48 protein-coding genes and 1 other RNA gene (2 of these 49 cut by a window edge) are annotated in these 57671 nt (G+C 39.0%); 19 read left to right on the top strand and 30 right to left on the bottom strand.

Translation table 11 applies throughout. The features are described from left to right. The 6 genes from KZZ04_RS09295 to KZZ04_RS09270 all read left to right on the top strand — a co-directional run. Positions 1–923, top strand: partial view of a FecR family protein gene (locus tag KZZ04_RS09295; RefSeq protein WP_219422544.1) — the 3' portion only. 172 nt of this gene lie to the left of the window's left edge; only the last 923 of its 1095 coding nucleotides appear in the window; its start codon lies beyond the left edge, outside the window; the stop codon is at positions 921–923. 36 nt (positions 924–959) lie between these two features. Further along, positions 960–2390 carry a sugar porter family MFS transporter gene (locus KZZ04_RS09290; RefSeq protein ID WP_219422543.1) on the top strand — a complete coding sequence of 477 codons (1431 nt, stop codon included), beginning with the start codon at positions 960–962 and terminating at the stop codon, positions 2388–2390. Between the two features lie 218 nt (positions 2391–2608). Next, positions 2609–3829: an OmpP1/FadL family transporter gene (locus KZZ04_RS09285; RefSeq protein ID WP_257903595.1), complete on the top strand. Its 1221-nt coding sequence runs from the start codon at positions 2609–2611 to the stop codon at positions 3827–3829. A 47-nt stretch (positions 3830–3876) separates the two neighbouring features. Further along, entirely contained in the window at positions 3877–4290 is a 414-nt protein-coding gene (locus KZZ04_RS09280; protein WP_219422542.1) for a YeeE/YedE family protein, read from the top strand. A gap of 3 nt (positions 4291–4293) precedes the next feature. Then, positions 4294–4695, top strand: coding sequence for a DUF6691 family protein (locus KZZ04_RS09275; protein WP_219422541.1), 402 nt, complete (start codon positions 4294–4296; stop codon positions 4693–4695). Positions 4696–4798: 103 nt separating this feature from the next. Continuing rightward, positions 4799–5878, top strand: a complete 1080-nt coding sequence (locus tag KZZ04_RS09270) for a mechanosensitive ion channel family protein (protein ID WP_219422540.1) — start codon at positions 4799–4801, stop codon at positions 5876–5878. Between the two features lie 29 nt (positions 5879–5907). Here the strand turns inward: KZZ04_RS09270 and KZZ04_RS09265 are convergent, their stop codons facing one another. After that, a complete protein-coding gene (locus tag KZZ04_RS09265; RefSeq protein WP_219422539.1) occupies positions 5908–8043 on the bottom strand; it encodes a TonB-dependent siderophore receptor in 2136 nt (711 codons plus the stop codon). A 223-nt stretch (positions 8044–8266) separates the two neighbouring features. Here KZZ04_RS09265 and zigA point away from each other — a divergent pair, with 223 nt between their 5' ends. Together zigA and KZZ04_RS09255 are read left to right on the top strand one after the other, a co-directional pair. Then, entirely contained in the window at positions 8267–9466 is a 1200-nt protein-coding gene (gene zigA, locus KZZ04_RS09260; protein ID WP_219422538.1) for a zinc metallochaperone GTPase ZigA, read from the top strand. Next, positions 9466–10155: a DUF1826 domain-containing protein gene (locus KZZ04_RS09255; RefSeq protein ID WP_138527983.1), complete on the top strand. Its 690-nt coding sequence runs from the start codon at positions 9466–9468 to the stop codon at positions 10153–10155. Before zigA ends, KZZ04_RS09255 begins: the two co-directional genes overlap by 1 nt. A gap of 54 nt (positions 10156–10209) precedes the next feature. Here the strand turns inward: KZZ04_RS09255 and KZZ04_RS09250 are convergent, their stop codons facing one another. Further along, positions 10210–12972, bottom strand: a complete 2763-nt coding sequence (locus tag KZZ04_RS09250; protein ID WP_219422537.1) for a hybrid sensor histidine kinase/response regulator — start codon at positions 12970–12972, stop codon at positions 10210–10212. Between the two features lie 396 nt (positions 12973–13368). After that, complete coding sequence (locus KZZ04_RS09245; protein ID WP_219422536.1) at positions 13369–14418, bottom strand: alpha/beta hydrolase; 1050 nt, start codon at positions 14416–14418, stop codon at positions 13369–13371. A 490-nt stretch (positions 14419–14908) separates the two neighbouring features. Here KZZ04_RS09245 and KZZ04_RS09240 point away from each other — a divergent pair, with 490 nt between their 5' ends. Then, a complete protein-coding gene (locus KZZ04_RS09240; RefSeq protein WP_219422535.1) occupies positions 14909–15673 on the top strand; it encodes a hypothetical protein in 765 nt (254 codons plus the stop codon). 549 nt (positions 15674–16222) lie between these two features. Here the strand turns inward: KZZ04_RS09240 and KZZ04_RS09235 are convergent. From KZZ04_RS09235 to KZZ04_RS09210, 6 genes are all read right to left on the bottom strand, one after another. Next, positions 16223–16585: an MbcA/ParS/Xre antitoxin family protein gene (locus KZZ04_RS09235; protein ID WP_257903594.1), complete on the bottom strand. Its 363-nt coding sequence runs from the start codon at positions 16583–16585 to the stop codon at positions 16223–16225. 292 nt (positions 16586–16877) lie between these two features. Continuing rightward, positions 16878–17204, bottom strand: coding sequence for a hypothetical protein (locus KZZ04_RS09230; protein ID WP_219422533.1), 327 nt, complete (start codon positions 17202–17204; stop codon positions 16878–16880). Positions 17205–18072: 868 nt separating this feature from the next. Further along, complete coding sequence (cas6f, locus tag KZZ04_RS09225) at positions 18073–18675, bottom strand: type I-F CRISPR-associated endoribonuclease Cas6/Csy4 (protein ID WP_219422532.1); 603 nt, start codon at positions 18673–18675, stop codon at positions 18073–18075. After that, positions 18672–19700: a type I-F CRISPR-associated protein Csy3 gene (gene csy3 / locus KZZ04_RS09220; RefSeq protein ID WP_219422531.1), complete on the bottom strand. Its 1029-nt coding sequence runs from the start codon at positions 19698–19700 to the stop codon at positions 18672–18674. Before csy3 ends, cas6f begins: the two co-directional genes overlap by 4 nt. Beyond that, positions 19700–21751, bottom strand: coding sequence for a type I-F CRISPR-associated protein Csy2 (locus KZZ04_RS09215; RefSeq protein WP_219422530.1), 2052 nt, complete (start codon positions 21749–21751; stop codon positions 19700–19702). Before KZZ04_RS09215 ends, csy3 begins: the two co-directional genes overlap by 1 nt. 3 nt (positions 21752–21754) lie before the next feature. Then, positions 21755–22930 carry a TniQ family protein gene (locus KZZ04_RS09210; RefSeq protein ID WP_219422529.1) on the bottom strand — a complete coding sequence of 392 codons (1176 nt, stop codon included), beginning with the start codon at positions 22928–22930 and terminating at the stop codon, positions 21755–21757. A 214-nt stretch (positions 22931–23144) separates the two neighbouring features. Here KZZ04_RS09210 and KZZ04_RS09205 point away from each other — a divergent pair, with 214 nt between their 5' ends. Continuing rightward, positions 23145–23423, top strand: coding sequence for a hypothetical protein (locus tag KZZ04_RS09205; RefSeq protein WP_219422528.1), 279 nt, complete (start codon positions 23145–23147; stop codon positions 23421–23423). Positions 23424–23436: 13 nt separating this feature from the next. Next, positions 23437–24090 (top strand): site-specific DNA-methyltransferase, encoded by a 654-nt coding sequence (locus KZZ04_RS09200; RefSeq protein WP_219422527.1) that lies wholly within the window; start codon positions 23437–23439, stop codon positions 24088–24090. A 4-nt stretch (positions 24091–24094) separates the two neighbouring features. Here KZZ04_RS09200 and KZZ04_RS09195 read toward each other — a convergent pair whose 3' ends face one another. Both KZZ04_RS09195 and KZZ04_RS09190 read right to left on the bottom strand, forming a co-directional pair. Next, a complete protein-coding gene (locus KZZ04_RS09195; RefSeq protein ID WP_219422526.1) occupies positions 24095–25903 on the bottom strand; it encodes an AAA family ATPase in 1809 nt (602 codons plus the stop codon). Positions 25904–25916: 13 nt separating this feature from the next. Beyond that, positions 25917–26222, bottom strand: a complete 306-nt coding sequence (locus KZZ04_RS09190; RefSeq protein WP_024590742.1) for a helix-turn-helix domain-containing protein — start codon at positions 26220–26222, stop codon at positions 25917–25919. A gap of 141 nt (positions 26223–26363) precedes the next feature. Between KZZ04_RS09190 and KZZ04_RS09185 the strand changes: the two genes are divergently transcribed. Beyond that, positions 26364–27953: a hypothetical protein gene (locus tag KZZ04_RS09185; RefSeq protein ID WP_219422525.1), complete on the top strand. Its 1590-nt coding sequence runs from the start codon at positions 26364–26366 to the stop codon at positions 27951–27953. A gap of 1 nt (position 27954) precedes the next feature. On the opposite strand, the gene KZZ04_RS09180 is transcribed toward KZZ04_RS09185, so the two are convergent. The 6 genes from KZZ04_RS09180 to KZZ04_RS09155 all read right to left on the bottom strand — a co-directional run bounded on the left by KZZ04_RS09180 (position 27955) and on the right by KZZ04_RS09155 (position 34056). Further along, positions 27955–29298, bottom strand: coding sequence for a P-loop NTPase fold protein (locus tag KZZ04_RS09180; protein ID WP_219422524.1), 1344 nt, complete (start codon positions 29296–29298; stop codon positions 27955–27957). A gap of 68 nt (positions 29299–29366) precedes the next feature. Next, positions 29367–30368, bottom strand: a complete 1002-nt coding sequence (locus KZZ04_RS09175; protein ID WP_219422523.1) for a TniB family NTP-binding protein — start codon at positions 30366–30368, stop codon at positions 29367–29369. A 2-nt stretch (positions 30369–30370) separates the two neighbouring features. Next, entirely contained in the window at positions 30371–32179 is a 1809-nt protein-coding gene (locus tag KZZ04_RS09170; RefSeq protein WP_219422522.1) for a Mu transposase C-terminal domain-containing protein, read from the bottom strand. Next, positions 32172–32801: a TnsA endonuclease N-terminal domain-containing protein gene (locus tag KZZ04_RS09165; RefSeq protein ID WP_219422521.1), complete on the bottom strand. Its 630-nt coding sequence runs from the start codon at positions 32799–32801 to the stop codon at positions 32172–32174. Before KZZ04_RS09165 ends, KZZ04_RS09170 begins: the two co-directional genes overlap by 8 nt. A 132-nt stretch (positions 32802–32933) precedes the next feature. Then, an RNA gene (gene ffs / locus KZZ04_RS09160) (signal recognition particle sRNA small type) lies at positions 32934–33030 on the bottom strand. A 138-nt stretch (positions 33031–33168) separates the two neighbouring features. Continuing rightward, positions 33169–34056: a DUF3014 domain-containing protein gene (locus tag KZZ04_RS09155; protein WP_219422520.1), complete on the bottom strand. Its 888-nt coding sequence runs from the start codon at positions 34054–34056 to the stop codon at positions 33169–33171. A 237-nt stretch (positions 34057–34293) separates the two neighbouring features. Here KZZ04_RS09155 and KZZ04_RS09150 point away from each other — a divergent pair, with 237 nt between their 5' ends. Then, positions 34294–35439: a patatin-like phospholipase family protein gene (locus KZZ04_RS09150; protein WP_219422567.1), complete on the top strand. Its 1146-nt coding sequence runs from the start codon at positions 34294–34296 to the stop codon at positions 35437–35439. Position 35440: 1 nt separating this feature from the next. Here KZZ04_RS09150 and KZZ04_RS09145 read toward each other — a convergent pair whose 3' ends face one another. Continuing rightward, complete coding sequence (locus tag KZZ04_RS09145; RefSeq protein WP_219422519.1) at positions 35441–37414, bottom strand: monovalent cation:proton antiporter-2 (CPA2) family protein; 1974 nt, start codon at positions 37412–37414, stop codon at positions 35441–35443. Between the two features lie 133 nt (positions 37415–37547). Here KZZ04_RS09145 and KZZ04_RS09140 point away from each other — a divergent pair, with 133 nt between their 5' ends. Beyond that, entirely contained in the window at positions 37548–38444 is an 897-nt protein-coding gene (locus tag KZZ04_RS09140) for a GGDEF domain-containing protein (RefSeq protein ID WP_219422518.1), read from the top strand. A gap of 65 nt (positions 38445–38509) precedes the next feature. On the opposite strand, the gene KZZ04_RS09135 is transcribed toward KZZ04_RS09140, so the two are convergent. The 6 genes from KZZ04_RS09135 to lpxB all read right to left on the bottom strand — a co-directional run bounded on the left by KZZ04_RS09135 (position 38510) and on the right by lpxB (position 46474). Next, positions 38510–38860 (bottom strand): hypothetical protein, encoded by a 351-nt coding sequence (locus KZZ04_RS09135; protein WP_219422517.1) that lies wholly within the window; start codon positions 38858–38860, stop codon positions 38510–38512. Then, complete coding sequence (tilS, locus tag KZZ04_RS09130; protein ID WP_219422516.1) at positions 38861–40165, bottom strand: tRNA lysidine(34) synthetase TilS; 1305 nt, start codon at positions 40163–40165, stop codon at positions 38861–38863. 91 nt (positions 40166–40256) lie between these two features. Then, positions 40257–41213: an acetyl-CoA carboxylase carboxyl transferase subunit alpha gene (gene accA, locus KZZ04_RS09125; RefSeq protein WP_006793614.1), complete on the bottom strand. Its 957-nt coding sequence runs from the start codon at positions 41211–41213 to the stop codon at positions 40257–40259. A 16-nt stretch (positions 41214–41229) separates the two neighbouring features. Continuing rightward, on the bottom strand, positions 41230–44721 hold the full coding sequence (gene dnaE, locus KZZ04_RS09120) for a DNA polymerase III subunit alpha (RefSeq protein ID WP_219422515.1): 3492 nt from the start codon (positions 44719–44721) through the stop codon (positions 41230–41232). A 3-nt stretch (positions 44722–44724) separates the two neighbouring features. Further along, positions 44725–45327, bottom strand: coding sequence for a ribonuclease HII (rnhB, locus tag KZZ04_RS09115; protein ID WP_219422514.1), 603 nt, complete (start codon positions 45325–45327; stop codon positions 44725–44727). After that, positions 45317–46474 (bottom strand): lipid-A-disaccharide synthase, encoded by a 1158-nt coding sequence (gene lpxB / locus KZZ04_RS09110; protein ID WP_219422513.1) that lies wholly within the window; start codon positions 46472–46474, stop codon positions 45317–45319. Before lpxB ends, rnhB begins: the two co-directional genes overlap by 11 nt. Positions 46475–46773: 299 nt before the next feature. Here lpxB and KZZ04_RS09105 point away from each other — a divergent pair, with 299 nt between their 5' ends. Genes KZZ04_RS09105 through cydC form a run of 5 tightly spaced genes read left to right on the top strand, consistent with a single transcriptional unit; the run spans position 46774 to position 53179 of the window. After that, on the top strand, positions 46774–48348 hold the full coding sequence (locus KZZ04_RS09105; RefSeq protein ID WP_219422512.1) for a cytochrome ubiquinol oxidase subunit I: 1575 nt from the start codon (positions 46774–46776) through the stop codon (positions 48346–48348). Between the two features lie 2 nt (positions 48349–48350). Next, positions 48351–49490: a cytochrome d ubiquinol oxidase subunit II gene (gene cydB / locus KZZ04_RS09100; RefSeq protein WP_257903593.1), complete on the top strand. Its 1140-nt coding sequence runs from the start codon at positions 48351–48353 to the stop codon at positions 49488–49490. Positions 49491–49502: 12 nt separating this feature from the next. Continuing rightward, positions 49503–49667 (top strand): cytochrome bd-I oxidase subunit CydX, encoded by a 165-nt coding sequence (gene cydX / locus KZZ04_RS09095; RefSeq protein WP_006793620.1) that lies wholly within the window; start codon positions 49503–49505, stop codon positions 49665–49667. After that, positions 49657–51444: a thiol reductant ABC exporter subunit CydD gene (gene cydD / locus KZZ04_RS09090; RefSeq protein ID WP_219422511.1), complete on the top strand. Its 1788-nt coding sequence runs from the start codon at positions 49657–49659 to the stop codon at positions 51442–51444. Before cydX ends, cydD begins: the two co-directional genes overlap by 11 nt. After that, on the top strand, positions 51437–53179 hold the full coding sequence (gene cydC / locus KZZ04_RS09085) for a thiol reductant ABC exporter subunit CydC (protein WP_219422510.1): 1743 nt from the start codon (positions 51437–51439) through the stop codon (positions 53177–53179). Before cydD ends, cydC begins: the two co-directional genes overlap by 8 nt. Here cydC and KZZ04_RS09080 read toward each other — a convergent pair. From KZZ04_RS09080 to bamA, 6 genes are all read right to left on the bottom strand, one after another. Next, positions 53162–53554, bottom strand: coding sequence for a septal ring lytic transglycosylase RlpA family protein (locus KZZ04_RS09080; RefSeq protein WP_058405704.1), 393 nt, complete (start codon positions 53552–53554; stop codon positions 53162–53164). The two genes, cydC and KZZ04_RS09080, sit on opposite strands and share 18 nt — an antisense overlap. 152 nt (positions 53555–53706) lie before the next feature. Beyond that, the gene (lpxA, locus tag KZZ04_RS09075; protein WP_219422509.1) at positions 53707–54477 is read right to left on the bottom strand and encodes an acyl-ACP--UDP-N-acetylglucosamine O-acyltransferase; all 771 of its coding nucleotides are present in this window, start codon (positions 54475–54477) and stop codon (positions 53707–53709) included. Positions 54478–54479: 2 nt separating this feature from the next. Then, a complete protein-coding gene (fabZ, locus tag KZZ04_RS09070; RefSeq protein WP_058405706.1) occupies positions 54480–54932 on the bottom strand; it encodes a 3-hydroxyacyl-ACP dehydratase FabZ in 453 nt (150 codons plus the stop codon). Positions 54933–54959: 27 nt separating this feature from the next. Continuing rightward, entirely contained in the window at positions 54960–55982 is a 1023-nt protein-coding gene (gene lpxD / locus KZZ04_RS09065; RefSeq protein ID WP_219422508.1) for a UDP-3-O-(3-hydroxymyristoyl)glucosamine N-acyltransferase, read from the bottom strand. Positions 55983–55989: 7 nt separating this feature from the next. After that, positions 55990–56508: an OmpH family outer membrane protein gene (locus KZZ04_RS09060; protein WP_006793627.1), complete on the bottom strand. Its 519-nt coding sequence runs from the start codon at positions 56506–56508 to the stop codon at positions 55990–55992. 11 nt (positions 56509–56519) lie between these two features. Next, positions 56520–57671, bottom strand: the end of a protein-coding gene (gene bamA, locus KZZ04_RS09055) for an outer membrane protein assembly factor BamA (protein ID WP_058405750.1). It continues 1320 nt past the right edge of the window; 1152 of the gene's 2472 nt are visible here — the last part of the coding sequence; the start codon falls outside the window, past its right edge; it ends in the stop codon at positions 56520–56522.

The following is a 57671-nucleotide window of genomic DNA, read 5'->3' as shown; positions in this document are numbered from 1 at the left end:
CAAAGCTGTGGGACAAAATGGGCGATCTCAGCCGTTTGTCAGATCTGTTTCCACAAACACCGGTAAAACAAAAACGTCTCCCAGTGTGGTTAGGTGCGACAGCTGCCTCTATTTTATTAGCTGTTGCACTTAGCTTTTTTCAAGAAGCGTTTAACTTTTCATTTTTTTACCCAGTTAATCAGTCAGCTGTGGTTGCGAAACAACTTAATTTTCAAACCAACGTAGGTGAAAGTAAGGACATACTGCTTTCTGACAAAAGTAAAATTACCTTAAACACTAATAGCTTTGTTCAAGTTAGGTATACCGAGCACTCTCGTGTAATAAATCTACTGCGTGGCGAAATTCATATAGATGTAGCTCACGATAAAATGCGCCCTTTAAGCGTTACCGCGGGTGATAAAGTTATTCAAGCTGTTGGTACCGCATTCAATGTAGAGGTGGGTAAAAAACAAATAGAACTCATTGTGACAGATGGCAAAGTCCTTGTTGCAGAACAAAAAGCCAAATCGTTACCCAATCTTTCCCAAGGAACAAATAAGCAAGGTCAGTACTTATCAACTAGCTCAACTTCGGTGTCAAAGGGAGAAAAACTTGATTTAAGCTTTAAAGGTAAAATTGCTAAAGCGGTCGAAAAAGTTGATCCTATGGATGTAGCCGCTAGATTATCGTGGCGCAAAGGTAGCTTAATATTTAGAGGTGAATCACTTGCTGAAGCCATGGCTGAAATCAGCCGCTATACAAATATAGATTTTGAGCTTTCGGAAGATGACCGCCTCAAAACAGTGCAAGTTGCCGGCATGTTTAAAACAGGCGATATTAAAGGACTGTTGGAAGTATTAAACAATAACTTTAATATTGATTATGAAAGAGTCAGCCCAAATAAAATTCGTTTAAAATACGCAACACCACACGTTTCAATATAGCAAAGTACACCATAATAATAACTAGGACACACAATTATGACATCACCTCTTTCGCCGAGCACTAATAGCTCGGCGCACACATTGGGCACATGCTCTCTTTTTTACGTAATATTTATCTCGGCCGTTGCTGCTATTGGTGGCTTTTTATTTGGTTTTGACTCAGGCGTTATTAACGGCACGGTGTCGGCACTCGGTAATGCTTTTAATTCAAGCAGTGTGGCTACAGGGTTTAATGTAGCCTCGGTATTATTAGGCTGCGCATTAGGTGCACTTGCAGCGGGGCCGCTGGCTGATAAGTTTGGCCGCCGTGCAATTATGATCATCACCGCGATTATTTTTGCTATTAGCGCATTTGGTTCGGGCATTAGCGAAAGCTCGGCCGAATTTATTTTTTACCGCTTATTTGGTGGGTTAGGTATTGGAGCTGCATCGGTATTGGCGCCAGCTTATATTGCAGAGGTTGCGCCACCAGCCCTTCGTGGTCGTTTAGCTACACTTCAACAACTCGCTATTGTATTGGGTTTGTTTGCTGCGTTTTTAAGTAACTATTTAATTGCTGATGCAGCAGGCAGCGCGCAAAATATTTTAATGCTTGATATAGCCGCTTGGCGCTGGATGTTTTGGGCTGAGCTGGTGCCTGCAATACTGTTTTTAGTGGGGGTGTTGTTTATTCCTGAGTCGCCTCGTTATTTAGTGGCGCAAGGTAAAGTAACCGATGCAAAAACGGTATTTAGTAAAATTTCGAACGACAACGTTGATGCGCAAATAAGCGATGTTAAACGCTCCTTGCACAGTGATAAAAAGCCGAGTATTCGCGACTTATTTATCGGTGGCAGTAAAAAGGTACACCCTATTGTATGGGCGGGTGTTGCGCTTAGCGTATTTCAGCAATTTGTAGGTATTAACGTGGTGTTTTATTACGGCTCCGAGCTTTGGCAAGCCGCTGGGTTTGACGAGTCGCAATCGCTATTTATAAATGTATTAGCGGGCACCACGAATGTTGTATCGACCTTTATTGCTATTGCCCTAGTTGACAAAATTGGCCGTAAACCACTATTACTTGTAGGCAGTGTGGGCATGTTTATTAGCTTAAGTGCGCTTACTTATATATTTGGCAGCGCAGGCCTTGATGAAGCAGGCAAGCTTGCACTTAGCGATAACATGGGGACGTTTGCGCTTATAATGGCTAACTTATTTGTGGTATTTTTTGGCTTAAGTTGGGGCCCTGTTGTGTGGGTGTTATTAGGCGAAATGTTTAATAACCGAATTCGTGGCGCAGCACTCGCGGTTGCTGCAAGCGCACAGTGGATTGCTAACTTTGCCATTACCATGACCTTCCCTATTATGTTGGCTAATATTGGCCTTGCAGGTGCGTACGGCTTTTACGCTTTATCGGCACTTATTAGTATATTTTTTGTGGCTAAATACATTACAGAAACCCGTGGTAAAACACTTGAGTCTATGTAATTAATCTAGGGCGGTGAATCCTCTCACCGCTTTGTATTTTTTAGCTAAATGATTGATTTAATGGTTGTATAAAAGGCTTAAGCCATTACCTCGCTAAACTTTGGGTTAAACACACACGCTAAATATTTTTTTTACTATAAGTAATCGATTTGTATTTCTTTTTTGAATATAGAAAATTAGCTATTGTCCGCGTTTTCTCACTACGTATGTCTATCAAAATGAAAAATAAGTTAGTATCAGGCCTTGCATTAACATGCACATTAGGAACATTTAGCGCATTTGCTACCAATGGGTATTTTACTCATGGCTATGGCATGACCCACAAAGGCATGGCAGGTGCAGGGGTTGCGCTATCTGAAGAGTTAATGTCTGGTGCTAATAACCCAGCCAGTTTTACTGTAAATGGGACAGAAATGTCACTGGGATTAGAGCTATTTTCACCTGATAGAAAATACACAGCATCATCTGTAGATACGTTTTATCCTAATGCGCTTTATCTTGAAGCAAAAACCCAAAAAAGTGATAACACGTTATTTGCCATCCCTGAATTTGCTATTGGCCATCAGTTAAATGACAAAATAAATATTGGCCTATTGGTTTACGGCAATGGCGGTATGAACACCGACTACAGCGCCAATTCTGAGCCTGAAGGTACATTTTACGCTGGCACAACAGGCGTTGATTTAAAACAGTTATTTATTAGTCCAACTATTAACTACCAGTTAAATGAGCAAACAAAAGTGGGGGTTTCACCTATTTATGTTGTGCAACAGTTTAAAGCGACAGGCCTTGGAAACTTTGCGCCTTTTTCGCAATCGCCTGAAAATTTAACTAATAATGGCACCGACACCAGCACAGGCTTAGGTGTGCAAGTGGGCATAACTCAAACCGTAGGCACATCGTTTAGTTGGGGTGCCAGTTATCGCTCATCGGTGGCTATGGAAGAATTTGATAGCTATAAAGGTTTATTTGCAGAAGACGGTGGCTTTGACTTACCAAGCTCGATTCAAATTGGTGCCGCCTATAAAATTACACCAAATAACCAACTTGTATTCGATTGGCAAAAAATAAACTACAGTGAAGTTAAAAGCATTGCCAACCCAATAAGTAACTTAATGTCTGCACCGTTGGGTGCAACCACAGGTGCAGGGTTTGGCTGGCAAGATATGGATATATACAAATTAGGTTATCAGTGGCAGCCTGCTGCGAAACAAAAAATTCGCTTTGGTGTTTCTTACACTCAACAACCTATTCCGTCGTCTGAGGTGTTATTTAATATTTTAGCGCCGGGTGTACAAGAGTGGCATTTTACAACGGGTTTTAGCCATATAGTTAGCGACAATGTACAATTAAATGCTATGGCTTTTTACTCGCCAGCTAAAAAGGTATCAGGTGCTAACTTTTTAGCGCCAAACCAGCAACTAGCAACTAGCAATTGAAATGGACCAATCAGGTGTTGGTGTATCAATTGTTTGGGGAATATAAAATGGTAACAGAATTTACACCTTTATCCGCCGCTTTAGGCGGTGCTTTAATTGGTATGTCATGTGCATTATTACTTGTTTTATTTGGTAAAGTGGCCGGTATTTCAGGGTTAGTTAAATCTTTTTTTACTCCACTAAAACCCGATAATGTGTGGAAAGTGTGCTTTATTACAGGCTTATTAATTGCGGGCGTTGCCACTTCATTTATTGCGCCTGAGTTATTACAGGGCGAGTTAAGCCTACCACCGTGGTTAATTATTATAGCGGGGCTCTTAGTGGGTGTTGGCACGTCACTTGCCAATGGCTGCACAAGCGGCCACGGCGTGTGTGGTATGTCGCGCTTCTCTACACGTTCTTGGGTTTCAACATGTGTGTTTATGCTTGTTGCTGTAATAACTGCTAACTTAGTTGGATAAAACATGAAAGCAATTACATCGGTATTTTTAGGCTTTATTTTTGGCTTAGGCCTTATTATTAGCGGGATGACCAACCCTGATAAAGTACTTAATTTTTTGACCTTTGGCGAAAACTGGGATGGCAGTTTAATTATTGTAATGGCGGTAGCCATGGGAATAATGATGTTGGCGTGGTTTTGGGTTTCTAAAAAAAATAGCCCTTTATTTGGTGAAACATTTAGTCTAAGTAATCTAAAAAATGTAGATCGTAGATTAATTACGGGCTCTGTTTTGTTTGGTTTGGGGTGGGGATTGAGCGGAATTTGCCCTGGACCCGGCTTAGTTCAACTGGTGTCATTCAAAATGGAGTTTTGGCTGTTTTTTGCCTCTGTATTGGGTGGAATGTGGGTAGCTAAAAAAATATAAGTAACAATTGCCGAGCTCATCTCGGCAATACACTTCTCTTTACTTCAAACATAGGTACATAACTTGCTGTATTAAATATAATTATATTTAATAGGTTTAAGTTATGCTCAAAAATACGCTAGACGTTATTAATAACACCCCTTGGTTGAGTACGATAGCTTACCTTTTATTTGTAACTATACTGTTGTTTTTTATTCGTTTTTTTATAATGTACTGGCTAAAAAAATGGACATCAAAAACAACATTTACATTCGACACACTACTTCTAGACTCAATATCTAAGCCACTAACACTTTGCACAATTATTGTGCTAATCACCATTTTAGAGCACGATACATTCGTTATTGACCCCGAGTTAGCAAAGCGAATTCCATTCAACAGCATTAATATTGTATTAGCTTTACTTGCCCTTATATTGTTTTTAAATCACTTTGTTATTGGCGCCGTTAATCACTACGCTAAACAATCTGCAGTTATTTTTAATTCTCAAAGTATTATAAAGGGGGTTATTCGCGTTACTCTTTTTTCGGTGGGGTTGCTGGTTTTATTAGGCACCTTGGGTATTTCTATTACGCCTATCATTGCATCTCTTGGTATTACATCATTGGCGGTGGCGCTTGCTCTGCAACCCACCCTTGAAAACTTTTTTTCGGGCGTGCAGCTTGTTATAGATAAACCCATACGGGTGGGGGATTTTATTGAGCTTGAGTCTAAGGAGCAAGGCTTTGTAGAGAAAATTGGTTGGCGCTCTACGTGGGTTAAAATGCTGCCAAATAATATGATTATTATTCCTAATAGTCAGCTTTCCAAATCGCGTATTATTAATTACTTTTACCCCGAAAAAGAACTGAGTGTACCTGTTGATGTAAGCGTTCACTACAGCTCAGACCTAGAATTTGTAGAGCAAGTAACGCTAGAAGTTGCGCGCCAAGTACTAATTGACCATGAATGGGGGGTTGATGATTACAATACCTTTGTGGTGTATCACACCTTTGATAACTCAAGTATTAATTTTACCGTAATGCTGCGCGCAAAAGAGTACTTTAATCGATTTTGGGTTAAATCTGCTTTTATTAAAGCGCTGCATAAACGCTATAACCAAGAAGGTATTGTGATCCCCTTCCCTATTACAGCTATTAACACAGCGCAAGAAGCCGCTAATTTTAATAGCGATAAAAAATAAGCGCGAGATAAGCTCGCGCTTAAATTGCTTTAAAATTTATAGGTTACTTGGCCTACTATTTCTCGTGGGCTGCCCGGGAAATGACCGTTACGCTCACTAAAGCCACTTACTGCGTATTCTTTATCAAATATATTATTAATATTTACGCTTAATAAAACATCGTCAAAGCGCGTAGTCCAGCTCATATCAAATACAGTAAAGGGTTTAACTTTTTGGCCATCTTGGCTTATTTGCTCGCTTACGTAATTTGCGCCAAATGCTATAGACGAGTCGATGCTATCAAGCGCAAAACGCGACCATAAACCTGCTTGGTGGCGCGGCGCATTAGCAAAGCGAGAGCCATCACCGTAGGTGCTTGAAATTGTATCGCCCGTTGCACCTTCAACAACCAATGTATCGTTGTAGGCGTAGTTAGCGGTTAGCGTCCAGTGCTCGGTTAAATCGCCCACCAGCGTTGTTTCAAATCCGCGGCTTTCTACCTCACCAATATTTAAAAGTGCTGCAATGCCATCACCCGCGCCAGTGTCGTCGGGGTTACTCATTACTACGTTTTCTTTATTAATTTGGTAAATAGCAAAGGTGCTCATAATTTTGCCATCTAGCCATTGGTTTTTAATACCAATTTCGGTTTGTTTACCGGTTTCTGGGGTTAAGTTGCCCTCGCCCTCTACATCTTCTTGATCGCCCGATGATGCTGGGTTAAAGCTTTCTGAGTAGTTTATGTATAACGAGGTATTTTCAACAGGTTGGTATGTAACGGCCACGCGCGGTGTTACATCGTTATCTGAGTAACTGTAACCGGTTTCTTTATTTAGCTCTTTAAAATAGTCGTAACGCAGGCCGGCAATCACGGTCCATTGCTCGTTAATGCTTACAACATCTTGTACGTAAACGCCAAAACGGTCGGTTTCAACACCATCGCGGTTCATGTCGGTAAGGTTATAAGTACTTGGGTCGGTTTCGCCGTAATTTAAGTCAAATATGTTTAAGTTAGCCACGCCATCCGCTTCATAACGGGCGCGTAAGTAATCGTACTCGGTATCAACTATGTGGTAGTCGCCACCAAATAATACTTGGTGTGCTAATTGGCCTTGCTCAAAGCTATAAACAAAGTCGGTGGTTAAGCTTGTTTCTTCGTTGGCGCGGTATTGCTTTCGGTATTCGCGTTTAATGGTTTCGTCATCAATGTTTGCTTCACCATCGCCGTTTACATCTACCCAGCTTTGCGACTCATGGTAGGCTTGGTCGCGTTCGTTATCCATGTAACGCAGTGTGCTACTTACAGAAAAATCATCATTAAAGTAATGCTTTAGCTCGGCTTGCAGCACTAACGCTTCCATGTCTTGGTAGTCAAATGCTTCATTTGCGTTATAACTAGGGTCAACTAAAAAGTTGCCATTGTCATCTACCGGTACACCACGTAAACGGTTACCGCCTAAGTCTTGCTTAATGTAATCAACAGTGGTGGTTAGTGTGGTTGAATCGGTTAAATCAAATAATAAACCAGCGGTAAACTCACTGTTTTTTGAATCTGCGTTATTACGAAAGCTGTCTTGCTCTTCGTAATAACCACCTACTCTGTATGCCATGGTGTCGGTTAAACCGCCGGTCATATCAAGTGAGGCGCCATGTGTGTTGTAATTGCCAAGCGTTAGTTTTAGCTCTTTAGTTTGCGTATAACTTGGCTTTTTAGTCACGTAGTTGATCATACCGCCTGGCTCACCGCCACCATATAACGCAGAGGCTGGGCCTTTTAATACTTCTACACGTGCAACATTAAATAATTGGGGTACACCAAAGCCCGAGTACGGGTCGCCGCGTACGCCATCGTAAAATACATTGGCATCGTCTCTAAATCCACGAAAAGTAACGCCCGAATAACTGTACTCACTTACCCCGGCTATTGAGCGGTATAAATCGGTGATATCGCGCGCGGCTTGGTCAATAATAAGCTGCTCGGTTAATACCTGCGCAGATTGCGGTAATTTAATAAGATCTAAATCCGTTTTAGTCCCAATTTTACTTTCGGTTTCTAGGTAAAACTGCTGAGCGCGGCCTGTTACTTCTATTGTTTCAATTTCGTTATTTTGCTCGGCAAATGCCACATTAGAAAAAGCAGAAAAAGACGCAGCAATACTAAGCGCCAAGTATTTTTGGTTAAACATGTTGATCCTGAAAAGAGGTGTATAAAACGCCGCGAATGATAACGACTATCATTACCATATGCAATGTAAATAATTCCATATTCCCCCTTATTTTTCGAATGAAAAGTATTTGAGTAGCACATTAAATTTGCAGCTCAGCATTAAATAAAATAATTAGCATTACTGGAATACAAGATTGATATAATATAACATACCTTAAATTGCAATTTAGTAAGATTATTAAATGATAAATAAACTGCCCGTCACAGTGTTATCAGGTTTTTTGGGGGCCGGTAAAACCACTGTACTTAGCCATATTCTTAATAACAGGCAAGGTAAAAAAGTGGCTGTTATAGTTAACGATATAAGCGATATAAATATCGATGCAGCCACTATTAAAAACGATGTATCGCTCAATCACAGTAACGAAAAGCTCGTCGAAATGAGCAACGGTTGTATTTGCTGTACCCTACGAGAAGACTTACTTGTTGAAGTGGGCAAACTTGCCAAAGAGGGGCATTTTGATTACCTCGTTATTGAATCAACCGGTATTTCTGAGCCATTACCGGTAGCCGAAACCTTCACATTTGCCGATGAAAATGGCGTATCACTGGGTGATATTGCCACACTTGATACTATGGTAACGGTGGTTGATGCCGTTAACTTTTTAAACGACTACGAACAAGCAAATGATTTACAAGATACCGGCGAATCGTTAGGAGAAGATGACGAACGAAGCGTAGCCGACCTACTTGTTGACCAAGTTGAATTTGCCGATGTAATCTTAATCAGTAAAACGGATTTAATTACAAACGATGAATTAAATAAACTCACTGCCATTTTAAATACGCTTAACACTCACGCTAACATTATCCCTATTTCAAACGGCCATATTAATATTAACGAAGTGCTAAACACGGGTTTATTTAATTTTGAACGTGCCCAACAAGCGCCGGGTTGGCTTAAAGAAATGCATGGTGAACATATTCCCGAGACCGAAGAGTATGGTATTAGCAGCTTTAATTACACTGCGCGCCGCCCATTTGACCCTGAAAAGTTTTATCACTTTTTGCACAACACCGAGCAGTTTGGCAAGCTAATTCGTTCTAAAGGTTATTTTTGGTTAGCAACACGCCCTTTATTTTGCGGGCAATGGAGCCAAGCAGGCGGTATAGCTCATTACGGATTTGCTGGTATGTTTTTTAAAGCCATCCCTAAAAAAGACTGGCCCACAGAGCCCGAAATACTTGCTGATATAAACAGTAAATGGGTAGAACCCTTTGGTGACATGCGCCAAGAGCTAGTGTTTATTGGTCAATCTTTGAATCAACAAGCCATGATTAAAGCGCTTGATGACTGCCTACTCCCAGAAGATGCCGTACTTAAAGGTAAAGATTTTTGGAGAACCTATAACGACCCGTTTCCTATTTGGGAGGAAGAGTAATGAATGCCCTAGCCCCACTAACTGCGCAAATAAAACCGGATGAACCACTGTACCGAAAAGCAGCTAAAGAGTGTGACGCCAATGTATTGCCACAAATTTATAACCAAGACACTAACATTGTTATTTGGCAAAGAGACCTAGAGCAAGCATTAACAAATGCAGTTAATACACTCATTAGTGCAAATGCTTTAAAGCCACTTGAACTTGCGGTATCGCCCGATGATGCATTTGGTCAATTAATAAAAGCGCTTAAGCCAGAAGATACTAACCGCGATGAAGTTAAAGCGCTGTGTGAAGATATCGCACTGTTGGTTGAAATGTTTTGCTGCCTGTTTGATTTAAAACGCGCCGGTTTAAGGCTAAAAATATTAGATAAACCCATGTGCCCGCGTTTTCATGTAGACAAAATTCCGTGCCGGCTAGTCACTACTTACCAAGGTGTTGCTACGCAGTGGTTAAATCACAGCGATGTAGAGCGCTCAAAGCTAGGTACAGGTAATTTAGGTAAACCCGATGAAGAGTCTGGCTTATTTAAAAGCCTAAATAATATTAATCAACTCAAGCAAGGTGATGTTGCCCTGCTTAAAGGCGAGTACTGGGATGAAAACGAAGGCGCAGGGCTAGTGCACCGCTCGCCACCGGTAGCTGCAAACGAGCAACGGTTATTGCTCACCCTCGATTTTATATGAAATTAAAGCGCCATTAATAAAGGCCATATATTGTATGGCCTTTGTCAATTATACTTAATTTATCTTTATAAGATTATTAGCAATAACGCTTAATAACCCCTGAGAGTTAACCGGCTTTGAAATAAAGTCATCCATACCTACATCTAAACAACGCTGCTTATCTTCTTCGTATGCATTGGCTGTAATGGCGATAATTGGAACCCGTTTATCTGCACCTATTTCATTTTCGCGAATGCGTATAGTACATTCATAACCGTCCATATTAGGCATTTGACAGTCCATTAAAATTAAATCAAACACATTACTTTTTAATGCTTTAAGCGCTTCTAAACCGTCGTTTGCCATTGTAATAGTAACAGCTGTTGGCTCTAACATTTTTGCAATTACTTGGCGGTTTATAGGGTTATCTTCCACCAGCAAAATATCCTTATTTAGCAAGTCTGGTAGCGACTGTGCTTGGACCGGCTTTGCTAAATCGACATTTTGCGCTTTAGGGGCATTTATTGAAAACTTAATAGTGCTACCCAAACCTGGCACGCTATTTAAGGTTATTTCACCACTCATTTTTTTAATCAAACCTTGGCAAATAGCCAACCCAAGGCCTGTACCGCCATATTTACGTGCTACGCTAGCATCTGCTTGAGTAAATTCACTGAAAAGTAATAGCTGCTGCTCTTTTTCGATCCCAATACCGCTATCAGACACACTTACCGTGAGCTGCTGTTCACTGTAATCAAACGATAAACGCACAAACCCAGCCTGAGTAAACTTTTGCGCATTAGACAATAAGTTAATAATTACTTGATTTAAACGTAAGTCGTCTACATTTACGCAATCGGGTAAGTCTGGACTCTGTTGAATAATAAACTCAACATCGTTGGAGTGAATAATTGGCGAAAATAACGAATGAATATTTTCAATAAACGGAGCAAGCAAAGTTGCTCGCGGGCTAATTTGCATGGCGTTTGCTTCAATTTTAGAAAAGTCTAAAATATCATTTAATATTTGTAGTAGATTTTTGGAGCTTTTTTGCTGTGTTTCAAGCAGCTCGCGTTGATCATCTGTAAGGGTTGTATCTCGCAGTAATACCTCTCCCATACCTAAAATGCCATTCATAGGAGTACGCAGTTCATGACTCATGTTGGCCAAAAACTGTGACTTAGCTTTATTAGCTTCATTAGCTGATTTAACTGCTTTTGTTAGCTCATCTGTTTGCTCAGCCACTTTAACTTCCAACTGCTGGTTAAATTGGCTTAGCTGTTTATTTAAATCCTGATTTTTAATATTAGACGCCTGTAAACTTTCTATTGAGTCCCTTAAGGCATTCCCCAACATTTTAAACTGTTGTTGCAGCTGCAGCACTTCGTACCAGCTAGACTCTGTATTAAAGTGTTGTTTGTCTGATTTATTAAAACCATACATTAAATTAGTCAAACCAATAATTGGCTGAACTAATAAATTAGATAAATGATGAATAAACAACACCACTAAAAAAATCAACACTGCACTAAACAATATTGTTGGTAGCCAAGCTGTTGCTACCACCTTAGTTAAGTGTTTACGATTGTAAAACGTAATAACTTGCCATTGACTACTAGTATCAACATACTGATTGGTATGAAATACTTCATTATTAACAGAACGAAAAAGTTGATTATCGCCCAGGTTGCTAATTGTAAAATCTAACGTCTTAAAATCAGCCAGTATTTGAAATTGTGCCAAAGAGCTAAAAACAATTCTTTGCTCAGCATCGAGTATAATTAGCTCACCAGTTTGATTAAACAAATTTGGAATATACTGCTCTAAGCGCTCTAGCTTTAAAGAGCCCTCTACAACACCATAAAACTCGTTATTTTTGTATATTGGTGCAGAAAGAGCAACTATAGGCTCATTCCCAAGACCACGCCCCTGAAACACCCCACTACTGTAACCTTTGGGATACTGTTGAGCTTGTGAAAAATACGGTCGGTCGTTTACAAATCGCTTCTCCTCACTAAGCCCTGCAAGTAATGTTTCAGGAATACTTTTAGCGACATACCCATTTGGCATTGCATATAAACTCGTAGTAAAACCTGGGTATAAATCCATTAACTGTGTGAGCTGCTGTTTTATATCAATCCCACCCCCAATGGCATCACTACTCATTACCACCGCGTTTTTATGAAACTGCAAATAGTCATTCAACTGTGTGCTAATAGATTTTGCTTTTTCCTCAAGCTGCGCATTTACCTCATACTCTATACGCGAATGATGGTCGTTAACCAAAAAAACACTTGTAATAAGCACAACCAAAACAATAATAACACTGACCACATAACTAAGAATACGAGCCAGTGGACGTCCTTGATAAGCACGGCTAGCATAAGGAACAAATATACTAATCAAATCAACCAATGCTAAGCTGATTAATGCGTTAACCAGGTATTTAAACACTGCAACAATAAGCGTTAGCGACGCTAAATCCATTACAAACTGGCCTATCACCCAAATAATAGGTAGCCCCACTAAAAACCAAAATACGGCACCTAAAGGTAAAATGGGTTTTGAACGCCTCAAACAGAAAGTATAAAGCCATAAAAGCTCAAGCAAATACACTACACTGGGCCAACAGTGGCCCCACCTATAAAGTAAAAAACTCGAGACAATCGCAAGCGTAAGACAGGAGTAGCGCAACCCAGTGAATACTAAGCTGCATAAAACAAAAATTTGTCCAAATAAGAATTCAGAACTATCGAAAAAATACAGGGGTAAAAGGTTAACCAACCCGCCTATTAACCCTAATAAAATAGCTAGTGCCCACTTACTTCTTTGAGACATTACAACAACCCTTGGGCATCTGATTTAACATGTGTAGCGTTAACGTTAACGCTTTATTTCATTATTGCGCAATATCTAAGTGTTGTCTATAAGGTAGAAACAGAGGGAACAACAGAAAATAAACCACTGGTATTTAATTATAATTTTTTAAATGAGTTGAGAGGTTGTCACCCAAATGTTGTTTGAAGTGTAAGTTGGCATAACCACATTTGATTTTATTGAGCTACAACGGCACAAGTGAAGTGTAAGTTGACATAATATTGAAGCTTATAATGGCATAAAGTTACCATATACGAGCTCTTTAAAACCAACCCCACAAGAATACTGACTAGTTTCATTGGCTGCAATGTGCCATTTGCGGACACTCATAACCTTAGTCACTTGTTATACCCCGCTCTAGCCATTACACCTTTGGTCACCTTTAACCTGATTGCATATTTCACTAAAAATACTCTCACCAGCATCTTTATACCCATTGCTAGACAAATAGTCAGATATTTCAAACAATGAGTCTATGCCATCTGAAGATTGATTAATTGTGAAAGCTATGTACTTGTTAAGTTCTTCTTTAGCATTTTCAGAAATTGCATAATGAGCTGTTAGCCTTTGCAAGGTTTCGTTAGGAACAGAAACCTTAAACCCAAACTTTTCAGATAAATCTGTATAGTGTTTTTTTAAACCATCTAATCCTGAAGTTTTTACTTCGTAGGTTGGTTCCCAGCCCGTAAATGTTGATTGTAAAGCATATTGCATAGAAGAGTGTTTAGTGGTTCTGTGAGATTGCTCTGGGAATTTTTGGAATTCAAAAGAACCTTCAGATAAGCTACTTAACTTCTGAGTTAATTCAGTAAAAGGCTCTTGCATATGTTCACCTTCATTTGCGATGGTGATCGTAAGAGGAGCTTTCTTTTTTAAAGCCTTAATTTTTGATTTGGATACCATATCTAAGATGTAATTATCATCAAGAGAAGGACTGAAAGCGAAGTATTTTGAAAAAGCAGGATTATTATTTAACCAATAATCTAAGACGAAACGGCCTGAATTAGAGTGCCCAGATAAAATTGTATAAGGTGCAACTCGGTATTTATCATTAACAAAGGAAACGACTTCTTTCGCAAGGAAGTTAGCAAAGGGAGTTGTTTTTCCGCTTTCAGGGCTAAGTTCTTTTCCTCTACTTTCGATACCGACTACAATAAAGTTTGGAATTTGATCTTCTAATAAATCAATAGTCGATAAAGTTGAAAGCATATCCCATTGACCGTGCAGTACGTATAGTACTGGATATGAATTATCTTCATCATGATATTTCTTTGGCAGCTTTATTAATAAGTTTCTTTTTTCACCAAGTGAATTGGACTGCAACTTAATTTCTTCAGCTAACATCAAATCTGATGCATATGAAAACTGTGAACAAAGTAAAACAAAACTAAAAAACGATACTCTCATTTATAACTCTCCATGTTGATGAAACTCTAGGAATATAATTAATTTAATAGTGCGCTCATCGCGCATATTTCTGCTGACGCCACGCTCACTTATCTACTTTATATAGTTTTAACAAATAACCTAAGGTATTACTATCACTAAGTATTCTAAATTTTTTAGGTAAAGTTAAGCGAATCAATATGCGCGCAGCGCTCATTTTCATGAATATATGCGCAAAGAGCAGTTTAACGAATCAATTAACGACGATATTTAGCCAATCTCAATGACCGGTTATCGCTCGTTTCAGATATAAGACACACTTTGGCTGAGAGGCCGCTTGAGCCATAGGGTCTTGTATGTTGCATGCGTTTATATTTCAGCAAATTAAGGGATATTTAGCATAGAGACTAAGTAAATAATTTAATAAAAATTAAAGTGCTGGGGAGCTTAATAAAAAGTGATTAATTGGTATTATGTCGAGCTACCTTACTATAACTAACTGGTTGGAAATATGGATTATTTTGAATTGGACTTGGCTGAAGTTCAAAGTGTTTTAAAAAAGCGAAGAGATAAAAAGAGCCTGACGTATGACAGCACCTTTTTTATGGTTAGTCCATGCATGAGGTTTGCATTTGAAATATCAATCTACCACGATGACAATTTTTGCCATCCGCCAATAGTGCATATCGATTACTTAAAAGGTTTCAATGAAATTAAAATGATTGGTGGGGTTGAAAAGCCTTTTATAAATGAAATCAACTCTCAGATAAAAGAATACTTAAAGAGAAAAAGATTTGAAAAGAATAGCGTACTTACGAATATTATTACCTATTGCTCTGAGCTTATTCAAAATTACATTTTAAGCAGCCATGCTGTGCAATGGTTTGTTCTTCCGTCATTCGACTGGTCACCGATATACAAAACTGCTATTCATGCTCCTGACGCGAATGAACTTTATCATGATTTTAAAAAGCTTCTTGATTTTACATCTGAAAATAGCTTGTTTAGATATACACTTAAAGAGCTTGAGTTTTCGGCAGACCGAAAGGCTTTTAAAAAAGCTTGTGCTTCAATCCCAATAATCACAGCTATTCCAGAAACTACATCAGTCGAATTCTCTTGCCTAACTATAAGAAATAAAAAATTTGAACGATGTACATATTCTGAGCTTGTTTATCTACAAGAAGTACGAAGAGCTATTGGTATAGATGTTTCCGAAAAAAATAATGATTTAGATGTGGTCAAAAATAGAAAATACTTAATCAGTATACTTTAGTTGAGAATATATAAGTTTTTAAAAACACCATTTTTCAGGGGCAGCTTTTAGCCCTTTCGGGCATTTGAGGAGCAGTTTTACCAATGTCAGCTATCAGATCATCCAACGGTCGAGTGCGGTTCAACTCGCTTTGACCGCTTTCGGTCTAAAGTTACGGCTCTTTACAGTATTGATGAACGTCTGCTTTAAGGAAATGAGACTTAAGCGAAAAAGAAAGCGCGAATGACCGTAATTCGCTCAAATAGGACCCCGAAAAGTGGCTAATATAGCTATTTAGGTTAACGCTTTAAAAAAACAGAAGTATATTTCCGATAACTACCTTTGAATCCCTATAAACGGAAGTTTGATTCCGAAATCTAGCAATATAGGCTTAAAACCGGAAGTTTACTTCCGTTTTGTGCTTCAAGATTATAAGTAGGTATCTGGTGAAAGCTGGGAAGTCCAGTAGGATTAATACTCTCAGAGGGCCCCATAATACTTTAAGGTATTGATAGGTGTTTAATTACCTCTAGTTAAATAGAGTAGTAAGCGTACTGCTTTATTATAATGCTATAGCCTCGCATCTAAATAGCGCCTTACTTTACGCAAATTAACTATTTGTCCAGTAGCCATTAAATCTAGCGCTGAAAAGCCATTAAAACCCTCGTTTGGCTTAGTAAGCCACTCATCAGCCTGCGCTGTTTTAGGCAATAGTATTCTTAAGTTTTTATAAACACCAAAAACATAAGAGATGCGCTCCAACACATCATCGGTTAAGGTGGATACATTACCCTTTTTCCATTTCTCGAATGTAAACTTATCAGGCTCGCCGAGGAATATTCGCTGATTATCTTCACTTACACGCCATTCCTTCATGATGTTAAAGAATGTTTTTAAAGCGACGCAAGCCGATTCAGCTGATTTTAGATCCATATTTGAAAGGTTCATTTTAAATTGTGTATTGTCATTAATATAGCCTATTTATAGCTTGCTTTTGAGATGATTGTAAACAAGTCAGGCAACTAAAAAGCCAGAGTAATAACGGGCTATTCTTGAGTTCACTTATTAGCTTTTAGTGCAACTGAAAATTAGCTTTTAGTGTGGATTTGAGAGTATTTGCATTATCCTATTCAGTACCCTCGCTTACTTAAAAAAGCCCTTATTTAGCGCTCATTATCTGCTAAAGCAAACAACTCGACGTACAAGAATGCGCTGGGAACCTTATTTAACCTTTCATAATATCTCTCAGCAAAACACGCTTTAGCTGTGTACCATCAGGATACCCTTTTGCTAACAAATCCTCTAAAACCCCGCCTGTGTAAAAAGTGTAACCATTTTCTTCATCAACTGGGAGTTCATAGGTAGAGCCTGATATTTGAGGCCATATCCAGTAATTTTTACACGGTGATAGATGAGGTAACACCATTGAGCCTGAGCTCACTCTCCAGGCATCGTCATCTCGCCATGAACAAAATAAAACATTGCAGGCTTTATCATCTATTGTCTTAAATGTTAGAACAACCCACCCATCTGGTTTATACTTTCTGATCATTCTCTCTCCTCACTTAATCAAATAAATAATAGCCTAACTTTACTACCTTTTTTAAAAAAGTTTATTCTTTGAATCTAGAATTTTCGGCAGCTTCAGAATTGTTTAATTCCTTCAAGGTATGATACTTAAACTAAGATTTATTAATTAAAAATCTCAATTTAAGTAGGTTTAGATTTGGCTAAGCATCTAAAATTGAAAAATTAAAGCGAGAAAATCTGTATGCATCAATAATAAATTTATGGGAGTATTACGAATTTCGACCCGTACATACATTAGCAACAGGTAACGCTTTGCTAATGAGTAATTGACAGCAGTCTAAACTTGCGCAAAGCGCAAAGCCATTTTTCACAGTGTGTTTGAGAGCGAACTTGGGCAACTTGTATGGACTACTTTGAAGATATTTAATGATGCAATTAATGACTAAATGGATGATCCTCGCAATTTAGCCCTAAATCACCTTAAAGGTTGTTGAGTAACGTTGTTAACAGCCTTAAACATGGTTACAAAACTTGAAAAGATCCCAGCGTTAACTGGGCTCTCTACTTAGCCTCTGCCTTTTCGGCAGTTAAAAGTCACAATTTGTGGTTGTCTTCTTCCAGGCCTATTTCCAGCTGCCTACTCGGCAGTCCACGTCTTTGTCTGCGAGACGATTTATGCCTACTTATTTCCAGCTGCCTACTCGGCAGTCCACTAGATGAGACAGAAGAATGGGATTTTTTCATTATTTCCAGCTGCCTACTCGGCAGTCCACTATAAAAATAGTATATATTTCCATAAATACCAAACTGTTAAACGAATTTAAATCATTTACCCTTATTTTCAATCAATCAGATAACTCATTGAGAATCAAAAGAGTCTTTTATAACTATTAAAAAAGGGTATTCAAAGAGGGAACCGTACCTTGAAATGTTTGATTTGTAGCAAAGCCATAATTGTTAAAGTGATTATTTATGGGTTCAGCATTTTCAATTTTCTGTATATGCAGAACATAACTTTGACCATTGCCTTTGCTTGATACAGGTATTGAATGAAAATGGCCAATGTCTTTTGTCTCAAATTTATATTCAGGGTTGTAAACCTCGCCTCTAGCTTCAGCTCTTTTTTTAGCTCGCTTTAATCGCCTTCGTTTTTCACCAACAAATGCTTTGGCTACTGATTGGTTGCGAACAAACATGACTTCACTTTGGTTTAATGGTACTTCGAGTATTTCTGATAAGCCAAATAACTTATCATGAGCCATCACCTCAAAATAGCTTTGCTGAGATAGATTGGTTAATTGCTCTTTATCTGTCGATACAAACGCTATTTGATTGCCTATCGTTTGCTCGTTCCATTTAGGAAAGCACACACCAATATTACTTACTTTGCGTGAACTCATAAACCCATGCAAAATACCGATACAACGGCCAGCTAGAAGGCTTACATCACAATTTTTAGGTAAATAAGTAATGGTAAAATAATAGCGCTTCAACCTTTACTCCTTTGGAACAAGCCACCTTTTATCAGTACTGCCGCAATAAAGTGAACTGCGTCTGATTCTCGACTTTGCTCTAAACTATGCTTTTCCATGTGCTTAATATACAAAGCAATACGCGGGAGTAATGAATAAAAGTCTGAATGGGCCTTAGGTGTTCTGTGTGCAACTAATATTTGCTTATCTGCGCCATATTCATGAGTGCGTAAAGGTTTGTAGCCTCCCTCATACCAATCATCGATAGTTTGAATCGCAGCCCCTACTTTTTGTGAGTTTAAACTTGCTGCTTTTTTATCGCCCACTTGAGTGTATGCAAGTTGTTTAGATGACATGCCTTGTTCAACAGTATCTACAAACTTTTGACTAGGGTGAACCTCTTGGCTAAATGCATTTTTAATTTTTGCTGTTATATCTAAATAACAATAATTTTGAGGGTTGCTGAGCCCTTCTTGAATAGCTTCTGACAACGTTAATAATGCCGTTTGATTATTTTGCCAATTGCCTCGCCATTTTAGTTTTTGTGCACCTTCAACAATAATTGGAGCTGCGTGCTCAGTAAGTATTTCAATATCAACATTTGGTGATTGGCGGTTACGCCAAAGCCAGTTGCCCATCAGTATATTTTTAGCATAGCGAGTTGCAACTTCATTAAGGCCATTGTTCTTTTTATAGGTTTCAAAAAAACGTTTTAACCAATAAATAACTTTAGGGTCATCACAAACATGTGGCTCAGTGTTATTAGCCTCAACCCTGAGTGAAAAACGGCAAAATAGCTCATTTACTGTTGGAGGCACGTAGCACACATCAATTGTTTGTGGGTTCCCAAAAGCGAGATCTTGTGGCGCTAAATTTTTAGCCACATTTTGCTTTTGATACGCATCGCCAAACCCTGACTTTTGTCCAACTAATTTATTTTGCTCTATTTGTAGCGGTTCAAAATCTGACTCCGATGTTTTATAAAAAAACACCGCTTTACTGGGTGAGAGCGAACGCGTGTAACTTAAGTGCCGAGGTAATTGCATTATTCATACTCAAACTTAGACTTTTTCATAAGCATAGACTCTTTTTGAACATCCATAACCCAAAATGCATGATGAAAAAACAGCTTAGCCCCTGCGTACTTTACTGATGTATTACTAACACACTCTAACAGCCCAATTACGGGCTCTGCATAACAATGGTGTTCATGTAATGCTGCATCTCGCTTTACGGGTTCTTCAAGCGCAGCAAAGCCAATTGCAGCAGGTCTTAAATTAAAGTTACCGTTAAGGGCATCAATTAATTGTTCAAAACTTTTAACTACTTTTTTTGAAGGATATAACCAACTGCCATTTGACGATTTTACCTTTAGGTTTTTAAACAGCTCACTCGGTTTAGTATGTACATGACACCAGTCTATATTTTGATATAACGAAGGTGGATGCATAGTCCCGCCTGCAAACGTAGATGGTAGTGCGGGCTTTATAAGCTGACTATTTAATTTATCTAACAGCTCAGTATTTGGTACCAAAAGCCTAAATACTAAATCGAGTGTTATGTCACATTTAGGTTTATCGATAATTCCTGATCTTATCACATGACTACGGCCAGCAACTTGTTTTAACTTATTTGGTTCAGGTAATGGTTTACCCGTATGTAGTTGATAGTTTTCAATGTAAATGGCACTGCCAATACACTTAATTGAAGGGTCTATAAAGTTCTTTAGCTTACGCTCAAAATTATGAGCATGCCCATTTAAAGCAGTAAGTGACGGCATACCTTGAACATACGGGTTAGCCATTGCCTCAGCATCAAACACTCGCATATCTTGGCAATGTACATACACTATTTGCTCATCATTTAATATTTCTTGTTCAGCTGCACAGTGAGTAAATACATAGTTTAACTGCGCTTTAAACAGTCCCATTAAATTAGGGTGATACGCAAAGCGTTTGAGCTTACTTAAATTACCAAGGCTCTCGTTTAGTACGTTACTAAATTGGCTAATGCAGTTAGTAATACTCTGATCTAAGTAATGCTTTGCCCACTCAGGGTAAGCTTGGTTTTGCGCGTTATTTTTAGCTTCAAGAATATTATCAAGCCATAACTGCAAGCTAACACGTACTTGTCTAATAGCCGCTACTCGCGCTAATCGTTTTTGCCTTAACGTATTAAACTGTTTAATGCCTACCAACACCAAAATCGCCTGTTGAAATTGACTACTTAATAGCGCACGAATTTTAAATGCTTTCTCAATATCATTATTGGCTACTTTAGAGCGGTTAACAGCCTTTGAATATGTTTTAGGAAAATAACGCAGCACTCTTATATTACCGCCTACTGAGCTTGCTAAATCGCCAACATTGGTAGGTCTTGAGTGCTCAACTAAAGCAAAATTTAACTTACGATCTGTTGTTAATTGCTGAATTTTAGCCAGCATTGCGTGGCTTACTACAGGCGTAACCGCAAGGTAGCTTTGCTGAAATGGCATTTGTAATTGTGGTGAAAAAGAGCTTACTTCTAATGGGAACTCTGCCACTGGCAACTGCTGTTTTATTTTACCCGAGATTTCTAAAACCGCTTTTTTAGTAAACTCGTACTCTCTTATTAAATTAATCCAAACAGGCTCTTCAGCTATTAGTAACTTTGCTAAACAAGTTACTTCACTTTGCCAATTAAACGAGGTTAAAAATAACTTTGCATGATTAATTTCAGCGCTGTTGTGCGACCAGCCAAAACTTAAAGGTAATGACCGGCTACAAATACCCGCAATATCTTCACTTACAACTTCACTAATTAGACGTTGATGGCTTACGCGTATATCGGGGTATTTTAAATTATGAGTATGAAACCATTTAACTTCGTTAATGCACTTACTCAATAACAATTCATCGCGTAATACACTTTTAGCAGTTCTTGTACTTGTTAAATCATCAATTTCACTTCGTTTATAAACTAGGTTAATGAGCACAGTCAGGGCTTGTTCTTCAAAGCCATCTACCGCAACATGAGGCATATATGGGGCAAACAACTTTCTAAGTGTTGTGGTTTTATCTTTTAGTGATTCAATTGCAAGTGCATCTTGTAAGTTCATTAGTTACCACGGCGCTATAAATTGTTTTTTTGTTTGAGGTTTTTCAGCTGCGAATGCTTGATGTAGCTCAATCACTTGGCGTAAATAAAAAACATGGCTATCAGCTCTGAGTTGTTCGTGCTTTTTTTGTGGGTAAGCACAGTTTAAAAAGCCTTCTTGATGAAGCCTATAAACCTGCTCTGTGGTGGTGTTTAATAATACTGCGGTATCAAAAGTACAAAGCAGTAAGTCAGCAATATTTGGATGTTTAGCTTTAGGGTTACTATCAACTAATTCGACAAAGTAACTAATAATCTCATCTATTACTTTGTTTTTACGGTTACTTGTTGCAGCTATTTGACCGTCACGGATCACATTTCCATACACAAAGTTGAACTTAGTTTTATTAAAAGGGTTAAGTTGTTTGAGCCGCGCATTATTTGTGAGTAAATCTAATTCAGCTGTAAAGCCATCAGGCCAAGTACTAAAGTAATCAACAAAAGCGCAGTTAAAGTCTGCATCGCTTACATCAAGTTGTTTAGCCTTCGCAAACCACGATACCAACCCCACTATTTTTTGGCTGTTACTACTTGCAAGCGCAAATGCAATTTTAAAGTCTGCATCGTTTAACTGTTCACTACTGGTTATTTTTAAACCACAATTGCACTCTAAAAACGCCTCAGAAGCTCTGTAATCAATTAAGTTATGGCATTCTTTACAATGTATAGTTAATTGCATTTTATGCTTGTGGCATGCTTTATAGGACTTTAAATGCCAATAAAAAGGAATATATTGAGACTCAGACAAGCATTCAATGCAAACAGGTATGTTATCAGTATGAAGTAGCTCAAGGGGAATTGTCAGTTCATTACGGCTTACTGCGGCAAGGTTGCCAAATTTAAAATTACTGCGCCGCCACGCAAGCGCAAGAATATCACCAGCGTTAACATCAGCTAATTGGGCTACTAACTTAAGCGCTCTTATTCTAAAGCTGCTCGCTTGCCTAGCATGATAGACATCAACCATACACAGCTCTACCGGCAAAGCACCTTCAAGCTCATGATCTTGCTCTGCAAGCCATTGCCATAAAATATCAGCAAGCTCACTATAACCATCATATGAGTTATCCCTTGCAAGCCTTAGCAAATAACTTTCAAGCGCCTCTTCAGGATAAGGTTTTGTTTGAACTAAAAAATGCATCGCCAACCTAAACTAAGAAAATCTTAGTTTAGGTTTAGGCTAAATAAATTAGATAGTCAAAAAATAATTATCGTTAAATCATTCGTACTTCACAAAAGTACAATATCTGATACTGTAGAGAGCGTTACGGCATTTCTAAAGGATGTATTAATAGCCAGTAACACAATAAAAACTCAAATTTAAAAATACAAAGCTAACTTATAAGGAGATTCTTATGGCTTGTAACTGCTGTAATAAAGCACTCAATAGTGGAATGATCATAAAGGCTGACCAAATTACAGGACAAAGATTTAAATCTTGCCCTCATTGCTCTGATGCAAATGGTTCGGAACACGTATTTCATCATTACCCTAACTCATTTGGTAAAACTCCCGCACGTAAATCGTCACAAAACCCCGATGGTTTCCAAAGCTATTGTATAGATTGCCGCCATTTACCCAAGGGGACAGCATCAAAAAGCTCACACAATGGCCGATTATGCAGCACACTTTAACTAAAGAGATTTAATGCAAGTATTTAAAGATGATGCGGTAAATTGGTTATCAACACTTTCAACCGAAAGTGTTGATCTTTTAATTACTGATCCACCCTACGAATCATTAGAAAAACATCGAAAAATAGGAACTACCACTCGCCTAAAAGTAAGTAAATCGTCAAGCAATCAATGGTTCGACATATTTCCAAATAATCGCTTTGAAGATCTACTAATAGAAATATACAGAGTGCTGAAAAAAGGTTCGCATTTTTATCTATTCTGCGATCAGGAAACAATGTTTTATATTAAGCCAATAGCTGAAAATGTAGGTTTCAAGTTTTGGAAGCCAATAATTTGGGATAAAGTGACTATTGGAATGGGCTATCATTACAGAGCTAGACACGAATATATTCTTTTTTTCGAGAAAGGTAAGCGCAAGTTAAATGATCTAAGCGTTCCAGATATCCTCACATGTAAAAGAGTATACAGGGGCTACCCTACTGAAAAGCCAGTTAAGTTAATTGAAACACTCATCTCGCAAAGCAGTAATGAAAATGAACTCGTCGTTGATCCTTTTTTTGGCTCAGGAGCTACTTTAGTAGCAGCCAATAACTTAAATCGACAAGCTATCGGATGTGATATCTCTGAGTCCGCTCACTTACATCTAAAAGGTCGAATCACATAAGCAGTTATTGATTATGTGATTCAATAAAATCCCAGACCGTTTCACATAGCGAAGTTAGCTCTGGCGTTAACTTCCAATCATCAGACTCATTCATAAGTGAAATTGCAGTATGACAAAATTTAACTTTGTCTTTAATTGTACCTGATTTGTCAGAATAGAATTTCCGTTCAAGTCCATCAGCTTTGTCGACATAGCGCTCTAACACTTCACCAATACCATACCTATTAGATTTAAATAGCTCTTCCTTCATATTTTCAAATCTATCGATATTACTATCAGTTCTCTGTTTAAAAGTCTCCCATCTAGCTTTAGCTGTATCAATCAAAATATCAAAAGGTATAAAGTTTTCGATTTCCTTATATTCAAGTAAATAAAATGCCTCTTCCAAAGCTTCTCGTAAGCTTTCAACACGCTCACCTTTGCCCTCAATATCTGCATCAGCAATTAGTAAGATATTTCTGTTGAGTCTTTTAGCGGGGGTTTCACTACCATTATTTTCAACATCATCACTGAAATCCCAGTGAGTGATATTACTGCCTTGGTACTCTGTGAAAACAAAATGAAGATTTTCATGATAACTTCTCAGCTTACTTTTCTTATCTTCATCTTCGAGCTCTTCGATGTACTTATTTAGATAAGCTCGCAAATATAGCTTATCAGTAACGCCTTCCACCCAAATTGAACAATTAGCAAGAAGTACCGACGATGCACGTACACCAAGCTCATTAAGTAACTCACCATAATCTAATGAGGCTTGTACTTTACTTTCACCTCTTACCCTGGAAACTTGTTGAATTGAAATATCATCACGCTCTTGAGCCAAATCTAAAAAGTGGTTTGAATGAGTCGTCATAAAAAACATATGCTCTTTATGCTTTGCAAATGTTTCAATTAATGTTCTTTGAAGTCCAGCATGTAAAAAGTGTTCTGGCTCTTCAATAAAAAACATAGTCGGCTCTTCAGCCATAAAAACTTTATAGGTCAACAATATAATTGATTGAATACCGTCACCTAAATCATAAATAGGCCTGTCTTCATCATCACCTTCTTTAACATGTACAACATCTTTATCAACCATAGGCACTAATGAGATACCCCTGCCAAAAAAGAAGTTTTCAGAAAGATACTGTTCATAGTCGCGAACTTTTTGTCGCTTCTCATAGGAACCTAAAAGATGCGATATAAGATCTTTGTAAAGGCTATGACCAGTGAAAATTTCATATTCATCTATCTTTAAACTTGCAAAGTAATCTGACTTAGTCCTACTTTCAAAAATATCCTTCTCAGCAACATGGCGCAGCCCCCGAAGAGTTGGTACATAGATCTTACCCCATTCCTTAGTCACTGAATAACTACTTACCTTTTCTAATGCCTTTTCAGGGAAGTAGCCTTTTAGCATTGAATTAATAATCTCAAAAAATGTATGTTCCTCTGCTGGGGAAGTATAATTTGGAGCCTTAGAAATTGAATAGATTTCTGCCGCTAACTTGCTTAAACAAATAGGTTTATTTTGAATTGATAATACTTCATTGAGTAATTGCTGATAGTTTAACGACCTGAGTCTTCTAAGATCCCCCCTCCAACTACCTTGATTAAAGTCACTTGATAGTTTTTCGATTATTTCCTTTATTTCAAAACCCAAATACTCTAATGCCCAATTATTAATATTTCCATTAAATAATTTTCTTAATTCGCGACTCTTACCTGAATTATTAGGGCCAATAAAAAATGTTATTTGGCGAGTATCCTCTAAGAGCCAAGAATCATCTCCCGTCTTACCTATTTTTCTAATTGAATTAGCATTTACTTCCATGTTTTTTGATCCCTTATAGCTTTGCAGGTTTGAGTGTATTTAATAATTCAATTTGGTCTTCTTTTTTTAACTTACCCAAAGCACAAATTAGTTCAGATAGAATATCTTCTTCACAATAAAAATAAGCAACTGGCACATCTAGCTCTTTAGCAATGCGTTTCATGGTTAAAAAATCAGGGGCATGTTTGCCTTTTTCGTATTGGTTCATGCGAGCACTAGCCGTGTTTGGCTCCATGCCTAACGCCATACCTAGCTGTTGCTGAGTAAGGCCTGCTGCTTTTCTTGCAGATTTTAGGCGTGAAGGTGTTGGAGTTTCCATGAGAACCTAAGCGATAAATTATATTATGCTAAGATTCTCTTAGTATCTAACCTATAAGTGTACTAAGGATATTTTAGTTTTTAAATGTACACCTAATTAGTAATGTCTTAAACTATACATTTATGAATTAAAAGGGGTTTTATGCTTGTTTTTGCTAGAGATGCTTCGGGTAAGATTGTTTCAATAAATAATGTCAAAAATGGTAAAGCATGTAACTGTTTTTGCATCGCATGTAATGACCCTTTAATTGCACGCAATGGCGGCAAAATAAAAGCGCACTCATTTGCTCATACTACAAAAGAAGAGTCTAGAACATGCTTAATGACCGCTTTGCATCGGTACGCTCAAGAATATTTTTTAACGGCTAAAACAATAAACCTTCCAGAAATTACTATTTATCATCGAGGTTACAGTAAAACTGAATCTAGTAGAAAAGCCTTTATTAACTCTGCAAAACTTGAATATAGCATTCATAACAAATACATCGCCGATGTGAAGTTAGAAACTAATATCGGTGATTTATTAGTTGAAATCAAGGTAACATCGCCTTGCTCCGCAGAAAAAATTAACTTTTACCGTGACGAAAAAATCGCTTCCTTAGAGTATGATTTATCTGCTTATATTGATTCTGATTATACCGATGTAAATTGTGCTCTTAAGCATAATGATGATACGTCTAATTGGTTATTTGGTTGGTGTGAGGATCAATTAAGAGAAGAGATTAATCAAAAAGTTGAACTCAACCAAATTGAAATGAATAAAAAAATTCGACAACAAATTGAAGAGTCTAAAAAACAAGCCCTACGTAAATTTGATAACTTAAAAAAGCGACAACGACTAAAAATACCCAGCCACAACATTGGATTTAACCATAATATCAGTGGTAAAAATTACGATTTATCTGCCCAAGTAGTAAAAAGTAAAAGTATACATTTTAAAGAAGTTTTTCTTGAAGCAGAGCATGAACATTTTTTACTATTGAAGTGCGTAGCTCTTAATAACTCTAACCAAGAACGAGTGTTAAATGTTGTCCTTTTATTTCAACATGATATCCCCGATATCCTCAAAAAAGATTCAGGCCAAATCATCGTAGGTCGAATAAAAAAATCAAAACGATTTAAGTTCGAATGGCTTAACTTTACACCTCCAGGTTCGGCTTTAGAAAGAGCAAAATTTATAGCTATTACTGAAAAAGAAAAGCAACTAGAAAAATATAAGTTTATAGAGCACGTAACAAACTATGCTGACGTTTATGCATTAGAACAAGATAGATATTTTTCAAATGATTACCCAAAATGGAAAATCTGGCTTGCTTCACAAAGCGATATAGCTTCCAACAAAAATTTTAATGTTAAAAACCCCAAGTATCCGGCTTTATTAAAAACAAATAATACACACCCTCAACTTTGGATGTTTGATCGCTGGTATATATTAATATTTAGTAAGTTAGCAGAGTTTATTGACAGCTATCCAATCAATACCCCCATAGATACAAAATACATATTTGAACTATTAAAAAACGAGTTTCCACTTTCCCGTAATTACAACTTTTTTGTCGAGCAAGCAGATAAAATGAATGTTTCATATAAATTAGAGCACTTACTAAAGCCTGAAAGCATTATAAATACTTGCTTATCATTTTTTGAGGAGACACTTGCTGTTGAAAAAATCTCTGGTGTTTTTTTTAGAAATTACAACTTGAGATTGCAAATGTCCCCTGCAATTAAATAAATTAAGTATCGGAAGGTTGCAGCCCTAATACTTCGAATGTATTTTTAAGCTCTAGAATGGCGTAGCCAGGGTCTATACCGTAATTAAAAAAGCCACCATTTATTATTTTGTCCCAACTATCTTGATCTTCTTTAGGAATAAATTCAGCGGCATTAACATCACAATCTTTAGCTAAAATGACCATTAGAACTTCATGAACCGAAGGTCTATTATGACCTTCAGGATATGGGTTAACTTTCTTTATTCCTAAGATATTAGCAATCTCTTTAGCATCATACTTAGAGTTGCTTATTTCATTAGCTAAATCGGGCTTGAAACAATAGATTACAACAGCTAGTGTATTTAACAATAAATACCCCAAATAATTGTTTTCTAAAAATGCCTTTCCCTCGGTTAAGACTTGCAACACTTCCAGATATCTAACAAGCGTTTCGACTTCTCGTAAAGATAGTTCTAGATTGATAATTATCGACTCAATAAATTTTTTAGGTAATGAAGGTGAGTAAAGGTTTTTTGGTAAATGTTGATTTTCCCGAACCAACTTTTCAAATAAGGTCATGGAAGCAAAAATTGGTTCAAGTCTATTTGGTATAGTTTTATTACTGAGTTTAATAGTGAATTTTAAAAACTTATCCAAATACTTTTGAGAGTTAACATCAGTACCATAACAATGATTTATTGATGCTCTCAATTGTTGGGAGTTAGTAACCAATACAAATTGAACATTGCCGATATCAAATACGTGTTTAATAAGCTCTAGAACATCTACAGCAAAGCTAGGCTTACACCTATCTAGCTCATCAACAAAAAACACTATAGCTTTTTCTTCTGCTACTTTGGATATCGCATCTTTAAGGGAGGTTAGATTTTTTTCAGCTTGTACCTGATCTTTTATAATTGACTCAACAGTAGCATCAATGGCTTTATCTGCGGCTTTTTGGATATCTTTGTCATAATCATCGGCGACACTAGCAAAATCTTGCCTAAGAATATGTCCAACAAAAGCTTTTCCTCCTGTTTTAAGTCCAAACTTTGTAGCTGGTATAATTTTTTTAATAAAGCCTGGCTGCTCTTTTTCTGGCAGTAACTTAATTATCTCTGATAGAAGCGTGACAAGTGGTTCACCTACATGATCAGCTTTAAATGCGTCTACATAGATTAAATGGTGAGTATCCTTTAATTTGAATAAATTAATTGTTTTTTGACAAAATTCAGATTTCCCCGTTCCCCAACTGCCATCAAGCATCATAGGAGATACATCCAAAGATGAACTCAAAAGTTTAATCATGTTTTCTGCTACAGGCTTACGATGAAACTCATCACGACTTTCAAATGTGTTATTCATATTTTCCCTAATAATTTAATTTTTAAATATTCGAATAATAGTAATCTAGATTCATGATTCCGTATAACCTATTTCCTCAACAACTGACTAATAGGCATTCTGTCAGTAAACTTAGTCGCTATAAACGGATCTTCATCTTGGGCGCTTTCAGGTTTATAAAGTGAATAGCGCTCGACTTCACTTGCTGTAATTTCTGCAACGGGCAAGGTAAATAAGTTTGATACATCAGGGAAGAGTACGTCAAATGCTTTAACTAAGTGCTTGGTCGTGAGGGTTTTCGCGTTATCCATTAATGCATAAAGTACGGCATCATCTAAAAAGTATTTGAGCGTTCTAAAGCAACCTTTTGATAATGAGAACAAAGCAAATACTGTAGCTTGATCACTTAAGTTTGGTTTTACGGTAAATGGCATACGGTTGGCTAGGCCAATTATTAGTTGTACAAAATGCTTTGGGTTTTCTGATAACTTAAAATAAGGCAGCTGCCGCCTCACTAATAAACGCGATGACCACTGTGGTTCATCTGCTATTTTTTCTGCCCACGGCATACCTACCAATACAATTGATACACCCGCTTCATCGTTAATGTATTTTAATCGGTTGGCAATCTCGCGGCGTTTTTTACCTTGGTTATGCTCAATTAACTCTTGAAACTCATCAATAATTATAAGCTCTGTGCCACACGTTTTTAGACATTTTATTAATGATGTGGTTAAGCGAGTGCCGTTTATTCGTAGCTTACGCTCTGTGCTGCCTACTTGCCCTAAGTCTTTAAGAAGCTCCGCTAAAGTAGATTCTAATGTCGGATTGCTAGGTATGCGGCTTACTAATACAGGGTGATTCATCACTCCATTAATGAATTGCGGTAAATGTCGTTCTTTATATTGCTTGATCAGTGCTGTTTTACCTGTGCCTGTATCGCCATTTAGCAGCATGCAAGGCTTTTCACCTGTTAACCCTTTACCAAGTCTTAATCTGTCGAAGTCGTTAAATACAGTGGTTATTATTGGGTATTCAATAAATACATCGCGAAATTCATTAAGCTTTTCTTTTTGTTTGTCGGTCAGCATAATTAAAATCCATCTAGATCTGAGATAAAGTCATCCCAACTATCAGCTGCCTGCTCTTTAGGTGTCACCTTTTTGGGCTCTACTGGCTCACTCTGAGCTATTGATTTTTGTGAGTCACTATTTACATTTTGATGCTTAGCTAACGCTTTCCCCCCTTTTACTTTTGAGTTTTTTGGCGCATTTTTTAACTCTTCAAACTCATTTTGAATTTTATTATGAATAAACATACGCGCTTTTGCTAAGCCTACATTATCGATAGAGCCCGAAATAAAATCGCGATGAATACGTATATTTATTTTATGCTGATTCAAACTTAAATTTTGGGTGTAACCGTTTGGGTCTATGCATGGCACTTTTATGTAATGCTCTAGCTTATCGAGGTAAACATATATATAAGAAATATCATCGGGGTTTAATTTAATTAAAACTTCTTGAGATACTTTGTGGCTGAACTGTTTTCTATAGTTGGCTAGTTCAGTACTGTCGTAGCTAAGGTTTTCTAGCCGTATCCCACCTTTACGAAGCACCCTATGGTTTGAAATACTGAGTACAACATCTAGTTGTTGAAGATCAGTATCACTTAGCATTGTTGGTGGTAACGTACTAAAGCCTTGCTCCCATAGTTGGCTAGGTATGTACTTAAAGCGGCTGTCAGCATCTTGATGGTAAACGTCTACTACCCATTTATGAAATAACTGCATAAAAGTTGTAAATCGCATGATTGCATCTTTTTTGGGATTGTATTCATGCTTTTGTAAAATGTTGGAAAAGGTTTTACCTGGAATAGGGTCTAATAATTCAGTGTTAATTGTACCGAACATGCGTTCTACAAAGGGTTTTAACCAAGGCTTTGCAACAGGGTTATACTGAGTATTAATGCCTATTTCTTCACAAGCAAGTTCAAGGCTGTTACTCCAAAATTCAGCGCCATTATCAACAACGAGTGTTTCAATTTTGCCAGCACACTTCCACTCATTAATCGTATCGGGGTATAGTTTTGCCACTTCATTTTTAGGTTTCATGGCATTTAGCATTGCTCGCCTCACTGCATCATAGCTAGGCTCACTGAAGCTAAAGTAATAGCCAACAATGCAATGGCTATACACATCTACTAACATGGTGAGTGTTGGCCGACCAAGTGGAATATGCAGCTCATCATCTAATAAGATAAGATCAAGTGGCGTATGGTCAATTTCAACTTTTTCGAGTACTCGGGTAGGCCGTGTGTGCCCTTGCACTTTATTAAAAGCAATATCAGCAAGGCGCTTACCATAACGAGCAATCATTACTTCGTATTGCGGTAAGTTATCTATTCTGTTTTTAAACGCTTTGTATGTTAAAGGCTTTAAAACACTGCCCACAACACTGTCGTTTTCAATAATAACTAAATCTGCATAATACTTATAAGCAGAAGCCACTGATGGTTTTTCTTTTACTAAGTAACGCTCAAGTGCTTTTTCAAAAAACTTATCGGTGGCTGTATCGCGCTCCCTGTTACCCTTTTTTTGGTGGCTTGGTATTAGCGCCATGATATTTTTATCTGCATTGGTATAAGCGCTATACCATCGTGCAGCTGTTCTCCAGCTGGGCTTTTTTTCTCCCTCAACTTCGGGCATTACTTTTAATAAAGGCTCAAGGTTTTTTTGTGTCCAACCGCCATGAATATTAGCCTCAAGCCATTGAATATATTTAAGCTTAGCAAATGTTGTTGTTTTAATTTTTTCAGGAAGGGCTTGTAAATCTTTGGCGTAATTTTGAGGTAGTTTGGTCTCTACTTTTGGTAATGGCTGGTTAAATTCATCATTAAACATTGTTAGACCAAATTGCTGTTTCTATTGATATTTCACTTGAAGTTAAGTCGGCAAATAACTTCCCTAACGATAATAAGCGTAGCACCGTAGCAAGGAGCTCACCGGCAGTTACTTTTAAAAAGCTAACTAACTGGCCCACTTTAATAGAGCCGTATTGCTTAACAAGTTCTATCACCGATGCTTGCAACTCTGTTAAGGACTGAAAACCAGAGTAGCGATGTAAAAGCTTTAAGTTATTGAGTGTTGGGTATACACGGATTTGCTTATCAGTAACCAGTATTAAATCACGTCCATCTTGCTTAGCTATGGCTTGCTTTTCAATAAAACGTGCACGAAAGTCTTCGTCGGCAATTTTGCTTTGTGGTTTTACTTCTATAAATTTTTGCGTGCCGTCTGTGTGGGTAAGTAAAAAGTCAGGTGTGTAACGGCAAATACGGTTATCAAACTCATATTCGTAACCGATTGGTTGTGCCTCAAATGCGGCTATTGATGGTGAAAATTCAAAATGGAAACACGCATCAAACTCTAAAGAGGATTCGACTAAACAGGTAGATTTATTTTTTTGACTAGCAAATTTATGGAGGTTTTTAACACGGGAGTGTTTGAGTTTTCTTCTGTACATGTGAGTCAACCATCTAACCATTTGGTTAAATACTAGACTATGCCACCTTATACTTCCAATTTATGCCATCTTTTAGTACAAATATGTCAACTTATACTTCAAACAACACCAAATGAGGAATTTGGGTGGCAGTCTTACCAGCCACATCTCGGCACACACGTCACAAACTGTGGCTGCTCCCTTCCGGGCCTGACCAGGTTCGCCTGCTAGTGTTGCGAGAGGACCAATAAGACTACCATTGAGGGCCTTGGTTGGCGCGGGAGGGATTATCTCTACTTTTACTGTGTTATTCAAGGGATAATCAAAAAAGAAAGTGCGATTGCATACTTCATATACAATCGCCGTATTAAAATTTAATTTGTGGCTGTTAATTGCTCTCTAATTGCGCTTTTATATTACGTAATGCGCCTTTCACTTTTTTCATGTTTTCTGGACCCATACGTAATAACTGCTTTTGAGCTGCGGGTAGTTGCTCCCATTCAGAAAACGCATACTGATAAGTCACTGAGTCACGAAGAAGTGGTAAGGCGCCTTCTGGTTCTGGTGTATCAAGCAGTAAATCAATTGCGTCGTTCAATGTTTGTTTAAACTCATCATCGCCGTAACCAATTTCTGTGTATGCATCATTAATAAGTGGCTTGTACTCTTCATACAATCGGACCACTTGCGCTGCACTCATACTCGTAAATACTTTTACATAAGGTGTATAACGCTCATAACTATTCGGATCAATGGTTAAAATGTCCCCTTCGCTGACACTAAAGCTTTCTTGGGGTTTGATAACAGGGTTATGTTTTTTAGCAACTTTACCTTGGGCTAAGTTATCAATAAAAACAACACCTCGGCGAATAACATCATCAGTGACCAATAGGCTCATAACAGAGTCACTCAAGTACTCGTCAATTTTAGCAACAACCACAGTATCACTATCATTTAAGGCAGGTAGCGTAGCTACTTCTGGTTCTGGTTCAACTATTCGCTGCGCTGGCACTTCGAGCTCTGCGGGTTGCTCAATGACTGTTGGCTCTTCTGGCTCAATTATATCTGGTTCAATTATATCTGGTTCATTTAATGGCTTAAGTTCCATTATTGGCTGCTCTTTTATCGGCTTTGTTACCTCTGTTCTCGACTCTGGCTCGTCACTTGGTTTGAGTAATACGAAAGCAACAACACAGGCAACAACAATTAGCGTAATAATAGCAAGAAGTAGATTACTGTTTGGTGAGCGTTTTTGAACATCTGATGAGTCTGACATACTAACTCCATAAAAAATTAAAATGCGATATCACTTAGAGTAGACTAAGTGGATTAAATTCATTCTGTTCGAGCTTTTATTAAATTAATACCTTAGATTATTCGGCCTGAATTGCGCATTAAATTGCGCTATAAAAAAGCAAGCACTTTTTCAAGAACAGTTATCCTTTGATTCTTCTAGCTTAAAGAATTACAGTTGATAAATAAAGTAAAGACGTTGAACAGTTTAACCACCAATATGAAAATTAAGCAAATAGATCCAAAAAAGCCTAAAACAGCCTTATTACTTACCGGTGGTGGTGCTAGAGCTGCGTATCAAGTAGGTGTTTTAAAAGCATTAGCTCATAGTATGCCACGTACCGCACCTCTTCCTTTTAGAATAATTAATGGTACATCTGCCGGAGCTATAAATTCTGCGGCCTTAGCGTGTTATGCCTCTTGCGCTCATTTAGCCGTGCGTAAATTAGAATCTGTATGGAAAAACTTTTCGACCTCTATGGTCTACAAAAGTGATTTTTTGAGTGTGTTTGGTCACATTGCGCGTAATATTTTAACCAGTTTTCAATCCGAACATATTAACCACCCACCTGCGAGCTTGCTGAATAATCGTCCTTTGCGTGGCTTACTTAACGAGATTTTAGACCTTCACCGCATAGAGCGTAATTTACACCGTAACTATTTAGAGGCTCTTTCTATTACCGCCTCAAGTTACACAACGGGTGACTCGGTTGCTTTTTTTCAATCAAATACCCAAACACCTTGGCAAAGAGCTAAGCGTGAAGGACGCTCTACACGCATCAATGTTGATCATTTAATGGCATCAAGTGCTATTCCAATGGTGTTTCCAAGCGTTAATATTCATAATCATTACTTTGGTGACGGCTCTATTCATCAATTGTCACCGCTCAGCCCATCAATACATCTAGGCGCCGAAAAAATATTTATTATTGGTGTCGATGAACCTAAAGAGCCGCATCCACCGGGGTATTCTGCGCATTACCCTGGGCTTTCGGCTGTTGCAGGGCACTTGCTTGATAGTGTATTTACCGACACCATGCAGTCAGATTTAGAACGTTTAGGCAGAATAAACCGCACTTTGGGGCTTTTACCTGCACGAGATAAACACCAAGAGCTAAAACAAATAGATAGCTTTATTATTAATCCCTCACAAAATTTTAATGTCATTGCGGCGCAATATTACAACGATATGCCATGGGCGATAAAAGTATTGTTGCGAATTATTGGTGTTAAAAAGCACTCTCAATCAAGTTTAACTAGTTACTTATTATTTGAGAAACGCTACACCCAACATTTAATGGAAATAGGGTATCAAGACGGTATAGCTAAGCTCCCCGAAATAAGGGCGTTTTTAGGGCTTGATTAACTTATTCAATGCCATCTAATAAAAAGTGCTCTACCCGTTCTACCCGTCGTGGTTTACCTTGTAAAACGAGTATATCGTTTGCTAGCAGGACAATTTGATCTGAAGGGGCGTCTATTTCTCGGTCTTGGCGTCGCAATGCTTTTATAGACACCCTGCGCTTTACTAAATTAAGCTCGTGTATGCTTTTATTAACCGCATGTGCTTTATCGGGAAGAGCAACCACATGTAAATATTCTAACTTATCTGAATTCCCCTCATCATTGTTTATATGCTCGCCCGTAAAAAAACGTTGTAGAAACTGATAGCGATTTCTTCGCTCATCGCTAACACGCCTAATAATTCGGCTCATGGGGACACCCGACATAGATAAAACATGCGAGACTATCATTAAACTTGCTTCAAGTGATTCTGGTACTACTTCCGTTACACCAAGCTCACGAAGCTTTTCAAGTTGACTGTCGTCTCGTGTACGTATCAGTATTTTCACCTCGGGTGCGATTTGCTTTATTGCGTCTATCACTATTTGTGTTTGGTCAAATTCAGTAAATGTAATAATCACCAAGCGTGCACGCTCTACACCGGCACACTTTAAAATATCTTTTTGTTTAACGTGGCCAAATATTACAGGCTCACCCGCTGCCTTTCCTTCTTGCACAAGTATGGGGTTACTTTCTACAGCAACATATTCAATTGCCTCTGGTTTTAAAAAACGCGCTATTGTTTGCCCTACCCTCGAAAAACCACAAATGACTACATGATTTGTGTAAAGCATACTTACTTGTGGCTCGCTATCCCATGCTACGCTTGGGCTATTTAATAACCCCAAACGCCTTAAAATGGTGGGTGTTTTTTCAATTAAAAATGGGGTTAACGCCATTGATAACACGCCAAGCGCAATTAAAAATGAAATGTGTTCGCTTGTTAATAGTTGGTGCTGTCTCCCTAAAGCAATTAACACAAAACCAAACTCCCCCATTTGCCACAGCATAATCCCACACGCTAATGAGTCATGCTTTCGCTCACCCATTAGTTGTGCACTAATAGCAACCACGGCTATTTTTAAAACCAACAACCCTAATAAGGCAGCAACGATAATAACGCCATTACTTAATACATAAAGTAAATCGAGCTGCATACCTACGGTTACAAAAAATAGCCCCATTAAAATATCGCGAAATGGTCGTATATCTGCTTCAAGCTGATGTCTGTAATGACTTTCCCCTAGCATCATACCGGCCAGGAATGCACCTAACGCCATTGATAAACCAAACATATAAGTGAGTAGCCCTGCAAATAAAGCAACGAGTAGCGTAGTCAATACAAATAGCTCATCGGTTCGTACTAAAGCTATTTCGTTAAATACTTTAGGCAGTACCCACTTACCAATAGCCCAAAGCAGTACGCAAACAAAAGCCCCTTTAGTTAAAGAAAAAGCCAACGCCCATCCAATTGTTTGTGAATCGCTTGCGGCAAATAAGGGAAGAATAATAAGTAGAGGTACGACCGCAATATCTTGAAACAACAATATACCTATTGCTAATTGCCCTCTGCGCTGATTAAGTTCTCCACTTTCTTTTAGTAATTTAACAACGACTGCCGTTGAAGACAGCGCCATAATAGAGCCAATAGTAAAGCTGGTAAGCAAGCTAAAGTTTAAACAATACAAAATTATAATGAGCACTAAACTGGTTACAATCACTTGCAGTGACCCTAATCCAAATACAATATTGCGCATTGCCATTAATCGGGAAATTGAAAACTCAAGCCCTAAACTAAAAAGCAAAAATACAATGCCTAGCTCTGCAACAAAGTCTATTTCGTGCGTATGTTCCAACCAACCAACGCCATGGCTGCCTGCTAAAACACCTGTTGCCAGGTACGCCAAAATTGGCGGCAAACCGATACGCTTAAAAAACCACACAAAAATTACGGCAGCCACAAGCAAGCCAAAAAACTGAGCATTAATACTTTGCAAATTTGGCCTCCGGCGTCAATTAAACTAAGGGATGTAGTTTAAATATAGCAAGCAATTGTTTTTAAGCTAGTTTTAAAATATGGCATAGAAATCGCTTAATAATGGCAAAGCAACACCCTCGGGGGAGAATTTAATGGAAAATGTCCATATTTTGACGCAACGTGTCTCTGGTCGCGGCGATTTTTTGCCGTTTTCGGCTGAGCACACACCAAATCACGAAACAACGGCAACACACGAGTTAGTCGCTGAGCTACAAACTAGCTTAGTTATTGAAGATGTATTAGCCATATATGCAAAGTTTACAAAAAAGCTTTTAAACTTTACGGGGTTGCAGTTTCAATCAACGCTTGGTACCGCACAAACGTCTGAAAGTGATACAAACAGTACACCCTATATTTTTGATTTAGCAATTGGAAGAGAGCATTTAGGGCAACTTATTTACTTTAGTAAATACCCTTTAGGCAAAGCAATTGAAAGCAAGCTACGGGCGCTTCACTCAGCGCTGGTTTACCCGCTACGTAATGCGATGATGTATAGCCGCGTTCTTAAATTGGCAACAAAAGACTCTCTAACGGGTCTAAATAACCGTAGTCAATTTAATGACATTTTATCTCAAAAACTAGAAAACTGTCGTCGTTATCAACGCCCTTTCAGTTTAATGTTATTAGACCTTGATAACTTTAAGCAGGTCAATGATCAGTTTGGTCATAAAGTTGGTGACGATACACTTAAAGAATTTGCCACAGTATTAAATTCAAGTATACGTGCGACAGATACTGTATTTAGATTTGGTGGTGATGAATTTGCAATATTAATTGAAGACCCTGAGTTTACAACTAACAAAGTGATTTCTGAACGCATTATGCAATTTGTAAAACACTCAAGTTTAATGTCTAAATACAGCGTAACGGTAAGTATTGGTTACACATTAGCGACAAGTAAAGACTGCGATATAGAATTATTCTCACGAGCAGATAAAGGATTGTACAAAGCTAAAGCGTCTGGTAGAAATTGCGCTAAAGCATATTAACTTAACGATTTAATTAATAAAGGCCTCGCTTCCCCCGCGGGGCCTTTTTTATGCAAACCGCGACCCTATTGCTTAATAGGCTTTGCGGGTAAAAACTTATAAATAGTAAGCGCTACACAAAAACCAAAAAAGTAACCACTCACTAAATTAATTAAGGCAGTGGCGGTGCCAAGAGGCGTAAATAACACTAAAACTAATGGTAAACTCACCCCTAGTATAAAAAACATGCCGCCTTTACCTAACCAGTAAGCCATTAAAATAACCGCTGATACAGCACCACCCGAAATAGCATAGGCTAAAGTAACAATGTTCAAATCGAGTAATACATTAGCAACTAACGCTATTAGGGCTGTAAATAGCATGCCTAATGGGGCTTTATTAACCAGCGATAACCCAACATGTGGCTGTTTACTCATTTATTTACACTCCCAATAAATACCATTTTCATCATAATGTTTTTCACTTATAAAATAGCCAACCACTTGGACTAATTCGTCGTTGTAGAAAATAAGCGGCACATGACTTCGAAGCCAAGGCGCTATTTTTGCATCTTTAAACCAGTGCTTAACGGTGTTGCTTCCTGGCTTTTTTAGTGGTGTTATACGAGCGCTATTGCAATTAAACCTTACTGAAACCTGCTCATTAGCATACGGCGCTCTTATTCCTGCACCGCTTTGCTTTGTTAATATGCGGCCATCATTGAGGGTGAGTTCATGAGTGATTAACTTATCATCATTCACAATGTTATTTTGAATTACAAAATACAAACTCCCTTGATGGCGTCTAACTTGTCCATCAACTAAGTCAATTTGAATTTGTGCGTCGGCCTGAGCATTTATTGCCTGGTTGATAATTTGTGACAACTGCTTTTGAGATGGCATTACTTCAGTAAACAAACCAAGCCACGCTCTTACCACATTCGCTAAACGCGGCTCACTGTATGACTTTATGTTGTTAATACATAACGCTTGTTGCGCATTTAAGCTTTGATTTAAATCAGTGAAAATATATTCATCAAGTAGAGCTTGTTGTTGCTGAAGTAACTCAATACTGCGAGCTGCACACAGCTCAAAACCATCAAACCGCTCTGCAAGTACGGGTACAACACTGGCGCGCAAAAAGTTACGATCGAAGCGCTCATCAGTATTGGAGTCATCTGTAATATGATCAATACCATATTGTGCAGCAAAGCTTTCAATTTCACTTCGTTTCACATCTAAAAGTGGCCTAAAACACACTCTGCCACTTTTTAATACGCGCTTTTGATGCATAGCGCCGAGACCTTTTAAACCAGAACCTCGTTTTAAACGCAGTAAAAAAGTTTCTATTTGGTCGTTTAAGTGTTGCCCTAGCAATATAATACTGTTTTTTGGGCTTTGCTCGTCGAGCGCTTTATAGCGAGCATCACGTGCTTGAGCTTCTAAGCTTGTTCGTGATTGAACCTCTATATTGACACTCACTGCCTGAAATGACACGCCAAGGTCTATACATAAGCGTTTACAAAACTGTTGCCAATCATGAGCATGTTTACTCAACCCATGATTAACATACACAGCACTGAGCGTAATCGTATCAACTTCACTTTTTAGCTTACTCATTAAATGCAGCAACACAACCGAATCTACCCCACCTGAAAGCGCAACAGTAAATGCGCTATTAGGTTGTTTAATATAGCTACTTAATGTTTTCTTTAATTGCTGGTAAATGGCTGATGACTGCATACAACACGCTATAAAATTATAATTTAATGTATTTTAAAACAAAAAAGCCGCATAGGCGGCTTTTTTTAACATTTAATATCAGTAATTACTGTTAGCAGTAACCAAACGACATTAAACGCTTGTAACGTTGATCAAGCATGTCTTCAAGCGAAAGCGCTTGTAAGTCTGCTAAATCACGCTTTAAACGCGTTTTTAAGTTACGCGCCATTGCATCGTAATTGCGGTGCGCGCCACCTAAAGGCTCATCAACTAAGTTATTGATTAAGTCTAACTCTTTAACGCGCTCTGCCGTTACACCCATGGCTTCTGCTGCAAGTGGCGCTTTATCTGCGCTTTTCCATAAAATGGATGCACAGCCTTCTGGCGAAATCACCGAGTACGTGCTGTATTGCAACATGTTAACTCTGTCGCCAACACCAATGGCTAATGCACCACCTGAACCGCCTTCACCTATAACCGTACAAATAGTGGGCACTTTAAGCGCGGCCATTACTTTAAGGTTACGAGCGATTGCTTCAGACTGTCCACGCTCTTCAGCGCCCACACCTGGGTAGGCACCTGGTGTGTCAATAAAGGTCATTATTGGCATTTTAAAACGCTCAGCCATTTCCATTAAGCGTAGTGCTTTACGGTAGCCTTCTGGTTTTGGCATACCAAAGTTGCGTTTAATTTTTTCAGCTGTGTCACGCCCTTTTTGTTGGCCAATAACCATCACTGGTTCGCCATCTAAACGTGCAACACCGCCTAAAATAGCCGGATCATTAGCAAATGTACGATCGCCTGCAAACTCGTCAAATTCCGTAAAAATGCGCTCGATATAGTCTCGAGTGTAAGGACGCAACGGATGACGTGCTAACTGTGATACTTGCCAAGCGCCTAAATTTGAGAATATTTCCTCTTTTTGTTTAGCACTTTTTTCTTTTAATTTGCTGACTTCCTCTTCTAACTCAAGGTCTAACTCGCCAGCGCGGCTTATGCTTTGTAATTCTTCAATTTTTGCTTCTAATTCTGCAATTGGAAGCTCAAAATCAAGATAATTGAGGCTCATGCTCTAAACTACCTAATCAGTTAAATTCTAGTTCTACATTTTGTGCCGCCATAAGTGATAACTTATGAATTAAGTCGTCGCTCGGCGTGACACACCATTCGATCCCTAGGGTTAATTGCGCCAACGCATCGGGGCGTTGGTAATAAACCTTGATCGGACACGTTCCCATTTTATAAGGTTCGAGTACTTTTTGTAATTTATCGAAGAAACCTGCCTCGATTTGCACCATGTTCAGCGTCATTTTAATCGCTTTAATGCGTTTTTCACGCGCTTGAGCAATGGTGTTTATTTCTCTGGCGGTCATTGTAATGCCACCAGAGAAGTTATCAAAGCTGACCTGTCCAGATATTACCAAGATATTATTAACTTGCAGCATTTCTTGGTACATTTCAAACTGTTCTGGGAACAAGCGTACATCAATACGGGCGCTCTTGTCATCTAAAGTTATTAAGCCCCAGCGGTTCCCTTTTTTATTAATTAAGGTGCGAGCAGAAATAACCAAACCAGCAGCGGTTGAGAGTACATCACGATTAGTTGGTTGTAAATCCACCAGCTTTCCGCTGGTGTAATACCTAAGTTCTTTTCGGTACTGATTTATCGGATGCCCTGTTAAATAAAGGCCTAACGTGTCTTTTTCACCCTCTAACCATTCATTGTCGGTCAGCCCCGTCGCCTTAATAAAGGCTTGCTCAACTTCATCAGGCTCGGTGGCTAATAAACCAAATAAATCGCTTTGCCCTAGTTGCTCTGCCTTGTTGTGCTGATCGGCTGCGCGCATGGCATCTTTTAAACTTGCCAGTAACGTTGCACGCCCTGCTTGGGTTTTATCTGGCCCTAATTGATCAAGTGCACCGGCATAAATTAATTTTTCAGTAACCCGTTTATTTAAGCGTTTTAAGTCAACGCGAGCACAAAAATCAAATAAATCCTTAAACGGCCCGCCTTTTGCGCGCGCTTCTAAAATTGCGTCTACTGGCGCTTCGCCCACGCCTTTAATAGCGCCGATACCGTAAACAATTTCACCTTGCAGATTTACCGTAAACTTAAACTCACCCGCGTTTACATCGGGCGGTAATAAGGTGAGTTTCATGTTTTCACATTCATCCACCAAAATAACTATTTTATCGGTGTTATCCATATCAGCCGACATTACTGCAGCCATAAACTCTGCCGGATGGTGCGTTTTCATCCACAGTGTTTGGTACGACACCAATGCATAGGCCGCTGAGTGAGATTTATTAAAACCATAACCTGCGAACTTCTCTACCAAGTCGAAGATTTTAATGGCGAGTTCGCCGTCAATACCATTATTACGCGCGCCATCTTCAAACGTTGAACGCTGCTTTGCCATTTCTTCGGGTTTTTTCTTACCCATTGCACGGCGTAACATATCGGCGCCACCCAACGTATAACCTGCGAGCACCTGCGCTATTTGCATTACTTGTTCTTGATACAAAATAATGCCGTACGTCGGATCAAGTATTGGTTTTAAGCTTTCGTGTTGGTATTGCGCATCTGGGTATGAGATTTCTTCTCGGCCGAGTTTTCGGTCAATAAAGTTATCTACCATGCCTGATTGCAGTGGCCCTGGGCGAAACAAGGCCACGAGTGCAATCATATCCTCAAAACAATCGGGCTTAAGGCGGCGTACTAGGTCTTTCATACCACGCGATTCTAGCTGAAACACTGCCGTTGTTTCGGCGCGTAGTAATAGCTCTATGCTTTTTTTATCATCCAGTGGAATGGTGTTGATATCAACAGGATCTTTGCCTTCGCGCTGCATGCGCACGTTGGTCATATCCACAGCCCACTGCAAAATGGTCAAGGTACGTAAGCCCAAGAAATCGAACTTAACAAGGCCTGCGGTTTCTACGTCGTTTTTATCAAACTGGGTAACCGGAAACTTACCTTCATCGTCACAATAAAGTGCAGCAAAATCGGTAATGGTCGTCGGCGATATTACAACACCACCGGCATGCTTACCGGCATTACGCGTACACCCTTCTAGGATGCGACACATGTCTATTAAGTCTTTTACTTCAGAGTCGCCGTCGTAGGCTTCTTGCAAGCGCGGCTCTACTTCAAAAGCTTTGGCAAGGGTCATCCCTGGATCGCCTGGGATCAGCTTAGAAATACGATCAACAAAGCCATAAGGGTGGCCAAGTACACGGCCTACATCGCGTATTACCGCTTTTGCCGCCATGGTACCAAAGGTGATAATTTGTGATACCGCATCACGGCCATACAATGCCGATACGTGATCAATTACTTCATCGCGCCTATCCATACAAAAATCGACGTCGAAATCGGGCATTGATACACGTTCAGGGTTAAGGAATCGCTCAAAGAGTAAGTCAAATTCAAGCGGATCGAGGTCTGTAATTTTAAGCGCATATGCTACTAATGAACCCGCACCCGAACCACGCCCAGGACCTACCGGAATATTGTTATCCTTACTCCACTGAATAAACTCCATTACGATTAAGAAGTAACCCGGAAAACCCATTTGGTTAATTACGCCAAGCTCTATTGCTAAACGCTCATCGTATTCAACGCGTTTTACTTTACGGTCTTCTTCGTCTGGGAATAAAAACTGGAGACGTTCTTCAAGGCCGTCTTCTGAAACTTTAACCAAAAACTCATCTATATTAAGAGAGCCTGTTGGGTAATCTGGCAAAAAGTATTCGCCTAACTTTACAGTCACATTACAGCGTTTGGCTATTTCTACAGTATTTTGCAGTGCTTCGGGTATATCGCTAAATAGCTCAGCCATTTGCTCAGGCGTTTTTAGGTACTGCTCTTCTGAGAAACGTTTTGGGCGGCGCTTATCATCAAGGGTGTAACCATCAAAAATAGCAACTCGAATCTCATGCGCTTCAAAATTTTCTGGCTTTAAAAATACCACTTCGTTGGTTGCTACAACGGGTAACTGCTCTTTAGCGGCAAGCTCTACCGCCATGTGTAAGTAGTCTTCCTCAAGTGGACGATTTGTGCGAACCAATTCTAAATAGTAATGATCGCTAAAGTGCTGCTTGTAAAAGCTAATAACCGATTCAATAACACCAGGGTTATTTTTTAAAAGCGCCTTACCTAAATCACCATCTTTCGCGCCAGATAGGATAATTAACCCTTCTTTGTGGTTAGCTAACCATTCTCTGTCGATGACTGGGCGATGAAAAACATGACCTCGCTGATACGCTTCAGAAATTAATAGCGTTATATTTTTATAACCTACATTGTCTTTAGCTAAAATTGTAATACGGCATGGTTCACCGGGGAATTCAGGGCTGCGCAGCCAAAAATCAGCGCCAACAATCGGCTTTATACCCGCATTGTGCGTGGCGCCATAAAAGCGCACTAAACCACAAAAGTTCATTTGATCGGTAATAGCAAGCGCAGGCATTTCAAGCTCTTGCGCTTTAGCGACTATTGGCTTGGTTTTGGCTAAGCCATCAACCATCGAAAAGTCTGAGTGAACCCTTAAATGTACAAACTCTGGTGCAGCCATGGTTTATGCCTCCCCCTTAACTAACATTAATACGCGCTGCACAGGTTTAAAGCTTTTCCGGTGCTCGTCAATTGCGCCGTATTGCTCAAGCGCTGCAAAGTGCGCTTTAGTTGGGTAACCTTTATGCCCTGCAAACCCATATTGTGGGTAGCGTGCATCGAGTTCAATCATTTCATCATCACGCGCTACTTTAGCTAAAATAGACGCTGCTGATATTTCAGCCACTAGACTATCGCCTTTAACAACCGCTTGTGCCGGCATTGTTAATTTCGGTAAACGATTACCATCTATAAATACAAATTCAGGCTGTGTGCTTAACCCTTCAACTGCGCGGCTCATAGCAAGCATGGTGGCGTGTAAAATATTTAACTCGTCAATTTCTATTGGGCTGCAACGCCCATAGGCAAAGCACAGTGCTTTTTCTTTTATTTCTAAAGCCAATGCTTGGCGTTTTTTATCTGTTAACTTTTTAGAGTCGGCTAAACCTGCAATAGGTTTAGTTGGGTCGAGTATTACCGCAGCGGTAACAACATCACCTACAAGCGGACCGCGCCCTACTTCATCTACACCGGCAATTAAGGTTACATTAGGTCGTTCAATTTGCATGTATTAACTCCGCGACAGCTTGCGCTGCTTGTTTGCTGGCGTTTAATCTAATTTTTTCATGAATTGCTAAAAACCGTGCTTTTAATTGTTTGTTATCTGTCTCTAGCATAGGTGTAAGTGCGCCTGTTAAATTGGCTACGTTACATTCGCTTTGTAAAAATTCAGGTACTAACTCTTCATCGGCCAATAAGTTAGGCAGTGAAAAATACTTAATATTAAAGGTGAATAAAGTTTTAAAAATCCAATAACTCATTGGCTTTATTTTATAACCCACTACCATGGGCTTTTTATAGAGCATGCCTTCAAGCGTGGCGGTGCCTGATGCAAGTAATATGGCATCTGCCGCTTGCATCGCTAATTTTGATTGCCCATCTAACAAACTAATATTAAGGCTAGGTGCTGTGGCATTTAAAATATCAGTAAACTGCGCTTTGCGCTTTTCGTTTACCAGCGGCACTACAATTTTAAGGTTGGGGTTTTGCGCTTGTAACTGCGCAGCTGTCTTTATATAGGTTTCGCTTAGTAAGCCTACTTCAGAGCCTCGGCTACCTGGTAGTAACGCAAGTACTTTGTCATCAAGACTTAACCCTAGTTCTGCACGTGCTTGGCTGTCGTTGTGCTCAAGCGCTATATCGTCAGCTAATGTGTGTCCTACAAACGTACACGGTACTTGGTGCTTATCGTAAAATTCTTTTTCAAACGGTAATAATGCAAGCACTAAGTTAGTAGCAGCGCTTATTGTATGTATGCGTTTTTCGCGCCATGCCCAAACAGACGGACTCACGTATTGAACGGTTTTAATACCTGTATCTTTTAACGTTTTTTCAACGCGTAGGTTAAAATCAGGGGCGTCTATTCCAATAAATACATCGGGTGGATTATCTACAAAATGTTGAACCAATTGCTTACGTATTTTAAGTAATCGAGGCAAACGCCCCAGCACTTCAACCAACCCCATTACAGATAGCTCATCCATATCGTAAAGCGTTTTACAGCCTTGCGCCTGCATTTTTGGCCCTGCAATCCCTTCAAAGGTGGCGCCTGGAAAATGTATTTTTAATGCTTTTATCAGGCCTTCGCCTAAAATATCGCCCGACAGCTCACCTGCCACTATACCTATTCGTAGTTGTTTTTTTTCTTTAGTCATTTGCTTTTTGGTTCATATTTAAATCGGGCGTCATAAGTTTAGTTTACCGCGTTTTGGTATGTGATTAAACGCTTTAAACAACTCGTTTTTTATCTATAAATATAATCTCTATTGTTGTTTATTTTTAATACTGATGTAGCATACAAATAATATATTAAGTTTTACTAATATATATTGACAAGTATTGAACAAATGTGAATAATATTAAAAACTTTCAGTAATTACTGAAAGTTCATTTAATAATTAACTCTGCCAATACCTCATTGTCCAGTTAATCCGTCACATTCAAGGAGCATAAAATGATAGATGAAACCTTTGTGGATCTATCGCGACTGCAGTTTGCCATTACTGCACTCTTTCACTTCATATTTGTACCGTTAACAATAGGTATGACTTGGATCTTAGTTATTATGGAATCAGTTTACGTTATGACTGGTCGCGAAATTTATCGTGATATGACTAAGTTTTGGGGTAAGTTATTTGGCATTAACTTTGCCATTGGTGTTGCCACAGGCCTCACGATGGAATTTGAATTTGGCACTAACTGGTCTTATTACTCCCATTATGTGGGCGATGTATTTGGTGCTCCTCTGGCTATTGAAGGGTTAATGGCATTCTTTTTAGAATCAACCTTTGTGGGAATGTTCTTCTTAGGGTGGGATAGGCTTTCCAAACGTCAACATTTAGGTGCTACCTTTTTAATGGCGCTAGGCACAAACTTATCGGCTTTATGGATATTAATTGCGAATGGTTGGATGCAAAATCCAGTAGGGGTTGAGTTTAACTACCAGACAATGCGTATGGAAATGACCAGTTTTGCAGAACTGGTATTTAACCCCGTAGCGCAGGTTAAGTTTATTCATACCGTGTCGGCGGGCTATGTTGCCGCATCTATGTTTGTTTTGGGCATAAGCAGCTGGTACATACTCAAAGGCCGCGATTTAGCGTTTGCTAAACGGTCATTTTCGGTGGCATCGGGGTTTGGCTTAGCCTCAATTTTATGTGTTATTTTACTCGGTGATGAATCAGGCTACGAAGTCGGTGAAATTCAAAAAGTAAAATTAGCGACAATTGAAGCTGAGTGGCATACAGAAGAAGCGCCCGCTGCATTCACTGCATTTGGTTTTCCCGACTCAGAAGAGCAAGTAACGCATGCAGCCGTAAAAATACCCTATGCATTGGGCATTATTGCTACGCGCTCACTTGACGAAAAAGTAATGGGTATCTCTGATCTAGAGAAAAAACATGAAGTACGTATTCGTAACGGTATGATTGCTTATGGCTACCTCACTAAACTCAGAAATGGCGAAGATACTCCTGAAAACATTGCTAAATTTGACGCAGTAAAAGACGATTTAGGCTATGGCTTATTGCTTAAGCGATATACATCAGATGTTGTTGATGCAACAGATGAGCAAATTCAAAAAGCAGTAAAAGATTCGTTTCCAAAAGTAGGCCCTATGTTTTGGTCGTTTAGGATCATGGTTGCCTGTGGCGTGGCTATGCTTGCGGTGTTTGTATTAGCATTCTATTACAACGCACACCGTATAATTGAACAAAAACGCTGGCTGCTTTGGGCCACTGTATTAAGTATTCCATTGCCATGGATTGCGATTGAATTTGGCTGGATTGTTGCAGAATATGGCCGCCAACCTTGGGCTATTTCTGAAATACTACCGACTTTTTTAGCAACGTCATCACTGACGGTAAACGATATTTTAATTAGCTTAACAGGTTTCATTATTTTCTATACAGGCCTTGCCATTGTTGAAGGCTGGTTAATGATTCACTTTATTAAAAAAGGCCCTAGCTCATTACACACTGGTAAATACCATTTTGAGCTGCCAAACAACACACAAGCAAAAGGAGAATAATCATGATTTTTGATTATGAAACATTAAAAATGTTGTGGTGGTTGATCATTGGGGTGCTTTTAATCGGCTTTGCAATTACCGACGGTATGGATATGGGGGTTGCTATGCTCCTTCGTCTAGTAGGTAAAACAGATTTAGAACGACGTACTGTCATTAACACAATTGGTGCGCACTGGGATGGTAACCAAGTATGGTTTATTACCGCCGGTGGCGCGTTATTTGCCGCTTGGCCTATGGTGTATGCCGCCGCTTTTTCGGGCTTTTACTTTGCAATGATGCTTGTACTATTTGCCCTCTTTTTTAGACCGCTTGGGTTTGATTATCGTTCTAAAATTGACTCTAAACGCTGGCGTAATAACTGGGATTGGGGCCTGTTTGCAGGTAGCGCTATTCCAGCACTCGTGTTTGGTGTGGCATTTGGTAATTTATTTTTAGGTGTCCCATTTAATATCGATAACCTGTTACGTGTGAGTTACCAAGGTTCATTTTTTGGCTTGTTAAACCCATTCGCACTGCTTGCAGGTTTAATTAGTGTGGCTATGTTAATTGCCCATGCTGGTATGTGGTTACAACTTAGAACGGCTGATGCAGTTGCACAGCGTTCTGGCCAGTATGGACGTTATGCATTAATTGCATTTATTATTTTATTTGCAGCTGCGGGGGCATGGGTTGCTAATTTGAATGGCTACCAAATTGTGTCTATGGGCGATACTCAAGGCCATGCTGATCCGCTAGCTAAAGTGGTTACAACAGCAAAAGGGGCTTGGCTAAATAATTATGCAGAACGCTCATGGACAATGACCTTTCCTATTTTGGCGTTTGCAATGGCGCTGAGCGCGCTAATTTTTTCTAAGCTCAATAAACCAGCGTTAGGGCTTATTTCAACAGCACTTATGCTAGTGGGTGTCATTATGACTGCGGGCGTTTCATTATTCCCGTTTATTATGCCATCAATTAACAACCCTAATATTAGCTTAACAATTTGGGACGCCGTTTCGAGCCATAAAACACTTAACATTATGCTTGTAGCCGTGGCCATTTTTGTACCATTAATTTTAACTTACACAACATGGTGTTACGTAAAAATGTGGCGCAGAGTAACGGTAGATGAAATTGAAACTAACACTCATGGCAGCTACTAAGGAGACTAAACTATGTGGTATTTTGCTTGGATTTTAGGTGTACTTTTAGCCTGTACCTTAGGCGTAATAAATGTAATGTGGTATGAATTTCATCAAAATAAAAACAGCATTGCTGATGATGAACAACCGATGCATGATTTATTGAACGAGGCTAACTCGACCAACAATGACGACTAAACCCCGACCAAATCGCGCGCAGCAGCAAACACTGCGCGCTTTTTTAAAAACACAAAGTAAACCCGCCTCATTATGGTTAAAGCTCAGTATTGCGCTAGGTACTTTTAACGCCATTTTAATGATTACAGGTGCTTATTTACTTGCTCAAACTATTCATAATGTAATGTTTGAAGGTGAAAGCCTTGCTCAAGTAGCCCATTTACTTTGGCCACTTGCAGGCATTATTTTATTACGAGCAATTTTTTTAGCACTAAGTGAAAGGCTAAGCGCATTGGCTGCACTTAAAATAAAATCAGCTATGCGCCAAACACTTTTAACTAAATTAAGTTTACTGGGCCCTAGTTACATTGAGCAACACGGTCAAGGCGCAACCTTAAATACATTACACAATGGTGTAGAAGAACTTCACGACTATTACGCAAAGTATCTACCTGGTGTTGCTTACAGTGCCCTTATTCCACTGGCAATATTGGTTGTTATTTTTCCAACCGATTATAAAGCGGGATTAATATTTTTATTAACGGCCCCACTTATTCCCTTTTTTATGATTTTAGTCGGCTCTAAAGCAGAAGCTCTAAATCAAAAACGTTGGCAACAACTCGCAGTGCTTGGTAATTACTTTTTTGATCGAGTTCAGGGATTAACACAATTAAAACTGTTTAACGCAACGCAAACCGAATTAAAACAAATCGCTAAAATTTCTGATGACTTTAGACATACAACACTAGGCGTATTAAAAATTGCGTTTTTATCGTCTTTTGCTTTGGAGTTTTTAGCTACCATTAGTGTAGCCTTGGTGGCTGTTATTATTGGCTTTAGACTGTTTTTCGGCACCCTCGACTTTTCTACAGGCTTTGTAGTACTGCTTTTAGCCCCCGAATTTTACCTACCTTTACGCCAATTAGGGAGCCATTACCATGCCCGCTTGCAAGGTATTAGTGCTGCTGCGGACATGGTGACTATTTTAAATGCGCCTCTACCAAATAATGAGGCTGATTCTGTTGTAAATACAATCACAGGCTCTAGGCTAGATAAACTTAATTCTATAGATATTAAAAAGCTTAGTTATACGTACCCAAACAGTAATGAAGGAATACACGATATAACCCTAACATTACCAAAAAAAGGGTTAGTTGCAGTTGTGGGTAACAGTGGCTCTGGGAAAAGCACTTTATTTGACTGCCTATTAGGCTTTCATGCCCAAGTAATGCCCTGCATTTATATTAACGGATTGCCATTAACAGCAAACAATATTACCCAACTTCAGAGTCAGGTTGCGTGGATACCTCAAAATCCGACCTTATTTTACGATAGCATTAGTGCGAACATTTTATTAGCTAAACCTGATGCGACACAGCCCGAACTTGAGCAAGCGGCACACCAAGCAGGTGCGCTTGAATTTATAAACTCACTTCCACGTGGGTTCGATACGTTAATAGGTGAGCAAGGTGAAGGCCTCTCTGGCGGTCAAAAACAACGCATAGCACTAGCCCGTGCGTTTTTAAAAAATGCCCCTATTTTAATGCTTGATGAGCCAACAGCACACCTTGATAGCCAAACAGAGCAACACATTCAACACGCCATTAATATGTACGCTAAAAACAATTTAGTACTGGTAATCGCACACAGATTAAATACTGTAAAACACGCCGACAATATTATTGTAATGGACCAGGGTAAGATCACTGAGCAAGGTAGCTTTGAAAAACTACGCACTCAACATGGCGTGTTTTATAATTTGCTAAATGCCACTAAGCAAGGAGTGGCCCATGAATAACTTTATTAGATTGATAAAGCTCTGCCGCCCTCATTATAAAGCCATGTTGCTCGGTACACTGTTAGCAACAATTACAGTACTTGCTAACGTTGGCCTTTTAGCCATTTCGGGTTGGTTTTTGGCATCTATGGCAGCTGCAGGTATTGCTGGCGTGCAAATGAACTACTTTACACCCGCTGGCACAATACGTTTTTTAGCTATTGTAAGAACGGCTTCTCGTTATGCTGAGCGTTTAGTTACTCATAATGCGACTTTTTTATTGTTGAGTGAAATTCGCGTAAATATGTTTGCAACACTAAGTAAGCTAAACAATGTTGATTTAGCAATGAGCCGCAGCGCCGATTTACTAAACCGCTTACAAAACGATGTTGATGCCCTAGATAAATTTTACTTAAACATCTTACTCCCTATGCTAGTAGCGCTATTAAGCGTACCAATTATTATGGTGTTTATGGCGGCCTACAATGCAAACGTTGCACTTATTTGTTTTACTGGCATTTTATTAATTGGTGTTGTTTTACCGGCTTTATTAAGTATTAAGTTAAACAAAAATAGCCATAAAGAAACGCAGCTAAGTGCTCAACTTAGAGCCGAACTTTCTGACACGCTAACAGGCCTTAGAGAACTGAGTATTTACCAAGCAGGTGACGATCAAATTTCAAAATGTAATAAATTGAATCAGCAGTACAATCAGCAACTTTATAATCGCCATAAAGCACTGGCAAATAGCGATGGCCTAAGCTTGCTCGTAGTGCAACTAGCCATGCTAGGCGCCATCGTTACTATTGTGCCATTGGTATACAGCGGTGCCATGGTAAATGTAGAACTTGCCATGCTAAGCCTATTTGTATTGGCAAGTTTTGAAAGCGTATTACTCCTGCCTAATGCATTTATTGAGTTACCTAATGTACTAAAAGCCGCAGAGCGACTATTTACACTTCAAGATAAAGTATCTACTCAGAGTAACAATCAAGTCGCTTTAATTGATACCCAATATGATAAAAATAATACCTCACTAACCCTTAATAACATTAGCTATAAATACGATGAGCATACTGCATTAACTAACGTTAGCTTTATCCTTAAAGCTCAGCAAAAAGTGGCTATTGTAGGTCGTAGTGGGAGTGGTAAAACCACGTTGGTTAATTTGCTAACTGGGTTATGGCCACTTCAGCAAGGCAGCATTACGTTGGGTGATCAAAATACCCCCCAAGAGCTGCACTCACTAAGCAATGACACCCGCGCAAGCGTTATAAATATATTAGCGCAGCAGCACCATATTTTTGACGGCACTCTGAGTGAAAATTTACGCTATGCTGCGCCAAATGCTACAAAAGATGAAATGCTAGAAGCAATTAAACTTGCAGAGTTAAAACCTTGGTTTGATGGTTTAAAAGCGGGTTTAAAAACACGTTTAGGTACTGGCGGGCGTAATGTATCTCAAGGGCAATCAAGGCGTATAGCGATAGCTCAGGCTTTATTACAAAACCCCGCTATTTTAGTACTTGATGAACCTACAGAAGGGCTAGATAACCAATCTAAGCAAACCGTAATGAACGCCATTATGCAGGTAATGAGTAACGTAAGCGTACTTACAATTACCCACGACCCTGCTCTTCTAAATCAAATGAATAATGTTATATGGTTAGAGGATGGTAAAGTGATTGCACAAGGCTCTCATAAAGAGCTCAGTAGCGCTTATCCAGATTATGTAGCACTAACTACCCGGTTTTAATACACTGATTGATACATCGATAACGCCGACCTTAGGGTCGGCTATTTTTTTAAACATAGCTAATGATAAATCAATCACTCGCCCTCTTACGTAAGGCCCTCTGTCGTTTATTCTTACAATTACGGATTTGTTATTTGCCAAGTTAGTTACCTTTACTTTAGTACCAAAGGGTAAATCTAAATGCGCAGCTGTTTCTGCATTTTGGCTAAAAACCTCACCGTTTGCGGTTGTACGGCCATGATATTTATTAGCGTAATAGGAAGCTTTACCTAACTGGCTGCGCTCGCCATCAGCGGAGGTAGCTACACGCTGACTGCTACACGCAGCTAAAATTGACAAAAAACTGAGGATAAAAATTAACTTAGTAAGAGACATAACTGCGCTTTAATTATAAAAATTCGCGTAAAGGTTAACCTTGCTTAGCTGAGTGTGTACTGAATTGCTATAAGAGAGCCATTTTGTAGGCAATAAAAAACCACCTGCGATTACTCTTAGGTGGTTTTTAGTGCTCAAAGCAAAGCTTGTAATTATCTTACAATGCCGCGCTCAGAGCCTTTAACAAAATCTATCATGGTTTGCACTGCAGGGTACTTTTCAGCGTCTTCACTTAGTGATGCAATTGCTTCGTCAACACCTAAACTCTTTCGATAAAACGCTTTATAAGCACGGCGTACTGCCATTATTTCATCGCTTTCAAAGCCACGGCGTTTCATACCTTCTTTATTGATTGCAGCAGGACCTGCTGGCATACCAATCGTGGTCACGAATGGCGGTACATCTTTATTTACGCCAGAGTACATGCCAATAAACGCATGCGCGCCAATTTTACAAAATTGATGAACACCTGAATTACCACCTAATATAACCCAATCAGCAACATGAACGTGGCCTGCAACGCTGGCATTATTAGCAAAGATCACGTTATCGCCAATCACTGCGTCATGTGCTACGTGTGTGTAAGCCATAAACAAATTGTTGCTACCAATTTTTGTTACACCTTGGTCCTGGATGGTTCCACGGTGAATAGTCGCACATTCACGAATAACATTATTGTCGCCAATGATTAATGTCGTTGGTTCGTTGTTGTATTTTTTGTCTTGGCAAGCTTCGCCTACAGACGCAAATTGAAAAATATGATTTCCAGAACCAATGGTCGAAGGTCCTTTGACAACAACGTGAGACTCAATAACACAGTTATCACCGATAACAACATCATTGCCTATATAACTATACGGACCAACTGAGACATTGTTGCCTAGTTTAGCGCCAGGTTCGATTATTGCTGTAGAATGGATCACTATTAAAACTCTCTTCTCGCACACATAATTTCGGCACTACATACTACTTTGCCGTCAACTTTAGCTTCAGCAGCAAACTTCCATATATTGCGGCGCTCTTTTAAAAACTCTACATGCAAATGCAATGTATCACCAGGGACAACCGGTTGTTTAAAACGTGCGTTGTCTACTGCAGCAAATAAGTAAAGCTCATCTTCACTGCGATTTTCAACTGTTTTAAAACCGAGAAGACCAGTGGCTTGTGCCATAGCTTCTAATATTAGCACACCTGGGAAAATAGGCTGGTTTGGAAAATGCCCAGTAAAAATAGGCTCGTTTATAGATACATTTTTAATAGCATGCAATGACTTACCCGGGGTAAAGTCAATAACACGATCAATTAAAAGCATCGGATAACGGTGCGGTAATAAAGCTAAGATTTCTTGAATATCAAGGCTATTTAATTCGTTTGCCAAAATAGCATCCTTTTATGTGTTCAACGTTTATGACTTAGCCAGTGCTTCAAGCGCTTTCAAACGAGACTTCATGTCTGACAGATTGCGCAAGTGAGCAATTGATTTACGCCATTCTTTGTTAGTTGTATGGGGCATACCTGATGAATAAATACCGGGTTCGGTGATTGATTTTGTCACCATGCTCATACCGGTAATTATAACACCATCACATACTGACATGTGACCATTAATTGCAGTCATACCACCAATTTGGCAGTTTTTACCTATGGTGACACTACCTGCAAGGACAGAGCAGCCAGCAATTGCTGTGCCTGAGTTAACTTCAACGTTGTGTGCTATTTGACACTGGTTATCAATAATCACATTGCTATGGATAATTGTGTCATCGAGTGCGCCACGGTCAATAGTGGTACTTGCGCCCACTTCAACTTTGTCACCAATAATCACAGCGCCTAGCTGAGGAATTTTAACCCACTGCCCACGCTCATTTGCATAACCAAATCCGTCACTGCCAATAACACTATTTGCCTGGAACAAACAATCTGCACCAATTTCAACATCGTGATAAATAGTCACACTCGGCCAAAGCTTTGTACCGGCACCTATTTTAACACGTTCTCCGATAAAACTGTTCGGACCAATTTGCGCCTTGTCACCAATGACTGCATCAGCTTCTATAACAGCATTTGCGCCTATAGCCGCACTTTTACTTATATTTGCACTTGGATGAATCGTTGCGCTTGGGTGAATGCCCGTAGAGGCTGAACGCGGTGTTGTATCCATAAATTGCGCAAGCTTTGCGTAACTGACATACGGATTTGAAACAATCACTTTATTACCATCAAAGTGCGCTGCATCGGCTTGGTTAACAATGACAGCACTGGCTTGAGTCGTTTCAAGTTGAACACGGTATTTTGAGTTCGCTAAAAATGCAATATGCCCAGTACGGGCATTTGCAAGTGTCGCTATTTTTGTTATCTCTAAAGCGCCATCACCCTGAAGTTCGGCGCCTAGAAGTTCCGCAATTTGCGAAAGCGTATAATTTTGCATAGAGTGATTATTTCTTGCTAACAGCGGTTACTACTTTAGATGAAAGGTCTGTTACTTCTTTAGGGTTAAAGTAAATTGTTGTGTCTTTTACTTTAACTTCATCAAAGTCACCGTCTTTAGCAATCTCTTCAATTGTTTTAATAATTAAGCCCTGAACTTTTGCAAGCTCTTGGTTTTGACGTGCTTTGATTTCTTGCTCTAAAGGACGACCTACTTCAGCAAGGTTTTTTTGCATACCTTGAATTTTATCACGTAGTGCATCTTTTTGAGCTTGGCTCATCGTTGTGCTCTCACGCTTAAATTTTTCTGCTTCAAAGCGAATATCACCTTGTAACTTTTCAAGCTCTTGACGACGCTCAGCAAACTCACTTTGTAGTGACTGCTCAATTTTAGCCATTTGAGGAATTTGCTTGTAGATTTCTTGCATATCTACTACACCTACTTTATGTGCAAGTGCACTAGCAGAAGTACCCATCATTAACGTTGCTAAAACAGCTACTGCCGTTGATTTAAATAATTTAGTCATAAAAAACTCCTTTAGAAAGTGTTACTAATATTAAAACTGATGGTCTTCGTATCGTCATCTTCTTCTTTTTGCAATGGATACGCAAAACTAATCAGCATAGGACCCATTGGAGAGATCCACTGTAATGATAAACCGGTCGATACTCTAAAGCGCATAGGATCTGAATAATCATCCAGCTTATTGCGTTGGTCTACGAGTAAGTTTTGATAGCGGTCTACGCTAAACTCTGTGTCCCATACGTTTGCAGCATCAACAAAGAAGCTGGTACGCACTGAGCTTGTATTTTCTTCATCTAAAAACGGTGTAGGAACAATTAGCTCCATGCCTGCCACCGCTTTGGCGTTACCACCAATTCGACCTTGTGGTATTAACTGATCAAACTCCGACGCACTATTGATAGGACCTGAAGTAGAACCATCTGGATTTAGTGTCCCAGGAATAGTTGTTGCAATACGTGATACTGCTTGTGGCAATATCGTATTACGGTCAAAACCACGTAGTTCCATTTCAGTTATACGGAAGAACTCTTGGAACGGAAGCGTTTGATCGTATCCATTCGTTGACCCATAACCGTTACCGTAACCGAGCGCAGCACGTGCCGAGAATACCCAGCGATGGTCGTTAGATATTGGCCAGTAAAAACGTGAGTCGTAATTAAGCTTGAAATAGGTCAAATCTGAGTTTGGTGTCGTCCCCGTTAAGTTTAACGTTTGGCGCGAACCTGCTGTTGGGAATAAACCACGGTTAACCGTAATACGTGACCAACCAACACTTAACTCATATTTAGTAAAATCGAAGCCTGCATCTGGGTTTTCAGGGTCAAAAAACGTTTCACGTAGTACGCGCGTTTGCTCGTACTCAGCAATATCTGACAACTCTTCTTTTATCCAGCGCACACCAAAATTAACTCGGTTTATTGCATCAATCGGAAAACCAATATTTGTACCTAAACCATAACTTTTTGATTTGTAATCTACAAGACTAAACTTACTTGCGTCGTAGTTTCGGTAAAAAATACTGCTGCCTTGCGATACGCCATCGGGCGTAAAGTAAGGGTCTGTGTACGATAAACTGATACTTTCAGAGCCAGTAGACGTATTTAAATTTAAACCAATTTGGTTACCTGTACCTAAAAAGTTAGATTCAGTTACACCAATATTAAA

The organism is Pseudoalteromonas sp. CR1 (assembly GCF_019392235.1).
Taxonomy (GTDB): Bacteria; Pseudomonadota; Gammaproteobacteria; order Enterobacterales; family Alteromonadaceae; genus Pseudoalteromonas.
This window is presented reverse-complemented; position numbering and strand designations above follow the sequence as displayed.

What these genes read in the sequence shown, in the direction of transcription:
- KZZ04_RS09205 (WP_219422528.1), top strand. Translation starts at nt 23,145, where the DNA reads ATGGCTTGTAACTGCTGTAATAAAGCACTCAATAGTGGAATGATCATA.
- KZZ04_RS09195 (WP_219422526.1), bottom strand. Translation starts at nt 25,903, where the DNA reads ATGGAAGTAAATGCTAATTCAATTAGAAAAATAGGTAAGACGGGAGAT.
- KZZ04_RS09135 (WP_219422517.1), bottom strand. Translation starts at nt 38,860, where the DNA reads ATGAGTAAACAGCCACATGTTGGGTTATCGCTGGTTAATAAAGCCCCA.
- KZZ04_RS09290 (WP_219422543.1), top strand. Translation starts at nt 960, where the DNA reads ATGACATCACCTCTTTCGCCGAGCACTAATAGCTCGGCGCACACATTG.
- rnhB (WP_219422514.1), bottom strand. Translation starts at nt 45,327, where the DNA reads ATGCAAATTGAACGACCTAATGTAACCTTAATTGCCGGTGTAGATGAA.
- KZZ04_RS09230 (WP_219422533.1), bottom strand. Translation starts at nt 17,204, where the DNA reads ATGATCAGAAAGTATAAACCAGATGGGTGGGTTGTTCTAACATTTAAG.
- KZZ04_RS09285 (WP_257903595.1), top strand. Translation starts at nt 2,609, where the DNA reads ATGAAAAATAAGTTAGTATCAGGCCTTGCATTAACATGCACATTAGGA.
- KZZ04_RS09060 (WP_006793627.1), bottom strand. Translation starts at nt 56,508, where the DNA reads ATGACTAAATTATTTAAATCAACGGCAGTAGCTGTTTTAGCAACGTTA.
- KZZ04_RS09250 (WP_219422537.1), bottom strand. Translation starts at nt 12,972, where the DNA reads ATGTCTCAAAGAAGTAAGTGGGCACTAGCTATTTTATTAGGGTTAATA.
- accA (WP_006793614.1), bottom strand. Translation starts at nt 41,213, where the DNA reads ATGAGCCTCAATTATCTTGATTTTGAGCTTCCAATTGCAGAATTAGAA.
- tilS (WP_219422516.1), bottom strand. Translation starts at nt 40,165, where the DNA reads ATGCAGTCATCAGCCATTTACCAGCAATTAAAGAAAACATTAAGTAGC.
- cydX (WP_006793620.1), top strand. Translation starts at nt 49,503, where the DNA reads ATGTGGTATTTTGCTTGGATTTTAGGTGTACTTTTAGCCTGTACCTTA.
- KZZ04_RS09270 (WP_219422540.1), top strand. Translation starts at nt 4,799, where the DNA reads ATGCTCAAAAATACGCTAGACGTTATTAATAACACCCCTTGGTTGAGT.
- KZZ04_RS09210 (WP_219422529.1), bottom strand. Translation starts at nt 22,930, where the DNA reads ATGCATTTTTTAGTTCAAACAAAACCTTATCCTGAAGAGGCGCTTGAA.
- dnaE (WP_219422515.1), bottom strand. Translation starts at nt 44,721, where the DNA reads ATGGCTGCACCAGAGTTTGTACATTTAAGGGTTCACTCAGACTTTTCG.
- lpxB (WP_219422513.1), bottom strand. Translation starts at nt 46,474, where the DNA reads ATGACTAAAGAAAAAAAACAACTACGAATAGGTATAGTGGCAGGTGAG.
- cydC (WP_219422510.1), top strand. Translation starts at nt 51,437, where the DNA reads ATGAATAACTTTATTAGATTGATAAAGCTCTGCCGCCCTCATTATAAA.
- KZZ04_RS09150 (WP_219422567.1), top strand. Translation starts at nt 34,294, where the DNA reads ATGAAAATTAAGCAAATAGATCCAAAAAAGCCTAAAACAGCCTTATTA.
- cydB (WP_257903593.1), top strand. Translation starts at nt 48,351, where the DNA reads ATGATTTTTGATTATGAAACATTAAAAATGTTGTGGTGGTTGATCATT.
- KZZ04_RS09280 (WP_219422542.1), top strand. Translation starts at nt 3,877, where the DNA reads ATGGTAACAGAATTTACACCTTTATCCGCCGCTTTAGGCGGTGCTTTA.
- KZZ04_RS09190 (WP_024590742.1), bottom strand. Translation starts at nt 26,222, where the DNA reads ATGGAAACTCCAACACCTTCACGCCTAAAATCTGCAAGAAAAGCAGCA.
- KZZ04_RS09105 (WP_219422512.1), top strand. Translation starts at nt 46,774, where the DNA reads ATGATAGATGAAACCTTTGTGGATCTATCGCGACTGCAGTTTGCCATT.
- KZZ04_RS09175 (WP_219422523.1), bottom strand. Translation starts at nt 30,368, where the DNA reads ATGCTGACCGACAAACAAAAAGAAAAGCTTAATGAATTTCGCGATGTA.
- cydD (WP_219422511.1), top strand. Translation starts at nt 49,657, where the DNA reads ATGACGACTAAACCCCGACCAAATCGCGCGCAGCAGCAAACACTGCGC.
- KZZ04_RS09215 (WP_219422530.1), bottom strand. Translation starts at nt 21,751, where the DNA reads ATGAACTTACAAGATGCACTTGCAATTGAATCACTAAAAGATAAAACC.
- KZZ04_RS09265 (WP_219422539.1), bottom strand. Translation starts at nt 8,043, where the DNA reads ATGTTTAACCAAAAATACTTGGCGCTTAGTATTGCTGCGTCTTTTTCT.
- KZZ04_RS09155 (WP_219422520.1), bottom strand. Translation starts at nt 34,056, where the DNA reads ATGTCAGACTCATCAGATGTTCAAAAACGCTCACCAAACAGTAATCTA.
- KZZ04_RS09275 (WP_219422541.1), top strand. Translation starts at nt 4,294, where the DNA reads ATGAAAGCAATTACATCGGTATTTTTAGGCTTTATTTTTGGCTTAGGC.
- KZZ04_RS09200 (WP_219422527.1), top strand. Translation starts at nt 23,437, where the DNA reads ATGCAAGTATTTAAAGATGATGCGGTAAATTGGTTATCAACACTTTCA.
- KZZ04_RS09165 (WP_219422521.1), bottom strand. Translation starts at nt 32,801, where the DNA reads ATGTACAGAAGAAAACTCAAACACTCCCGTGTTAAAAACCTCCATAAA.
- KZZ04_RS09170 (WP_219422522.1), bottom strand. Translation starts at nt 32,179, where the DNA reads ATGTTTAATGATGAATTTAACCAGCCATTACCAAAAGTAGAGACCAAA.
- KZZ04_RS09080 (WP_058405704.1), bottom strand. Translation starts at nt 53,554, where the DNA reads ATGTCTCTTACTAAGTTAATTTTTATCCTCAGTTTTTTGTCAATTTTA.
- zigA (WP_219422538.1), top strand. Translation starts at nt 8,267, where the DNA reads ATGATAAATAAACTGCCCGTCACAGTGTTATCAGGTTTTTTGGGGGCC.
- KZZ04_RS09235 (WP_257903594.1), bottom strand. Translation starts at nt 16,585, where the DNA reads ATGGATCTAAAATCAGCTGAATCGGCTTGCGTCGCTTTAAAAACATTC.
- KZZ04_RS09140 (WP_219422518.1), top strand. Translation starts at nt 37,548, where the DNA reads ATGGAAAATGTCCATATTTTGACGCAACGTGTCTCTGGTCGCGGCGAT.
- lpxD (WP_219422508.1), bottom strand. Translation starts at nt 55,982, where the DNA reads ATGCAAAATTATACGCTTTCGCAAATTGCGGAACTTCTAGGCGCCGAA.
- KZZ04_RS09180 (WP_219422524.1), bottom strand. Translation starts at nt 29,298, where the DNA reads ATGAATAACACATTTGAAAGTCGTGATGAGTTTCATCGTAAGCCTGTA.
- csy3 (WP_219422531.1), bottom strand. Translation starts at nt 19,700, where the DNA reads ATGCAATTACCTCGGCACTTAAGTTACACGCGTTCGCTCTCACCCAGT.
- KZZ04_RS09240 (WP_219422535.1), top strand. Translation starts at nt 14,909, where the DNA reads ATGGATTATTTTGAATTGGACTTGGCTGAAGTTCAAAGTGTTTTAAAA.
- KZZ04_RS09255 (WP_138527983.1), top strand. Translation starts at nt 9,466, where the DNA reads ATGAATGCCCTAGCCCCACTAACTGCGCAAATAAAACCGGATGAACCA.
- KZZ04_RS09185 (WP_219422525.1), top strand. Translation starts at nt 26,364, where the DNA reads ATGCTTGTTTTTGCTAGAGATGCTTCGGGTAAGATTGTTTCAATAAAT.
- KZZ04_RS09245 (WP_219422536.1), bottom strand. Translation starts at nt 14,418, where the DNA reads ATGAGAGTATCGTTTTTTAGTTTTGTTTTACTTTGTTCACAGTTTTCA.